General features: G+C 59.9%; 50 protein-coding genes, 6 tRNA genes and 3 rRNA genes (2 of these 59 cut by a window edge). 21 read left to right on the forward strand and 38 right to left on the reverse strand.

Translation table 11 applies throughout. From position 1 onward, the window contains the following. The 28 genes from rpsJ to aptA all read right to left on the reverse strand — a co-directional run. Positions 1 to 177 carry the 5' portion of a 30S ribosomal protein S10 gene (rpsJ, locus tag AC3Z8Y_RS21925; RefSeq protein ID WP_003186070.1) on the reverse strand. The gene continues 135 nt to the left of window position 1, outside the view, so only the first 177 of its 312 coding nucleotides appear in the window; it begins with the start codon at positions 175 to 177; its stop codon lies beyond the left edge, outside the window. Positions 178 to 317: 140 nt separating this feature from the next. Further along, a complete protein-coding gene (gene tuf, locus AC3Z8Y_RS21930; protein ID WP_490087555.1) occupies positions 318 to 1511 on the reverse strand; it encodes an elongation factor Tu in 1194 nt (397 codons plus the stop codon). Positions 1512 to 1541: 30 nt separating this feature from the next. Next, the gene (fusA, locus tag AC3Z8Y_RS21935; protein ID WP_490087556.1) at positions 1542 to 3662 is read right to left on the reverse strand and encodes an elongation factor G; all 2121 of its coding nucleotides are present in this window, start codon (positions 3660 to 3662) and stop codon (positions 1542 to 1544) included. Between the two features lie 30 nt (positions 3663 to 3692). Further along, complete coding sequence (rpsG, locus tag AC3Z8Y_RS21940; protein ID WP_040261491.1) at positions 3693 to 4163, reverse strand: 30S ribosomal protein S7; 471 nt, start codon at positions 4161 to 4163, stop codon at positions 3693 to 3695. 102 nt (positions 4164 to 4265) lie between these two features. After that, the gene (gene rpsL / locus AC3Z8Y_RS21945) at positions 4266 to 4637 is read right to left on the reverse strand and encodes a 30S ribosomal protein S12 (protein WP_003186084.1); all 372 of its coding nucleotides are present in this window, start codon (positions 4635 to 4637) and stop codon (positions 4266 to 4268) included. A gap of 179 nt (positions 4638 to 4816) precedes the next feature. Further along, complete coding sequence (gene rpoC, locus AC3Z8Y_RS21950) at positions 4817 to 9016, reverse strand: DNA-directed RNA polymerase subunit beta' (protein WP_181117545.1); 4200 nt, start codon at positions 9014 to 9016, stop codon at positions 4817 to 4819. A gap of 63 nt (positions 9017 to 9079) precedes the next feature. Further along, the gene (gene rpoB, locus AC3Z8Y_RS21955; protein WP_490087557.1) at positions 9080 to 13153 is read right to left on the reverse strand and encodes a DNA-directed RNA polymerase subunit beta; all 4074 of its coding nucleotides are present in this window, start codon (positions 13151 to 13153) and stop codon (positions 9080 to 9082) included. A gap of 220 nt (positions 13154 to 13373) precedes the next feature. Continuing rightward, positions 13374 to 13736, reverse strand: coding sequence for a 50S ribosomal protein L7/L12 (gene rplL / locus AC3Z8Y_RS21960; RefSeq protein WP_181117547.1), 363 nt, complete (start codon positions 13734 to 13736; stop codon positions 13374 to 13376). A 78-nt stretch (positions 13737 to 13814) separates the two neighbouring features. Next, the gene (gene rplJ / locus AC3Z8Y_RS21965; protein ID WP_490087558.1) at positions 13815 to 14315 is read right to left on the reverse strand and encodes a 50S ribosomal protein L10; all 501 of its coding nucleotides are present in this window, start codon (positions 14313 to 14315) and stop codon (positions 13815 to 13817) included. Between the two features lie 200 nt (positions 14316 to 14515). Continuing rightward, on the reverse strand, positions 14516 to 15211 hold the full coding sequence (rplA, locus tag AC3Z8Y_RS21970) for a 50S ribosomal protein L1 (RefSeq protein ID WP_181117549.1): 696 nt from the start codon (positions 15209 to 15211) through the stop codon (positions 14516 to 14518). Next, positions 15211 to 15642, reverse strand: a complete 432-nt coding sequence (gene rplK, locus AC3Z8Y_RS21975; RefSeq protein ID WP_040261484.1) for a 50S ribosomal protein L11 — start codon at positions 15640 to 15642, stop codon at positions 15211 to 15213. The genes rplA and rplK overlap by 1 nt, the downstream gene beginning before the upstream one ends. Before the next feature lie 115 nt (positions 15643 to 15757). Beyond that, complete coding sequence (nusG, locus tag AC3Z8Y_RS21980) at positions 15758 to 16291, reverse strand: transcription termination/antitermination protein NusG (protein WP_181117550.1); 534 nt, start codon at positions 16289 to 16291, stop codon at positions 15758 to 15760. A 9-nt stretch (positions 16292 to 16300) separates the two neighbouring features. After that, on the reverse strand, positions 16301 to 16669 hold the full coding sequence (secE, locus tag AC3Z8Y_RS21985) for a preprotein translocase subunit SecE (protein WP_181117551.1): 369 nt from the start codon (positions 16667 to 16669) through the stop codon (positions 16301 to 16303). 44 nt (positions 16670 to 16713) lie between these two features. Next, a tRNA-Trp gene (locus AC3Z8Y_RS21990) sits at positions 16714 to 16789 on the reverse strand. A gap of 53 nt (positions 16790 to 16842) precedes the next feature. Further along, complete coding sequence (gene tuf / locus AC3Z8Y_RS21995) at positions 16843 to 18036, reverse strand: elongation factor Tu (protein ID WP_490087555.1); 1194 nt, start codon at positions 18034 to 18036, stop codon at positions 16843 to 16845. Between the two features lie 82 nt (positions 18037 to 18118). After that, positions 18119 to 18194, reverse strand: a tRNA-Thr gene (locus AC3Z8Y_RS22000). A gap of 26 nt (positions 18195 to 18220) precedes the next feature. Then, positions 18221 to 18294 (reverse strand) — tRNA-Gly (locus AC3Z8Y_RS22005). A 23-nt stretch (positions 18295 to 18317) separates the two neighbouring features. After that, a tRNA-Tyr gene (locus AC3Z8Y_RS22010) sits at positions 18318 to 18402 on the reverse strand. Between the two features lie 132 nt (positions 18403 to 18534). Beyond that, the gene (locus AC3Z8Y_RS22015) at positions 18535 to 18963 is read right to left on the reverse strand and encodes a hypothetical protein (RefSeq protein ID WP_490087559.1); all 429 of its coding nucleotides are present in this window, start codon (positions 18961 to 18963) and stop codon (positions 18535 to 18537) included. 9 nt (positions 18964 to 18972) lie between these two features. Further along, positions 18973 to 19722 (reverse strand): pantothenate kinase, encoded by a 750-nt coding sequence (locus AC3Z8Y_RS22020; RefSeq protein ID WP_490087560.1) that lies wholly within the window; start codon positions 19720 to 19722, stop codon positions 18973 to 18975. Further along, entirely contained in the window at positions 19712 to 20671 is a 960-nt protein-coding gene (birA, locus tag AC3Z8Y_RS22025; RefSeq protein ID WP_490087561.1) for a bifunctional biotin--[acetyl-CoA-carboxylase] ligase/biotin operon repressor BirA, read from the reverse strand. The genes AC3Z8Y_RS22020 and birA overlap by 11 nt, the downstream gene beginning before the upstream one ends. 177 nt (positions 20672 to 20848) lie before the next feature. After that, a 5S ribosomal RNA gene (rrf, locus tag AC3Z8Y_RS22030) occupies positions 20849 to 20964 on the reverse strand. Positions 20965 to 21089: 125 nt separating this feature from the next. Further along, positions 21090 to 23977, reverse strand: a 23S ribosomal RNA gene (locus AC3Z8Y_RS22035). A gap of 236 nt (positions 23978 to 24213) precedes the next feature. Beyond that, positions 24214 to 24289, reverse strand: a tRNA-Ala gene (locus AC3Z8Y_RS22040). Between the two features lie 7 nt (positions 24290 to 24296). Continuing rightward, positions 24297 to 24373, reverse strand: a tRNA-Ile gene (locus AC3Z8Y_RS22045). Between the two features lie 166 nt (positions 24374 to 24539). Continuing rightward, positions 24540 to 26076: ribosomal RNA gene (locus AC3Z8Y_RS22050) — 16S ribosomal RNA — on the reverse strand. The 16S, 23S and 5S rRNA genes sit together here with 2 tRNA genes alongside, the layout of an rRNA operon. Positions 26077 to 26614: 538 nt before the next feature. Then, positions 26615 to 28108 carry a CoA-acylating methylmalonate-semialdehyde dehydrogenase gene (locus AC3Z8Y_RS22055; protein ID WP_490087562.1) on the reverse strand — a complete coding sequence of 498 codons (1494 nt, stop codon included), beginning with the start codon at positions 28106 to 28108 and terminating at the stop codon, positions 26615 to 26617. Between the two features lie 14 nt (positions 28109 to 28122). Next, the gene (gene aptA, locus AC3Z8Y_RS22060; protein WP_490087563.1) at positions 28123 to 29469 is read right to left on the reverse strand and encodes an omega-aminotransferase AptA; all 1347 of its coding nucleotides are present in this window, start codon (positions 29467 to 29469) and stop codon (positions 28123 to 28125) included. 113 nt (positions 29470 to 29582) lie between these two features. On the opposite strand from aptA, the gene AC3Z8Y_RS22065 reads away from it, so the two are divergent. The 5 genes from AC3Z8Y_RS22065 to AC3Z8Y_RS22085 all read left to right on the forward strand — a co-directional run bounded on the left by AC3Z8Y_RS22065 (position 29583) and on the right by AC3Z8Y_RS22085 (position 34208). Continuing rightward, a complete protein-coding gene (locus AC3Z8Y_RS22065; RefSeq protein WP_490087564.1) occupies positions 29583 to 30497 on the forward strand; it encodes a LysR family transcriptional regulator in 915 nt (304 codons plus the stop codon). Positions 30498 to 30640: 143 nt separating this feature from the next. Continuing rightward, positions 30641 to 32038: a uracil-xanthine permease family protein gene (locus AC3Z8Y_RS22070; RefSeq protein ID WP_490087565.1), complete on the forward strand. Its 1398-nt coding sequence runs from the start codon at positions 30641 to 30643 to the stop codon at positions 32036 to 32038. Positions 32039 to 32107: 69 nt separating this feature from the next. Beyond that, on the forward strand, positions 32108 to 32788 hold the full coding sequence (locus tag AC3Z8Y_RS22075) for a TetR/AcrR family transcriptional regulator (protein WP_490087566.1): 681 nt from the start codon (positions 32108 to 32110) through the stop codon (positions 32786 to 32788). After that, positions 32788 to 33372, forward strand: a complete 585-nt coding sequence (locus AC3Z8Y_RS22080) for an IMPACT family protein (protein ID WP_490087567.1) — start codon at positions 32788 to 32790, stop codon at positions 33370 to 33372. Before AC3Z8Y_RS22075 ends, AC3Z8Y_RS22080 begins: the two co-directional genes overlap by 1 nt. 161 nt (positions 33373 to 33533) lie before the next feature. Next, positions 33534 to 34208, forward strand: coding sequence for an SDR family oxidoreductase (locus AC3Z8Y_RS22085; protein ID WP_490087568.1), 675 nt, complete (start codon positions 33534 to 33536; stop codon positions 34206 to 34208). 2 nt (positions 34209 to 34210) lie between these two features. Here the strand turns inward: AC3Z8Y_RS22085 and AC3Z8Y_RS22090 are convergent, their stop codons facing one another. After that, positions 34211 to 35302, reverse strand: coding sequence for a calcium:cation antiporter (locus AC3Z8Y_RS22090; protein ID WP_490087569.1), 1092 nt, complete (start codon positions 35300 to 35302; stop codon positions 34211 to 34213). A gap of 137 nt (positions 35303 to 35439) precedes the next feature. Between AC3Z8Y_RS22090 and AC3Z8Y_RS22095 the strand changes: the two genes are divergently transcribed. Further along, positions 35440 to 36390 carry an adenosine deaminase gene (locus AC3Z8Y_RS22095; RefSeq protein WP_490087570.1) on the forward strand — a complete coding sequence of 317 codons (951 nt, stop codon included), beginning with the start codon at positions 35440 to 35442 and terminating at the stop codon, positions 36388 to 36390. 2 nt (positions 36391 to 36392) lie between these two features. On the opposite strand, the gene AC3Z8Y_RS22100 is transcribed toward AC3Z8Y_RS22095, so the two are convergent. From AC3Z8Y_RS22100 to AC3Z8Y_RS22110, 3 genes are all read right to left on the reverse strand, one after another. Beyond that, complete coding sequence (locus AC3Z8Y_RS22100; protein WP_490087571.1) at positions 36393 to 37124, reverse strand: ArsR/SmtB family transcription factor; 732 nt, start codon at positions 37122 to 37124, stop codon at positions 36393 to 36395. Positions 37125 to 37438: 314 nt separating this feature from the next. Continuing rightward, a complete protein-coding gene (locus tag AC3Z8Y_RS22105; protein ID WP_490087572.1) occupies positions 37439 to 38623 on the reverse strand; it encodes a multidrug effflux MFS transporter in 1185 nt (394 codons plus the stop codon). A 76-nt stretch (positions 38624 to 38699) separates the two neighbouring features. Continuing rightward, the gene (locus tag AC3Z8Y_RS22110) at positions 38700 to 38909 is read right to left on the reverse strand and encodes a heavy-metal-associated domain-containing protein (RefSeq protein ID WP_181118084.1); all 210 of its coding nucleotides are present in this window, start codon (positions 38907 to 38909) and stop codon (positions 38700 to 38702) included. 138 nt (positions 38910 to 39047) lie between these two features. On the opposite strand from AC3Z8Y_RS22110, the gene AC3Z8Y_RS22115 reads away from it, so the two are divergent. The 3 genes from AC3Z8Y_RS22115 to cueR are packed head-to-tail and all read left to right on the forward strand — an operon-like array spanning position 39048 to position 42095. Continuing rightward, positions 39048 to 39440 (forward strand): hypothetical protein, encoded by a 393-nt coding sequence (locus AC3Z8Y_RS22115; RefSeq protein WP_490087573.1) that lies wholly within the window; start codon positions 39048 to 39050, stop codon positions 39438 to 39440. A gap of 53 nt (positions 39441 to 39493) precedes the next feature. Further along, positions 39494 to 41689, forward strand: coding sequence for a heavy metal translocating P-type ATPase (locus AC3Z8Y_RS22120; protein ID WP_490087574.1), 2196 nt, complete (start codon positions 39494 to 39496; stop codon positions 41687 to 41689). Between the two features lie 10 nt (positions 41690 to 41699). Then, positions 41700 to 42095 carry a Cu(I)-responsive transcriptional regulator gene (cueR, locus tag AC3Z8Y_RS22125; RefSeq protein ID WP_490090066.1) on the forward strand — a complete coding sequence of 132 codons (396 nt, stop codon included), beginning with the start codon at positions 41700 to 41702 and terminating at the stop codon, positions 42093 to 42095. On the opposite strand, the gene AC3Z8Y_RS22130 is transcribed toward cueR, so the two are convergent. Beyond that, positions 42092 to 42985 carry a PA4780 family RIO1-like protein kinase gene (locus AC3Z8Y_RS22130; RefSeq protein ID WP_181118076.1) on the reverse strand — a complete coding sequence of 298 codons (894 nt, stop codon included), beginning with the start codon at positions 42983 to 42985 and terminating at the stop codon, positions 42092 to 42094. The two genes, cueR and AC3Z8Y_RS22130, sit on opposite strands and share 4 nt — an antisense overlap. A gap of 150 nt (positions 42986 to 43135) precedes the next feature. After that, on the reverse strand, positions 43136 to 43927 hold the full coding sequence (locus AC3Z8Y_RS22135) for an AraC family transcriptional regulator (protein ID WP_490087575.1): 792 nt from the start codon (positions 43925 to 43927) through the stop codon (positions 43136 to 43138). Between the two features lie 82 nt (positions 43928 to 44009). On the opposite strand from AC3Z8Y_RS22135, the gene AC3Z8Y_RS22140 reads away from it, so the two are divergent. The 12 genes from AC3Z8Y_RS22140 to AC3Z8Y_RS22195 all read left to right on the forward strand — a co-directional run bounded on the left by AC3Z8Y_RS22140 (position 44010) and on the right by AC3Z8Y_RS22195 (position 53674). After that, a complete protein-coding gene (locus tag AC3Z8Y_RS22140; protein WP_490087576.1) occupies positions 44010 to 45029 on the forward strand; it encodes a bile acid:sodium symporter family protein in 1020 nt (339 codons plus the stop codon). 94 nt (positions 45030 to 45123) lie between these two features. Beyond that, a complete protein-coding gene (locus AC3Z8Y_RS22145; RefSeq protein WP_490087577.1) occupies positions 45124 to 46476 on the forward strand; it encodes a 3-oxoacyl-ACP reductase in 1353 nt (450 codons plus the stop codon). A gap of 2 nt (positions 46477 to 46478) precedes the next feature. Then, the gene (locus AC3Z8Y_RS22150; RefSeq protein ID WP_490087578.1) at positions 46479 to 47354 is read left to right on the forward strand and encodes a MaoC/PaaZ C-terminal domain-containing protein; all 876 of its coding nucleotides are present in this window, start codon (positions 46479 to 46481) and stop codon (positions 47352 to 47354) included. Positions 47355 to 47409: 55 nt separating this feature from the next. Continuing rightward, positions 47410 to 48246 carry an AraC family transcriptional regulator gene (locus tag AC3Z8Y_RS22155; RefSeq protein WP_490087579.1) on the forward strand — a complete coding sequence of 279 codons (837 nt, stop codon included), beginning with the start codon at positions 47410 to 47412 and terminating at the stop codon, positions 48244 to 48246. Between the two features lie 77 nt (positions 48247 to 48323). Beyond that, entirely contained in the window at positions 48324 to 48908 is a 585-nt protein-coding gene (locus AC3Z8Y_RS22160; protein ID WP_490087580.1) for a LysE family translocator, read from the forward strand. A gap of 46 nt (positions 48909 to 48954) precedes the next feature. Next, positions 48955 to 49260, forward strand: a complete 306-nt coding sequence (locus tag AC3Z8Y_RS22165; RefSeq protein WP_490087581.1) for a MazG-like family protein — start codon at positions 48955 to 48957, stop codon at positions 49258 to 49260. Continuing rightward, on the forward strand, positions 49257 to 50006 hold the full coding sequence (locus AC3Z8Y_RS22170) for a methyltransferase domain-containing protein (RefSeq protein WP_490087582.1): 750 nt from the start codon (positions 49257 to 49259) through the stop codon (positions 50004 to 50006). The genes AC3Z8Y_RS22165 and AC3Z8Y_RS22170 overlap by 4 nt, the downstream gene beginning before the upstream one ends. A 27-nt stretch (positions 50007 to 50033) precedes the next feature. Beyond that, on the forward strand, positions 50034 to 50654 hold the full coding sequence (locus AC3Z8Y_RS22175; RefSeq protein WP_490087583.1) for a DUF4136 domain-containing protein: 621 nt from the start codon (positions 50034 to 50036) through the stop codon (positions 50652 to 50654). A gap of 17 nt (positions 50655 to 50671) precedes the next feature. Next, positions 50672 to 51232, forward strand: a complete 561-nt coding sequence (locus tag AC3Z8Y_RS22180; RefSeq protein WP_490087584.1) for a DUF4136 domain-containing protein — start codon at positions 50672 to 50674, stop codon at positions 51230 to 51232. 109 nt (positions 51233 to 51341) lie between these two features. Continuing rightward, the gene (locus AC3Z8Y_RS22185; RefSeq protein WP_490087585.1) at positions 51342 to 51845 is read left to right on the forward strand and encodes a prepilin peptidase; all 504 of its coding nucleotides are present in this window, start codon (positions 51342 to 51344) and stop codon (positions 51843 to 51845) included. Positions 51846 to 51958: 113 nt separating this feature from the next. Then, on the forward strand, positions 51959 to 52252 hold the full coding sequence (locus tag AC3Z8Y_RS22190; protein WP_181118058.1) for a hypothetical protein: 294 nt from the start codon (positions 51959 to 51961) through the stop codon (positions 52250 to 52252). A 72-nt stretch (positions 52253 to 52324) separates the two neighbouring features. After that, a complete protein-coding gene (locus AC3Z8Y_RS22195; RefSeq protein ID WP_490087586.1) occupies positions 52325 to 53674 on the forward strand; it encodes an MATE family efflux transporter in 1350 nt (449 codons plus the stop codon). Here the strand turns inward: AC3Z8Y_RS22195 and speA are convergent. The 4 genes from speA to AC3Z8Y_RS22215 all read right to left on the reverse strand — a co-directional run. Then, on the reverse strand, positions 53659 to 55572 hold the full coding sequence (speA, locus tag AC3Z8Y_RS22200; protein WP_181118055.1) for an arginine decarboxylase: 1914 nt from the start codon (positions 55570 to 55572) through the stop codon (positions 53659 to 53661). The two genes, AC3Z8Y_RS22195 and speA, sit on opposite strands and share 16 nt — an antisense overlap. A 124-nt stretch (positions 55573 to 55696) precedes the next feature. Beyond that, the gene (locus AC3Z8Y_RS22205; protein ID WP_490087587.1) at positions 55697 to 56068 is read right to left on the reverse strand and encodes a translation initiation factor Sui1; all 372 of its coding nucleotides are present in this window, start codon (positions 56066 to 56068) and stop codon (positions 55697 to 55699) included. Positions 56069 to 56209: 141 nt separating this feature from the next. Beyond that, entirely contained in the window at positions 56210 to 56746 is a 537-nt protein-coding gene (gene yfcD, locus AC3Z8Y_RS22210; RefSeq protein WP_490090067.1) for an NUDIX hydrolase YfcD, read from the reverse strand. Between the two features lie 11 nt (positions 56747 to 56757). Next, positions 56758 to 57142, reverse strand: the end of a protein-coding gene (locus tag AC3Z8Y_RS22215) for a DUF2333 family protein (protein WP_490087588.1). 695 nt of this gene lie beyond the right edge of the window; 385 of the gene's 1080 nt are visible here — the last part of the coding sequence; its start codon lies off the right edge, out of view; the stop codon is at positions 56758 to 56760.

The raw sequence follows: 57142 nt of genomic DNA on the forward strand, positions 1-57142 counted from the left end.
TTTGTTGACGTGCGGGGAGACCAGAACAGTGAACCGCTCCTTACGGGTAGGCAGTGGAATCGGACCACGCACCTGTGCCCCAGTACGTTTCGCGGTTTCCACGATTTCCTGGGTGGATTGGTCGATCAGGCGATGGTCAAATGCCTTCAACCTGATACGAATTTGCTGATTTTGCATTGGATTTCAGACTCCAGGCTCATTCCCAACAGACGGACTACGCCCGTTAAAAGGAGGCGTGATTCTATAGACGCCCCTAACAGGTGTCAACCCAATAAAAAAGCCCCCGCTAGGCGGAGGCTCCTTTTGGAACGGGGGGCTTACTCGATGACTTTGGCTACAACGCCAGCGCCAACGGTACGACCGCCTTCACGGATTGCGAAACGCAGGCCGTCTTCCATCGCGATGGTCTTGATCAGGGTAACAGTCATCTGAATGTTATCGCCTGGCATTACCATTTCAACGCCTTCCGGCAGTTCGCAGTTACCGGTCACGTCAGTGGTCCGGAAGTAGAACTGTGGACGGTAGCCTTTGAAGAACGGGGTATGACGACCACCTTCTTCCTTGGACAGCACGTACACTTCTGCAGTGAACTTGGTGTGCGGCTTGACGGTGCCTGGCTTGACCAGTACCTGGCCACGCTCAACGTCGTCACGCTTGGTGCCGCGCAGCAGCACGCCGCAGTTCTCGCCAGCACGACCTTCGTCGAGCAGCTTGCGGAACATTTCAACGCCGGTGCAAGTGGTCTTGACGGTTGGACGCAGGCCAACGATCTCGACTTCTTCCTGGATCTTGACTACGCCACGCTCAACACGACCGGTTACCACGGTACCGCGACCGGAGATCGAGAACACGTCTTCGATTGGCATCAGGAACGGCTTGTCGATAGCACGCTCTGGCTGCGGGATGTAGCTGTCGAGGGTTTCGACCAGCTTCTTCACAGCAGTGGTGCCCATCTCGTTGTCGTCCTGGCCGTTCAGGGCCATCAACGCCGAACCGATGATGATCGGGGTGTCGTCGCCCGGGAAATCGTAGGTGCTGAGCAGGTCACGCACTTCCATTTCAACCAGTTCCAGCAGCTCGGCGTCGTCCACCATGTCAGCCTTGTTCAGGAAGACAACGATGTAAGGAACGCCAACCTGACGGGACAGCAGGATGTGTTCGCGAGTCTGAGGCATCGGGCCGTCAGCAGCCGAGCACACCAGGATCGCGCCGTCCATCTGGGCAGCACCGGTGATCATGTTCTTCACGTAGTCAGCGTGACCTGGGCAGTCAACGTGAGCGTAGTGACGAACAGCCGAGTCGTACTCGACGTGTGCGGTGTTGATGGTGATACCGCGAGCTTTCTCTTCCGGGGCGCTGTCGATCTTGTCGAAGTCAACCTTGGCCGAACCGAATACTTCGGAGCAGACGCGGGTCAGAGCAGCGGTCAGAGTGGTTTTACCGTGGTCAACGTGACCGATGGTGCCAACGTTGACGTGCGGTTTGTTACGTTCAAATTTTTCTTTAGCCACGACAGTGAACCTCTTGCCTAAAGGGCTTGGTTAGCCTTGTTTTTTAACCAGGGCTTCGACGATGTTCGAAGGCGCTGGAGCGTATTTGGAGAATTCCATGGAGTAGCTGGCACGACCCTGGGACATGGAGCGCACGTCGGTCGCATAACCGAACATTTCGCCCAGCGGCACTTCGGCGCGGATAACCTTGCCGGAGACGGTGTCGTCCATACCCTGGATCAGACCACGACGACGGTTCAGGTCACCCATCACGTCGCCCATGTAGTCCTCAGGGGTCACTACTTCGACCTTCATGATCGGCTCGAGCACTTCGCCACCGCCCTTCTGGGCCAGTTGCTTGGTAGCCATCGAGGCCGCGACCTTGAACGCCATTTCGTTGGAGTCGACGTCGTGGTACGAACCGTCGAAAACCGTTGCCTTCAGGCCGATCAGAGGATAACCGGCAACAACGCCGTTTTTCATCTGCTCTTCGATGCCCTTCTGGATTGCCGGGATGTATTCCTTCGGAATCACACCACCCACAACTTCGTTGGTGAACACCAGACCTTCGGTGATCTTGCCATCAGCGTCGATATCCGGCTTCGAGAAACGAACCCAGCAATGACCGAACTGGCCGCGACCGCCGGACTGGCGAACGAACTTGCCTTCGATCTCGACGTTGTCCTTGGTGATCTGCTCACGATAGGACACTTGCGGCTTGCCGATGTTGGCCTCGACGTTGAACTCGCGACGCATACGGTCGACAAGGATGTCCAGGTGAAGCTCACCCATACCGGAGATGATGGTCTGGCCGGTTTCTTCGTCGGTCTTGACGCGGAACGACGGGTCTTCCTGAGCAAGCTTGCCCAGAGCGATACCCATCTTTTCCTGGTCATCCTTGGTCTTGGGCTCAACGGCTACCGAAATAACCGGCTCCGGGAAGTCCATACGAACGAGGATGATCGGCTTGTCAGCAGCGCAGAGGGTATCACCAGTGGTGACGTCCTTCATGCCAATCAAGGCCGCGATGTCGCCAGCGCGCACTTCCTTGATCTCTTCGCGGGTGTTGGCGTGCATCTGCACCATACGGCCCACGCGCTCTTTCTTGCCCTTCACAGAGTTGATCACGCCGTCGCCGGAGTTCAGAACGCCGGAGTAAACGCGAGCAAAGGTCAAGGTGCCCACGAAGGGGTCGGTCGCGATCTTGAACGCCAGCGCCGAGAACGGCTCGCTGTCGTCCGCATGACGCTCCATTTCGACAGTTTCGTCATCCGGGTCTGAACCCTTGATGGCCGGAATGTCCACAGGCGCAGGCAGGAAGTCGATGACCGCATCCAGAACCAGGGGAACGCCCTTGTTCTTGAACGAAGAACCGCAAACAGCCAGAACGATTTCACCGGCAATAGTCCGCTGACGCAGACCAGCCTTGATTTCCTCGAGGGTGAGTTCTTCACCTTCCAGGTACTTGTTCATGAACTCTTCGTTGGCTTCGGCAGCGGCTTCGATCATGTTCGCGCGCCATTCTTCAGCCAGTTCCTGCAGTTCAGCAGGGATCGGCTCACGGCGCGCAGCCATGCCCTTGTCGTCGTCGTTCCAGTAAACGGCTTCCATGGTCAACAGGTCGACCTGACCCTGGAAGTTGTCTTCGGAACCAATGGCCAGCTGAATCGGCACCGGGGTATGACCCAGGCGCTGCTTGATCTGGCCAATTACGCGCAGGAAGTTCGCACCGGCGCGGTCCATCTTGTTCACGTAAACAAGACGTGGAACGCCGTACTTGTTGGCCTGACGCCATACGGTTTCGGACTGAGGCTCAACACCGGAGGTGCCGCAGAACACTACGACCGCACCGTCGAGTACGCGCAGCGAACGTTCTACTTCAATGGTGAAGTCAACGTGGCCAGGGGTATCGATGATGTTGAAGCGGTGCTTTTCGAACTGCTTGTTCGAGCCAGCCCAGAAGGCGGTAGTCGCAGCGGAGGTAATGGTAATACCACGCTCCTGCTCCTGCACCATCCAGTCCATGGTCGCGGCGCCGTCATGCACCTCGCCCATCTTGTGGTTCACGCCGGTGTAAAACAGTACGCGCTCGGTGGTCGTGGTTTTACCCGCGTCCACGTGAGCAACGATACCGATATTACGGTAGCGGTTAATCGGTGTTGTACGAGCCATAAAGCCCTCGCAAAGTGAGTGACGCTGAAATTAGAAGCGGTAGTGCGAGAAGGCTTTGTTGGCTTCAGCCATACGGTGCACGTCTTCACGCTTCTTGACCGCAGCGCCTTTGCCTTCAGCAGCATCCAGCAACTCGCCAGCTAGGCGCAGAGCCATGGACTTCTCGCCGCGCTTGCGGGCGTAGTCCACCAGCCAGCGCATGGCCAGGGCGTTACGACGGGATGGACGAACTTCGACCGGAACCTGGTAGGTAGCACCGCCTACACGGCGGGACTTGACTTCGACCAGCGGAGCGATGGCGTCGAGAGCTTTCTCGAAGATCTCCAGGGGATCGCTGTTCTTGCGGGCTTTTACCGTTTCCAAGGCACCGTAAACGATGCGCTCGGCAACGGCTTTTTTGCCGCTTTCCATCACGTGGTTCATGAATTTGGCGAGAATCTGGCTTCCGTATTTCGGATCGTCCAGAATTTCACGCTTGGCTGCTACACGACGTCTTGGCATTGATAAGCCCTCAAACGGTCTTCAGGTTAGCCCGGGACTGTGCCCGACCTTACTCTTATCGACTCAATAAAAATGTTGACTGCAAAGTGCGGCAAGCGATCCTTACTTCGGACGCTTGGTACCGTACTTGGAACGACCCTGGTTACGGCCCTTGACACCCGAGGTATCAAGCGAACCGCGAACGGTGTGGTAACGCACACCTGGCAAGTCTTTTACACGACCGCCACGGATCAGCACGACGCTGTGCTCTTGCAGGTTGTGGCCTTCACCGCCGATGTACGAGGAAACCTCGAAACCGTTGGTCAGGCGAACACGGCAAACCTTACGAAGTGCCGAGTTGGGTTTTTTCGGCGTGGTGGTGTACACACGGGTGCACACGCCACGACGCTGCGGGCAGTTCTGCAGCGCAGGTACGTCGGATTTCTCGACGATACGCTTGCGCGGCTGACGTACCAGCTGGTTGATCGTTGCCATCTTTAAGCTCCACTGAGGTCTTTCGACGCTTGTTGCCCTACTTTGAAAAACAAATGGCAGGGCAAAAGCCCCGCCAAATTTAGGGGTACGAGAGTCTAAAGATCCCTCGCCCCTCAGTCAAGGCGAAGCGTGCCCTGCCCTTCCAGCCGAAGCCGGAAAAGCGGGGCACGCCAGCCCTGTCAGTTACCGCTGGAGTTCAGTGCTTCCGTCAATGCGGCTTCCACTTCACTCGCGCTTACGCGCAGCGGTTTGTCTGCTTCACGGCGACGCTTGCGCTCGCTGTGATAAGCCAGGCCGGTACCGGCCGGGATCAGACGGCCCACCACCACGTTTTCCTTCAGGCCGCGCAGGTAATCGCGCTTGCCGGTAACCGCTGCCTCGGTAAGTACCCGAGTGGTTTCCTGGAAGGATGCCGCGGAGATGAACGACTCGGTCGACAGCGAGGCCTTGGTGATACCGAGCAGCACACGCGAGTACTTCGAGATGAACTTGTCTTCTGCAGCAAGACGCTCGTTCTCGCCCAGCACGTGGGTGAGTTCCATCTGGTCGCCCTTGATGAAGCTCGAATCCCCGGACTCGGCAATCTCAACCTTACGCAGCATCTGCCGCAGAATGGTTTCGATGTGCTTGTCGTTGATCTTCACGCCTTGCAGACGGTAAACGTCCTGGATCTCGTTGACGATGTACTTCGCCAGGGCGCTTACGCCCAACAGACGCAGGATATCGTGCGGATCGCTTGGGCCGTCCGAGATAACTTCGCCGCGGTTTACCTGTTCGCCTTCGAAGACGTTCAGGTGGCGCCACTTCGGAATCAGCTCTTCGTACGGATCGCTACCGTCGTTCGGCGTGATCACCAAACGGCGCTTGCCTTTGGTTTCCTTGCCGAAGGCGATGGTACCGCTGACTTCCGCCAGGATCGAAGCCTCTTTCGGGCGACGAGCCTCGAACAGGTCGGCCACGCGTGGCAGACCACCGGTGATGTCACGGGTTTTCGACGTTTCTTGCGGGATACGGGCGATAACGTCACCCACGCCCACTTGCACGCCGTCCGCCACACCTACCAATGCGTTCGCCGGCAGGAAGTACTGGGCCGGTACGTCAGTACCTGGCAACAGCAGATCCTTGCCGTCCGCGCCTACCATCTTCACGGCCGGGCGGATTTCCTTGCCTGCGGCAGGACGATCCTTGGCATCCAATACTTCAATGTTGGTCAGGCCGGTCAATTCGTCGGTCTGACGCTTGATCGTGATGCCTTCTTCCATGCCCACGTAGGTCACGGTACCTTTCATTTCGGTAACGATCGGGTGGGTGTGCGGGTCCCACTTGGCCACGATAGAGCCAGCGTCGACCTTGTCGCCTTCCTTCACGGAAATGACCGCACCGTAAGGCAGCTTGTAGCGCTCACGCTCACGACCGAACTCGTCGGCAATCGCCAGCTCGCCAGAGCGGGAGACCGCTACCAGGTTGCCGTCGGCTCGCTCGACGTGCTTGAGGTTGTGCAAGCGCACCATGCCGCCGTTCTTTACCTGAACGCTGTCCGCGGCGGAGGTCCGGCTCGCCGCACCACCGATGTGGAAGGTACGCATGGTCAGCTGGGTACCCGGCTCACCGATGGACTGGGCAGCGATAACGCCGACCGCTTCACCGATGTTCACCAGGTGACCACGGGCCAGATCGCGACCGTAGCACTTGGAGCAGATGCCGTAGCGGGTTTCACAGCTGATCGGCGAGCGTACGATCACTTCGTCGATGCTGTTGAGTTCGATGAACTCGACCCACTTTTCGTCCACCAGGCTACCGGCCGGAACGATGACGTCCTCGGTACCCGGCTTGAACACGTCACGGGCGATGACACGGCCCAATACGCGCTCACCCAACGGCTCGACCACGTCGCCGCCTTCGATGTGCGGGGTCATGAGCAGGCCATGCTCGGTACCGCAGTCGATTTCGGTCACTACCAGGTCTTGTGCCACGTCAACGAGACGACGGGTCAGGTAACCGGAGTTGGCGGTCTTCAAGGCGGTATCCGCCAGACCCTTACGAGCACCGTGAGTGGAGATGAAGTACTGGAGTACGCTCAGGCCTTCACGGAAGTTCGCGGTAATCGGCGTTTCGATGATGGAGCCGTCCGGCTTGGCCATCAAGCCACGCATACCCGCCAGCTGGCGAATCTGAGCGGCCGAACCCCGAGCACCCGAGTCCGCCATCATGTACATGGAGTTGAAAGACTCCTGATCGACTTCCTTGCCCTCGCGGTCGATGACCTTTTCTTTCGAAAGGTTGGCCATCATCGCCTTGGACACTTCGTCGTTCGCCTTCGACCAGAGGTCGATGACCTTGTTGTACTTCTCGCCCTGGGTTACCAGGCCGGAGGCGTACTGGCTCTCGATTTCCTTCACTTCTTCGGTAGCGGTACCGATGATGCGGGCCTTTTCATCCGGGATAACGAAGTCGTTAACGCCGATCGAAACGCCGGAAATGGTCGAGTACGCGAAACCGGTGTACATCAGCTGGTCGGCAAAGATGACGGTTTCCTTCAGACCCACCACGCGGTAGCAGTGGTTGATCAGCTTGGAAATAGCCTTCTTCTTCATCGGCTGGTTGACGACTTCGTACGGCAGGCCGGCAGGCACTACCTGGAACAGCAGCGCACGGCCGACAGTGGTGTCGACGATACGGGTGCTGGTTACACTGCCGCCGTCACGGTCGTTCACGGTTTCAGTGATACGAACCTTGATTTTCGCGTGCAGCGCAGCTTCGCCGGCGCGGAACACACGGTCGACTTCCTGCAGGTCAGCGAAGATACGGCCTTCGCCTTTCGCGTTGATGGCTTCGCGGGTCATGTAGTACAGACCCAGAACCACGTCCTGCGAAGGAACGATGATCGGCTCGCCGTTCGCAGGCGACAGGATGTTGTTGGTGGACATCATCAGCGCGCGCGCTTCCAGCTGTGCCTCGAGGGTCAGCGGAACGTGCACAGCCATCTGGTCACCGTCGAAGTCGGCGTTGTACGCCGCGCACACCAGCGGGTGAAGCTGGATAGCCTTGCCTTCGATCAATACCGGCTCGAACGCCTGGATACCCAGACGGTGCAAGGTAGGCGCACGGTTGAGCAGTACGGGGTGTTCGCGGATCACTTCAGCGAGAACGTCCCAGACCTCTGGGAGTTCGCGCTCGACCATCTTCTTGGCAGCCTTGATGGTGGTGGCCAGGCCACGCACTTCCAGCTTGCCGAAGATGAACGGCTTGAACAGCTCCAGCGCCATCTTCTTGGGAAGGCCGCACTGATGCAGGCGCAGGGTCGGGCCTACGGTAATTACCGAACGGCCGGAGTAGTCCACGCGCTTGCCGAGCAGGTTCTGACGGAAACGACCCTGCTTACCCTTGATCATGTCAGCCAGGGATTTCAGAGGACGCTTGTTCGAACCAGTGATGGCACGGCCACGACGGCCGTTATCCAGCAGGGCATCGACCGCTTCCTGCAGCATGCGCTTCTCGTTACGCACGATGATATCGGGCGCAGACAGATCCAGCAGACGCTTCAGGCGGTTGTTACGGTTGATGACGCGGCGGTACAGGTCGTTCAGGTCGGAGGTCGCGAAGCGGCCACCATCCAGCGGAACCAGAGGACGCAGGTCCGGTGGCAGTACTGGCAGAACGGTCAGGACCATCCACTCCGGCAGGTTGCCGGAGCCCTGGAAGGCTTCCATCAGCTTCAGGCGCTTGGACAGCTTCTTGATCTTGGTTTCGGAGTTGGTTTGCGGAATCTCTTCGCGCAGGCGACCAATCTCGTGCTCCAGGTCAATAGCGTGCAGCAGCTCGCGAACGGCCTCGGCACCCATACGGGCGTCAAAGTCATCACCGAACTCTTCAAGCGCTTCGAAGTACTGCTCGTCGTTGAGCAGCTGACCCTTTTCAAGGGTGGTCATGCCCGGATCGATCACCACGTAGCTCTCGAAGTAGAGCACGCGCTCGATGTCACGCAGGGTCATGTCCATCAGAAGGCCGATACGGGACGGCAGCGACTTCAGGAACCAGATGTGGGCGACCGGCGAAGCCAGCTCGATGTGAGCCATGCGCTCGCGACGCACCTTGGCCAGCGCGACTTCAACACCGCACTTCTCGCAGATCACACCGCGGTGCTTCAGGCGCTTGTACTTGCCGCACAGGCACTCGTAGTCCTTGACCGGGCCAAAGATCTTGGCGCAGAAAAGGCCGTCACGCTCTGGTTTGAACGTACGGTAGTTGATGGTTTCTGGTTTCTTGACTTCACCGAACGACCACGAACGGATCATTTCAGGCGAGGCAAGACCAATACGGATGGCGTCGAACTCTTCGACTTGACCCTGGTTTTTCAGCAGATTCAACAGGTCTTTCAAGGCCTTTTCCTCCTGGCGGAGCAGGAAGCGGGGGTTAGCCCCCACTCCCATTCACGTCGCGTGTTATTCGGTTTCCAGATCGATGTCGATACCGAGCGAACGGATCTCTTTGATCAACACGTTGAAGGACTCGGGCATGCCCGGCTCCATACGGTGATCGCCATCCACGATGTTCTTGTACATCTTGGTACGGCCGTTCACGTCGTCCGACTTCACGGTGAGCATTTCCTGCAGAGTGTATGCCGCGCCGTATGCTTCCAGCGCCCACACCTCCATCTCCCCGAAACGCTGGCCACCGAACTGAGCCTTACCACCCAGCGGCTGCTGGGTGACGAGGCTGTAGGAACCGGTGGAACGAGCGTGCATCTTGTCGTCCACCAGGTGGTTCAGCTTCAGCATGTACATGTAGCCGACAGTAACAGGACGCTCGAACTTGTTGCCGGTGCGCCCGTCGAAAAGCTGCATCTGACCGCTTTCAGGCATGTCAGCGAGCTTGAGCATCGACTTGATCTCGCTTTCCTTGGCACCGTCGAAGACCGGCGTTGCCATCGGCACGCCTGCCTTGAGGTTTTTCGCCAGGGCCAGCACTTCCTGGTCGGAAAGCTCGTCGATGCTTTCGTGACGCCCGCCGATCTCGTTGTAGATCTCGTTCAGGAAGCCACGCAGATCGGCAACCTGACGCTGTTCTTCGAGCATGCGGTTGATCTTCTCACCCAGCCCCTTGGCTGCAAGGCCCAGGTGGGTTTCGAGGATCTGACCGACGTTCATACGCGACGGTACGCCCAACGGGTTGAGGACCACGTCCACCGGGGTGCCATTGGCATCGTGCGGCATGTCTTCAACCGGCATGATCACCGAGACCACACCCTTGTTACCGTGACGGCCGGCCATCTTGTCGCCCGGCTGAATGCGGCGGCGGATTGCCAGGTAAACCTTCACGATCTTCAGCACGCCCGGCGCCAGGTCATCGCCCTGTTGCAGCTTGCGTTTCTTGTCTTCGAACTTGTCGTCCAGCAGGCGGCGACGATCAACGATGTACTGCTGGGCTTTCTCCAGCTGTTCGTTGAGTGCATCCTCGTTCATGCGCAGCTTGAACCACTGACCGTGCTCCAGGCCGTTCAGGACGTCGTCGGTCAGCTCGGTGCCTTTCTTCAGGCCAGCACCACCGTCGACTACCTGCCCTACCAAAGCGTTGCGCAGACGTTCGAAGGTCGCGCCTTCGACGATGCGGAACTCTTCGTTGAGGTCCTTGCGGATCTGGTCGAGCTGGCTCTTCTCGATGGACAGGGCGCGCGAATCGCGCTCAACGCCGTCACGAGTGAACACCTGTACGTCGATGACAGTGCCCTTGGTACCGGTCGGCACGCGCAGGGAGGTGTCTTTGACGTCGCTGGCCTTCTCACCGAAGATCGCACGCAGCAGTTTTTCTTCTGGGGTGAGCTGGGTTTCGCCTTTTGGCGTGACCTTGCCTACCAGAATGTCGCCGGCGCCAACTTCGGCACCCACATAAACGATACCGGCTTCGTCCAGCTTGTTCAGCGCTGCCTCACCCACGTTCGGGATGTCAGCGGTGATTTCCTCTGGGCCAAGCTTGGTGTCACGGGCCACACAGGTGAGTTCCTGAATGTGGATCGTGGTGAAACGGTCTTCCTGAACCACGCGCTCGGACAGGCAGATGGAGTCTTCGAAGTTGAAGCCGTTCCATGCCATGAAGGCGATACGCATGTTCTGGCCCAGCGCCAGTTCACCCATGTCGGTGGACGGGCCGTCGGCCATGATGTCGCCGCGCTCTACCCGATCACCGCGGTTCACCAGCGGGCGCTGGTTGATGCAGGTGTTCTGGTTGGAGCGGGTGTACTTGGTCAGGTTGTAGATGTCCACACCGGCTTCGCCAGTCTCGACTTCATCATCTGCCACGCGCACCACGATACGGCTGGCGTCGACCGAATCGATCACGCCGCCACGACGGGCCACGACGCAAACGCCGGAGTCGCGAGCAACGTTACGCTCCATCCCCGTGCCCACCAGGGGCTTGTCGGAACGCAGGGTCGGTACAGCCTGACGCTGCATGTTCGAACCCATGAGCGCGCGGTTGGCGTCGTCGTGCTCGAGGAACGGAATGAGCGATGCCGCAACGGAAACAACCTGCTTCGGCGAAACGTCCATCAGGGTGACGTCTTCCGGCGCCTTGACGGTGAATTCGTTCAGGTGGCGGACCGCTACCAGTTCGTCGATCAGCTGTTTCTTTTCGTTCATGGCCGCGGAAGCCTGGGCGATCACATGATCGGCCTCTTCAATCGCGGACAGGAAAACGATCTCGTCGGTTACAACGCCGTCGTTCACCACACGGTACGGGCTTTCGAGGAAGCCGTACTGGTTGGTGCGAGCGTATGCAGCCAAGGAGTTGATCAGACCAATGTTCGGACCTTCAGGCGTCTCGATCGGGCACACACGGCCGTAGTGGGTCGGGTGTACGTCACGGACTTCGAAGCCTGCGCGCTCACGGGTCAGACCGCCCGGGCCAAGCGCGGAAACACGGCGCTTGTGGGTGATCTCCGAGAGCGGGTTGTTCTGGTCCATGAACTGCGACAGCTGGCTGGAGCCGAAGAATTCCTTGACCGCTGCAGCTACTGGCTTGGCGTTGATCAGGTCCTGAGGCATCAGGCCTTCACTTTCAGCCATGGACAGACGTTCCTTGACGGCACGCTCTACCCGCACCAGGCCCACGCGGAACTGGTTCTCGGCCATTTCGCCAACGCAACGCACGCGACGGTTACCCAAGTGGTCGATGTCGTCGACAATGCCTTTGCCGTTACGAATATCCACCAGGGTTTTGAGCACGGCAACGATGTCGTCCTTGCTCAGCACGCCCGAACCTTCGATCTCGGTGCGACCGATACGACGGTTGAACTTCATCCGGCCTACGGCGGAGAGGTCGTAGCGCTCGGCACTGAAGAACAGGTTGTTGAACAGCGTTTCGGCGGCGTCTTTGGTCGGCGGCTCGCCTGGGCGCATCATCCGGTAGATTTCGACCAGCGCTTCCAGCTGATTGCTGGTGGAGTCGATTTTCAGGGTATCGGAGATGAACGGACCGCAGTCGATGTCGTTGGTGTATAGCGTTTCGATGCGAACCACTTGAGCCTTGGCAATCTTGACCAGGGCTTCGGTGGTGAGCTCGGTGTTGCATTCAGCGAGGATTTCACCGGTGGCAGGATGCACGATGGCCTTGGCAGTGGTGCGGCCAATCATGTAGTCCAGAGGAACTTCGAGTTCCTTGATACCGGCTTTTTCCAGCTGGTTGATGTGGCGCGCGGTGATCCGGCGGCCCTGCTCGACGATGACCTTGCCGTCATTGTCGGTGATGTCCATGGAAGCGATTTCACCGCGCAGGCGCTGCGGTACGAGCTCGAGGTTCAGCTTCTCGCCTTTCACATGGAAGATGTTCGTGGTGTAGAACGCGTCGAGCACTTCCTCGGTGGTATAACCGAGCGCGCGCAGCAGTACCGAGGCCGGCAGCTTGCGACGGCGGTCGATACGCACGAACACGCAGTCCTTCGGGTCGAATTCGAAGTCGAGCCAGGAGCCACGGTAAGGAATGATGCGAGCGGAGTACAGCAGTTTGCCAGAGCTGTGCGTCTTGCCACGGTCGTGGTCGAAGAAGACACCCGGCGAACGGTGCAGCTGGGAAACGATTACACGCTCGGTACCGTTGATAACGAAGGTACCGTTTTCAGTCATCAGGGGAATTTCACCCATGTAGACTTCTTGTTCCTTGATGTCTTTGATCGCTTTGTTCGACGATTCCTTGTCGAAAATGATCAGGCGCACCTTGACCCGCAGCGGAACCGCGAAGGTAACGCCACGAAGCACACATTCCTTCACGTCGAAGGCGGGCTCGCCCAGGCGATAACCAACGTACTCCAGGGCAGCGTTGCCGGAGTAGCTGATGATCGGGAATACCGATTTGAAGGCCGCATGCAGGCCGACGTCGCGGAACTGGTCCTTGGACACTCCCGCCTGCAGGAATTCACGATAAGAATCCAGCTGGATGGCCAGGAGGTACGGCACATCCATCACGTCCGGCAACTTGCTAAAGTCCTTGCGGATTCGTTTTTTCTCAGTGTATGAGTAAGCCATCAGCGTTCCCCAGCTTGGTCACCTGCTTGTTTGGCCTCTCCCGGCGGGAGTAGCCAGAAAATCTTGCAAACCCCATGGTTTGCGCCACCCCCTCGGGGCGGTTATCGCTCGTTACGGGCGCCAACCTGATCGGCTGCCAGTAACGGAAAAAGGCCGGTGGCATAAGCCACCAGCCATCAGCCTTCTGCTTGACGCTCCGGCTGGAGACGCAAGGTCGGAGTTACTTGACTTCGACTTTGGCGCCTGCTTCTTCCAGGGATTTCTTCAGAGCTTCAGCTTCTTCTTTCGAAGCGTTCTCTTTCACAACGCCCAGGTCGTCAACAACAGCCTTGGCTTCTTTCAGGCCCAGACCGGTGGCTTCACGTACAGCCTTGATGACGTTTACTTTCTTCTCGCCGGCTTCAACCAGTTTAACGGTGAATTCGGTTTGCTCTTCAACAACAGCGGCAGCAGCAGCTGGGCCAGCAGCGGCAACAGCAGCGGTAACGCCGAAGGTTTCTTCCATTGCCTTGATCAGCTCAACAACTTCCAGAACGGTTTTCTGGCCGATTGCTTCGATGATTTGTTCGTTAGTCAGAGACATGACTATGATCCTGTATTGGGGTGACAGCCTACGCAGCCATCAAATTAAACATATGATTTCGAAAGCGCTTCTGCGGCCTTAGGCTGCGGTAGCTTCTTTCTGGTCGCGAATGGCCGCCAGAGTACGAGCCAGCTTGCTGGTAGCGCCTTGGATCACGCTCATCAGCCTTGCAATGGCTTCGTCGCGGGTCGGCAGCGAAGCCAACACGTCGATCTCGTTTGCTGCGAGGAACTTGCCCTCGAACGCAGCTGCCTTGATCTCGAACTTGTCCTGACCCTTGGAGAACTCTTTGAACAGACGAGCAGCAGCGCCCGGGTGTTCGTTGGAGAACGCAATCAGGGTCGGGCCTTTGAACGCGTCGTTGAGAACACTGTATTCAGTGCCTTCAACTGCGCGGCGCAGCAGGGTGTTACGTACGACACGTACGTAAACGCCAGCTTCGCGGGCCTCTTTACGGAGTCCGGTCATTGCGCCTACAGTCACACCACGGGCATCAGCCACGACAGCGGACAGAGCGACTTTGGCAGCCTCGTTGACTTCAGCGACGATGGCCTTCTTGTCTTCGAGTTTAATTGCCACGGGTTTCTCCTGGTTTTACCGTTTCATTCGATCGAAACCGAATGTCGTTTTGGTGTCTGATTCGCGAGCGAATCGGGAGCACCATCTGCGTAGGCTGGTGGTTTAAGGCTTTCGCCGCCTACGGTCTTGGATAGCCCCCGCCAGGCAGGGACCCCAATCTTGCAGCAGCGACGCGGATATACCCACGCCGCTCCGGTGTCTTAAGCGCTCAGCGAGCTCTGATCGATGACCAGACCTGGGCCCATGGTGGTGCTCAGGGTAACGCGCTTGACGTAGATACCTTTCGAGGAAGCAGGCTTGATACGCTTGAGGTCAGCGATCAGGGCTTCAACGTTTTCCTTCAGCTTGACGGCTTCGAAACCGACCTTGCCAACGGAGGTATGGATGATGCCGTTCTTGTCGGTGCGATAGCGAACCTGACCAGCCTTGGCGTTTTTCACGGCAGTGGCTACGTCTGGAGTAACGGTGCCGACCTTCGGGTTAGGCATAAGGCCACGAGGACCCAGTACCTGACCCAACTGACCAACAACGCGCATGGCATCGGGGGATGCGATCACGACGTCGTAGTTCAGGTCGCCGCCTTTCATTTCGGCAGCGAGGTCGTCCATACCAACGCGGTCGGCGCCAGCAGCCAGAGCGGCTTCAGCAGCCGGGCCCTGAGTGAACACAGCGACGCGGACGGTTTTACCGGTGCCGTGCGGCAGGACGGTAGCGCTACGTACGACCTGGTCCGATTTACGCGGGTCAACACCGAGGTTTACGGCGACGTCGAACGACTCGCTGAACTTCACGGTGGACAGCTCGGCCAGCAGGTTAGCTGCTTCTTCGAAGCTGTAGGCCTTGCCTGCTTCGATCTTGGAAGCGATTGCCTTTTGACGCTTGGTTTGCTTAGCCATTACACACCCTCCACGTTCAGGCCCATGCTGCGAGCGGAGCCGGCGATGGTACGCACGGCTGCCTCGAGGCTGGCAGCGGTCAAATCAGCGTTCTTGGCCTTGGCGATGTCTTCGAGCTGAGCACGAGTGACAGTACCGACCTTGACGGTGTTCGGGCGAGCGGAACCGCTGGTCAGGCCTGCGGCCTTCTTCAGCAGAACCGAAGCAGGGGTGCTCTTGGTTTCGAACGTGAAGCTGCGGTCACTGTAAACAGTGATGATCACAGGAGTCGGCAAGCCAGGCTCCATACCTTGGGTACGGGCGTTGAAGGCCTTGCAGAATTCCATGATGTTCACGCCGTGCTGGCCCAGTGCTGGACCTACGGGCGGGCTTGGGTTGGCCTGAGCGGCCTTTACTTGCAGCTTGATATAAGCCGTGATTTTCTTAGCCATGAGCTACTCCAAATTTGGGTTCAGACGCCTTTCGGCTCCCCATCTGCTTGCGTTTTATCCCGGTGACGACAAAACCCCGCAGCTTACGCCTGCGGGGTATGGGATCCGTCTCCAGTCAGACCTTTTCGACCTGGCTGAACTCGAGCTCCACCGGGGTGGAGCGACCGAAAATGAGCACCGCAACCTGCAGTCGGCTCTTCTCGTAGTTAACTTCTTCGACAGTGCCATTGAAGTCTGCGAATGGCCCATCGGTAACACGAACAACTTCGCCCGGCTCGAAGAGCGTCTTCGGCTTCGGCTTGTCGCTACCGTCCGCAACTCGACGCAGGATAGCTTCCGCTTCCTTGTCGGTAATCGGCGCAGGCTTGTCGGCAGTACCGCCAATGAAACCCATTACACGAGGGGTATCCTTGACAAGGTGCCAAGTCCCTTCGCCCATTTCCATTTGCACCAGCACATAACCAGGGAAGAACTTGCGTTCACTTTTCCGCTTTTGGCCGTTCCGCATCTCTACCACTTCTTCGGTAGGGACGAGAATCTCGCCAAACTCTTCTTCCATGCCTGCCAGCTTCACACGCTCGATCAGCGAGCGCATGACATGCTTCTCGTAACCCGAGTAAGCATGCACAACGTACCAACGCTTAGCCACGGGACACCCTTAGCCTACAATCAGGGAAACAAGCCAGCCCAGGAGGGAATCAAGCCCCCACAGCAGCAAGGCCATAACCAGAACGACAGCCACGACAATCATGGTTGTCTGCGCAGTCTCTTGGCGGGTAGGCCAAACGACTTTGCGAATTTCGGTGCGAGCTTCCTTGGCCAGGACGAAGAAAGACTTGCCCTTGGCGGTTTGAAGTGCGACGTACGCAGCGACAGCGGCCAGCACTACCAGTGCGAGCACGCGATACAGGACGGGAGATGCCGAGTAATACTGATTACCGACAACCCCCACGACCACCAAAGCAACTACGACCAACCACTTGAGCAGATCGAAACGGGTGTCAGAGGCTTCGGCCTTCGGCATCATTTGGGGAAATCCTGTGAAAAGAAAGCCAGCCACCGAGGTGAATCTGGCAGGTCAGGAGGGAATCGAACCCCCAACCTACGGTTTTGGAGACCGTCGCTCTGCCAATTGAGCTACTGACCTAAAACTGAATCAGGCCGGCCATTATGCCGGCCTGATGGAGAGATTACAAGCTTTTACTCGATGACTTTGGCTACAACGCCAGCGCCAACGGTACGACCGCCTTCACGGATTGCGAAACGCAGGCCGTCTTCCATCGCGATGGTCTTGATCAGGGTAACAGTCATCTGAATGTTATCACCTGGCATTACCATTTCAACGCCTTCCGGCAGTTCGCAGTTACCGGTCACGTCGGTGGTCCGGAAGTAGAACTGTGGACGGTAGCCTTTGAAGAATGGGGTATGACGACCACCTTCTTCCTTGGACAGCACGTACACTTCTGCAGTGAACTTGGTGTGCGGCTTGACGGTGCCTGGCTTGACCAGTACCTGGCCACGCTCAACGTCGTCACGCTTGGTGCCGCGCAGCAGCACGCCGCAGTTCTCGCCAGCACGACCTTCGTCGAGCAGCTTGCGGAACATTTCAACGCCGGTGCAAGTGGTCTTGACGGTTGGACGCAGGCCAACGATCTCGACTTCTTCCTGGATCTTGACTACGCCACGCTCAACACGACCGGTTACCACGGTACCGCGACCGGAGATCGAGAACACGTCTTCGATTGGCATCAGGAACGGCTTGTCGATAGCACGCTCTGGCTGCGGGATGTAGCTGTCGAGGGTTTCGACCAGCTTCTTCACGGCAGTGGTGCCCATCTCGTTGTCGTCCTGGCCGTTCAGGGCCATCAACGCCGAACCGATGATGATCGGGGTGTCGTCGCCTGGGAAATCGTAGGTGCTGAGCAGGTCACGCACTTCCATTTCAACCAGTTCCAGCAGCTCGGCGTCGTCCACCATGTCAGCCTTGTTCAGGAAGACAACGATGTAAGGAACGCCAACCTGACGGGACAGCAGGATGTGTTCGCGAGTCTGAGGCATCGGGCCGTCAGCGGCCGAGCACACCAGGATCGCGCCGTCCATCTGGGCAGCACCGGTGATCATGTTCTTCACGTAGTCTGCGTGACCTGGGCAGTCAACGTGAGCGTAGTGACGAACAGCCGAGTCGTACTCGACGTGTGCGGTGTTGATGGTGATACCGCGAGCTTTCTCTTCCGGGGCGCTGTCGATCTTGTCGAAGTCAACCTTGGCCGAACCGAATACTTCGGAGCAGACGCGGGTCAGAGCAGCGGTCAGAGTGGTTTTACCGTGGTCAACGTGACCAATGGTGCCGACGTTGACGTGCGGCTTGTTCCGTTCGAACTTTTCCTTTGCCATCTAACCATCCCCCGCAGAAGAATTACGCAAGACACACGATCTATAAAACAAAGGCAGATATTTTCATATCTGCCTCTAAAGATGGAGCTCTTGAGCGGATTTGAACCGCTGACCTCACCCTTACCAAGGGTGTGCTCTACCAACTGAGCTACAAGAGCGTAACACTATGCAACAACTGCAGATCTGGAGCGGGTAGCGGGAATCGAACCCGCATCATCAGCTTGGAAGGCTGAGGTTCTACCACTAAACTATACCCGCGGAGCGTGCAGCTCTCGCTAAACTGGTGGAGGGGGAAGGATTCGAACCTTCGAAGTCGTAGACGTCAGATTTACAGTCTGATCCCTTTGGCCGCTCGGGAACCCCTCCTGAACGTGGGCGGCATTTTCAACTCTGCCATCCCTTCTGTCAAGCTTTTTCTCATTAAAATCTTGAGGTTAGCTAATTTGACAGTGCTCGGTAAGTCACCAACCTTGCTGAGCGGGCGCCATTCTATTCAAACTATTCAGGCGTTGCAATGCCTTCGCAAGGAATAATTTTCTGCGATAACCCGCTGATATTCCGTAGCACTTCGGCAACCCTCGTGTCGTCGGCGGTGCCCTGGGCGGTCGGCAGCCGGAGCCAGTGTTCCCGGCCAGTTTCTCCATCCAGGAAATATGACTGATAGCTCATGCCAGCGTCATGCAACCGCTTGCCGAGTGTCGCCACATCGCGCTGATCACGGTACCCACCTACGAACAGGCAGGTTGAACCTGGGCCTGACTGTTGCGCCCGAGCTTCGCTGGCCTCGCTTAATAGCTGGATGCCGCTACTCCCCCGCAGACCACTTTGAACGGCCCCGATATCCTTCGCGCGAATCGGAGCGTCCTGGAGGTTCCAGACCAGGTAAAAGCCGTTAAGCACAAGCAGCAAAAGAAATAGCCATCGCATTTGTGCACCTCAGCTTAATGGGCAGGCAATTGCCAACCCTTGAAACACTAGATCAGGCACGATCCGAGCCTGGGGGAAGGCCGGCCCGATCAAGGCTGCGTCGCCGCCGGTAAGGAAGAGCGCGTAGTCGTCGCCCCAGTAAGCTTTCGCATGCTCCAGCTGGGTGCTGACGAACCCCTGGAGCATCAGAATGCAACCACGCTCTACGGCTTCGACTGTGGAACGGCCGGGCAGCAGCGTACCCTTGGCTTTCTCGGCGGAATCATCGTCATAACGGATGCGACGGGTATGTGTCCGAAGCTGATTACGCATCAGTTGCAAACCAGGACAAATAAAACCGCCCATGTGGTTACCTTGGGCGCAAATAAAGTCTGAAGTGACCGCGGTACCCAGATCTATTACGACGCACGCCTTCGCTGCAATCGCATAGGCCCCCAACACAGCAACCCAACGGTCAAGCCCCAACCGCGTGTAATCGTCATAGCCGTTGGTTACTCCGGCCTGCACCCGTGCTGGCTCAGCGATCTTGCTATGGAAGCCGAACCTCGCTCGCAGGGCATCAGTGAGCCGGGTGGTTTCGTCTTCCGTGCGCACACTCACCAAGCGACAGTGGGTGGGATACAAGGCGGGATGGGTATCCAGATGGACCAGCAGCTCCTCATCGGAGCCTACAACCCCACCACCTTGGACATGCTCCCCTGAGGCACTGATTACACGCCACTTGATTAAGGTGTTTCCACAATCCAGCTCAAGAATCATCACGCAACCTCAAGCTGAGCTCTCCACCGCTGAAAACCTCTGGTCGACCGTCGACCTCCAGGCGCAGCGATCCTTGATCATTGATGCCCAGTACCCTACCCGCAACGGTCTGCGTACCGGAAATCAAATAGACGCTTTTACCTTGCCAGGCGTGCTGTGCTTCCCATTGTGCCCGGAGCGTCGCAAACCCGTTCGTTTCCAAGGCATGAATGAAATTCGCCAGCGACTCGCTCAATGCGATGGCCAGCGCGTTACGGTCGACAGAGGTATGGGTCTGAAGGTAGATCGACGTCCACTGTTGATCGATCGCATCACACTCCTTCATGTTCACGTTGATTCCAATACCAAGCACCACGTGGCACTGGTCGGCGGGATCTCCAACGAGCTCAAGCAGAATACCGGCGATCTTGCGGCCCTGTACAAGTACGTCGTTTGGCCATTTGAGCATTGCATCGCTTAGCCCCTGTGCCCCGAGACACTCTACAACTGCCATTCCTGCTACCAGGCTCAGTCCATCCAGGCGCTTGATACCGCCCTGCAGCGGCACCGCCAGGCTGTAATACAAATTAGCTGCGTAGGGGCTTACCCATGTGCGGCCTCTGCGGCCTCGGCCGGCATCTTGACGTTCTGCCAATGTCAGCAAAGGTTTCGAAAGAGGGGTTGCAACGGTGCGCAGAGCCTGCGCATTGGTGGAGTCAATGACCTGATGGACTTCAACCGCCCAGCCAAGCTTCGCGACCGCAACCGAGAGACGCTCGGGATCAAGCAATGACAAAGGCGTAGCCAAACGATAACCGCGGCCGCGCACTTTATGCACCGTGACGCCCAGGTCTGCTTCGAGCAGTTGGAGCTGTTTCCACACCGCGCTCCGGCTCACGCCAAGCGCGTGCCCGAGATCTTGTCCGGAATGGAAGCGTCCGTCTTGCAATAGATTTAACAACTTGGACATCGAGGCGCTCACCCCTTCATGAGGCCCGCATGATAACGACGCCCAAGGGGGTTGCATAGAAGCGCTAGCCTACGGCATTAATCAGCTAGCCCGGTGATCGTCGTCATATAGCAGGAACGTTAGCCGGGAAAAGACAAAACCCCCGATCGCAGGGCGATCAGGGGTTCTGGGTTTGAATCTTGACGATGACCTACTCTCACATGGGGAAACCCCACACTACCATCGGCGATGCATCGTTTCACTGCTGAGTTCGGGATGGGATCAGGTGGTTCCAATGCTCTATGGTCGTCAAGAAATTCGGTAGCGGCCCCGTTTGCACGCGGTCGCGAATCTGGGTATGTGATGTTTGTGATGTCGCCAATTTTCGGTGTGTCTTCACCGCCGCGCTCTGTGCTTACACAGATTGCTTGGGTGTTATATGGTCAAGCCTCACGGGCAATTAGTATGGGTTAGCTCAACGCCTCACAGCGCTTACACACCCCACCTATCAACGTCGTAGTCTTCGACGGCCCTTCAGGGAGCTCAAGGCTCCAGTGAGATCTCATCTTGAGGCAAGTTTCCCGCTTAGATGCTTTCAGCGGTTATCTCTTCCGAACATAGCTACCCGGCAATGCCACTGGCGTGACAACCGGAACACCAGAGGTTCGTCCACTCCGGTCCTCTCGTACTAGGAGCAGCCCCTCTCAAATCTCAAACGTCCACGGCAGATAGGGACCGAACTGTCTCACGACGTTCTAAACCCAGCTCGCGTACCACTTTAAATGGCGAACAGCCATACCCTTGGGACCGGCTTCAGCCCCAGGATGTGATGAGCCGACATCGAGGTGCCAAACACCGCCGTCGATATGAACTCTTGGGCGGTATCAGCCTGTTATCCCCGGAGTACCTTTTATCCGTTGAGCGATGGCCCTTCCATACAGAACCACCGGATCACTAAGACCTACTTTCGTACCTGCTCGACGTGTCTGTCTCGCAGTCAAGCGCGCTTTTGCCTTTATACTCTACGACCGATTTCCGACCGGTCTGAGCGCACCTTCGTACTCCTCCGTTACTCTTTGGGAGGAGACCGCCCCAGTCAAACTACCCACCATACACTGTCCTCGATCCGGATAACGGACCTGAGTTAGAACCTCAAGGTTGCCAGGGTGGTATTTCAAGGATGGCTCCACGCAGACTGGCGTCCACGCTTCATAGCCTCCCACCTATCCTACACAAGCAAGCTCAAAGTCCAGTGCAAAGCTATAGTAAAGGTTCACGGGGTCTTTCCGTCTAGCCGCGGATACACTGCATCTTCACAGCGATTTCAATTTCACTGAGTCTCGGGTGGAGACAGCGCCGCCATCGTTACGCCATTCGTGCAGGTCGGAACTTACCCGACAAGGAATTTCGCTACCTTAGGACCGTTATAGTTACGGCCGCCGTTTACCGGGGCTTCGATCAAGAGCTTCGCTTGCGCTAACCCCATCAATTAACCTTCCGGCACCGGGCAGGCGTCACACCCTATACGTCCACTTTCGTGTTTGCAGAGTGCTGTGTTTTTAATAAACAGTCGCAGCGGCCTGGTATCTTCGACCGGCAAAAGCTTACGGGGCAAGCCCTTCACCTTCGCCGGCGCACCTTCTCCCGAAGTTACGGTGCCATTTTGCCTAGTTCCTTCACCCGAGTTCTCTCAAGCGCCTTGGTATTCTCTACCCAACCACCTGTGTCGGTTTGGGGTACGGTTCCTGGTTACCTGAAGCTTAGAAGCTTTTCCTGGAAGCATGGCATCGACCACTTCATGCCCGAAGGCACTCGTCATCAGCTCTCGGCCTAAGGATCCCGGATTTACCTAAGATCCCAGCCTACCACCTTAAACCTGGACAACCAACGCCAGGCTGGCCTAGCCTTCTCCGTCCCTCCATCGCAGTAACCAGAAGTACAGGAATATTAACCTGTTTTCCATCGACTACGCTTTTCAGCCTCGCCTTAGGGACCGACTAACCCTGCGTCGATTAACGTTGCGCAGGAAACCTTGGTTTTTCGGCGTGCGAGTTTTTCACTCGCATTGTCGTTACTCATGTCAGCATTCGCACTTCTGATACCTCCAGCCAGCTTCTCAACTGACCTTCACAGGCTTACAGAACGCTCCTCTACCGCGTCACTTGCGTGACACCCGTAGCTTCGGTGTATGGTTTGAGCCCCGTTACATCTTCCGCGCAGGCCGACTCGACTAGTGAGCTATTACGCTTTCTTTAAAGGGTGGCTGCTTCTAAGCCAACCTCCTAGCTGTCTAAGCCTTCCCACATCGTTTCCCACTTAACCATAACTTTGGGACCTTAGCTGACGGTCTGGGTTGTTTCCCTTTTCACGACGGACGTTAGCACCCGCCGTGTGTCTCCCATGCTCGGCACTTGTAGGTATTCGGAGTTTGCATCGGTTTGGTAAGTCGGGATGACCCCCTAGCCGAAACAGTGCTCTACCCCCTACAGTGATACATGAGGCGCTACCTAAATAGCTTTCGAGGAGAACCAGCTATCTCCGAGCTTGATTAGCCTTTCACTCCGATCCACAGGTCATCCGCTAACTTTTCAACGGTAGTCGGTTCGGTCCTCCAGTCAGTGTTACCTAACCTTCAACCTGCCCATGGATAGATCGCCCGGTTTCGGGTCTATACCCAGCGACTAAACGCCCTATTAAGACTCGCTTTCGCTACGCCTCCCCTATTCGGTTAAGCTCGCCACTGAATATAAGTCGCTGACCCATTATACAAAAGGTACGCAGTCACAGAACAAGTCTGCTCCCACTGCTTGTACGCATACGGTTTCAGGATCTATTTCACTCCCCTCTCCGGGGTTCTTTTCGCCTTTCCCTCACGGTACTGGTTCACTATCGGTCAGTCAGTAGTATTTAGCCTTGGAGGATGGTCCCCCCATGTTCAGACAAAGTTTCTCGTGCTCCGTCCTACTCGATTTCATTGACAAGAGATTTTCGCGTACAGGGCTATCACCCACTATGGCCGCACTTTCCAGAGCGTTCCGCTAATCTCAAATCAACTTAAGGGCTGGTCCCCGTTCGCTCGCCACTACTAAGGGAATCTCGGTTGATTTCTTTTCCTCAGGGTACTTAGATGTTTCAGTTCCCCTGGTTCGCCTCTTGCACCTATGGATTCAGTACAAGATACTCAGCTTGTGCTGAGTGGGTTCCCCCATTCAGAGATCTCCGGATCAAAGTCTGTTTGCCGACTCCCCGAAGCTTATCGCAGGCTACCACGTCTTTCATCGCCTCTGACTGCCAAGGCATCCACCGTATGCGCTTATTCACTTGACCATATAACCCCAAGCAATCTCGGGATCGTACGGTGGTGAAGACAACATTCGCCGAAAATTCGCGATTCAACTCACAAATTTTACCTTAGCCTGAACACACACCAGTGAAAGTGCTGTCCAGTCTATCTTTCTATCACATACCCAAATTTTTAAAGAACGATTCTGAAAAAGATCAGAAATCAACATTCAGGCCTCGGACCGAGGGAATGCTCATTTCTAAGCTTTGACCGATGAAGGTGGTGGAGCCAAGCGGGATCGAACCGCTGACCTCCTGCGTGCAAGGCAGGCGCTCTCCCAGCTGAGCTATGGCCCCAAACAACTGGTGGGTCTGGGCAGATTCGAACTGCCGACCTCACCCTTATCAGGGGTGCGCTCTAACCAACTGAGCTACAGACCCAAATTACTGGGTTGCTGCACGCCGACCTCACCCTGCTCTTTATCCAAAAGCATGGGGTGCGCTCCAACCAACTGAGCGACAGACCGGCACGAGGCTTTCACCTAATCGTCTTTTACAAGGAATCAAGCAATTCGTGTGGGTGCTTATGGGCGGCTGTGTCGTCGATTAAGGAGGTGATCCAGCCGCAGGTTCCCCTACGGCTACCTTGTTACGACTTCACCCCAGTCATGAATCACACCGTGGTAACCGTCCCCCCGAAGGTTAGACTAGCTACTTCTGGTGCAACCCACTCCCATGGTGTGACGGGCGGTGTGTACAAGGCCCGGGAACGTATTCACCGCGACGTTCTGATTCGCGATTACTAGCGATTCCGACTTCACGCAGTCGAGTTGCAGACTGCGATCCGGACTACGATCGGTTTTGTGAGATTAGCTCCACCTCGCGGCTTGGCGACCCTCTGTACCGACCATTGTAGCACGTGTGTAGCCCAGGCCGTAAGGGCCATGATGACTTGACGTCATCCCCACCTTCCTCCGGTTTGTCACCGGCAGTCTCCTTAGAGTGCCCACCTTAACGTGCTGGTAACTAAGGACAAGGGTTGCGCTCGTTACGGGACTTAACCCAACATCTCACGACACGAGCTGACGACAGCCATGCAGCACCTGTCTCAATGTTCCCGAAGGCACCAATCCATCTCTGGAAAGTTCATTGGATGTCAAGGCCTGGTAAGGTTCTTCGCGTTGCTTCGAATTAAACCACATGCTCCACCGCTTGTGCGGGCCCCCGTCAATTCATTTGAGTTTTAACCTTGCGGCCGTACTCCCCAGGCGGTCAACTTAATGCGTTAGCTGCGCCACTAAGAGCTCAAGGCTCCCAACGGCTAGTTGACATCGTTTACGGCGTGGACTACCAGGGTATCTAATCCTGTTTGCTCCCCACGCTTTCGCACCTCAGTGTCAGTATCAGTCCAGGTGGTCGCCTTCGCCACTGATGTTCCTTCCTATATCTACGCATTTCACCGCTACACAGGAAATTCCACCACCCTCTACCGTACTCTAGCTTGCCAGTTTTGGATGCAGTTCCCAGGTTGAGCCCGGGGATTTCACATTCAACTTAACAAACCACCTACGCGCGCTTTACGCCCAGTAATTCCGATTAACGCTTGCACCCTCTGTATTACCGCGGCTGCTGGCACAGAGTTAGCCGGTGCTTATTCTGTCGGTAACGTCAAAACAGCAAGGTATTCGCTTACTGCCCTTCCTCCCAACTTAAAGTGCTTTACAATCCGAAGACCTTCTTCACACACGCGGCATGGCTGGATCAGGCTTTCGCCCATTGTCCAATATTCCCCACTGCTGCCTCCCGTAGGAGTCTGGACCGTGTCTCAGTTCCAGTGTGACTGATCATCCTCTCAGACCAGTTACGGATCGTCGCCTTGGTGAGCCTTTACCTCACCAACTAGCTAATCCGGCCTAGGCTCATCTGATAGCGTGAGGCCCGAAGGTCCCCCACTTTCTCCCGTAGGACGTATGCGGTATTAGCGTTCCTTTCGAAACGTTGTCCCCCACTACCAGGCAGATTCCTAGGCATTACTCACCCGTCCGCCGCTGAATCCGGGAGCAAGCTCCCATCATCCGCTCGACTTGCATGTGTTAGGCCTGCCGCCAGCGTTCAATCTGAGCCATGATCAAACTCTTCAGTTCAATACTGCTTGGGTTTTGAGAAAACCCTAAACTTGGCTCAGCAATCGCAAGACTTCCCGAAGGAAGCCACTCAATTCGAATTTCTTCGCTTGAGTTCTTGTGATGCTGATAATCATTGTGACAATCAGTCCAACTCACAAGCACCCACACGAATTGCTTGATTCATTTTGTTAAAGAGCGGTTGGTTGAGCTGTTCGCTTCAACCGAGGCGCGCATTCTACGCTAACCTTACATCGTGTCAAGCGTTTATTTTGGAAGTTTTCAGAATTTCTCGTTCAACTTCAAACACTTGACCGCTTCACTTACCTCTCGAAGCGGGAGGCGAATTCTACAGCGTTACAACCTGCTGTCAACCCCCTTTCTCACCGCATCCGATCCGGAGATCGAAGCCACTTCCCGCTTACCTGAACTGCTAACTCGTTGATTCTCCAGAAGTTTGCCGTTCCGTTGTCGCTGGAAGTGGGGCGCATTATAAGGGCTTTCGAGAGGGCGTCAACACTTATTTGTTACATTCGTGTGAACGCCCTCTTCCGCAGGTTTAAAGGCTCGGGAACGCGAACTGCGACGCTTCATGGCTGGCGCGCTGCGGCCACCGCTGGGTGATTGCCTTGCGCCGGGTATAGAAGCGCACGCCATCCGGCCCATAGGCATGCAGGTCTCCAAACAAGGAGCGCTTCCAGCCACCAAAGCTGTGGTAGGCCACCGGCACCGGGAGCGGCACGTTCACACCTACCATGCCCACTTCAATCTCATCACAGAACAGCCGCGCGGCTTCACCGTCACGGGTGAAGATGCAGGTGCCGTTGCCATACTCATGATCATTGATCAGTTGCATGGCTTCTTCCAGGCTGTTTACCCGGACGATGCACAACACCGGCCCGAAGATCTCTTCTTTATAGATACGCATGTCGGGCGTTACGCGATCGAAGAGGCAGCCACCGAGGAAGAAGCCGTTTTCGTTTCCGCTGACGCTCAGCCCACGCCCGTCCACTACCAGCTGCGCGCCGGCCGCAACGCCGTCATCTACATACCCGCGGACCTTGTCCCGGTGCTGCCCGGTAACCAACGGTCCCATGTCCAACCCGCAGCTGGTACCCGCGCCAATCTTCAGCTCTTGAATCTGCGGCGCGAGCCTGGCCACCAAGGCATCTGCTACCTGGTCGCCCACACATACGGCGACGGAGATCGCCATGCAGCGTTCTCCACAGGAGCCATATGCCGCGCCCATCAAGGCGCTGACCGCGTTATCCAGGTCCGCATCGGGCATCAGCACGGCGTGGTTCTTCGCCCCACCGAGTGCCTGTACCCGCTTGCCACGCGCAGCGCCTTCTTTATAGATGTACTCGGCGATCGGGGTGGAGCCTACGAAACTGATCGCTTTCACTTCAGGCGCTTCGATCAATGCATCCACTGCAACCTTGTCGCCGTGCACTACGCTCATCACGCCGGCCGGCAGGCCAGCTTCCTGAAGCAGTTGCGCGATATACAGCGTGGACGTGGGGTCGCGCTCCGAAGGCTTGAGGATGAAGCAGTTGCCGCACACGATGGCCAGTGGATACATCCACAAGGGAACCATGGCCGGGAAGTTGAATGGCGTGATCCCTGCTACTACACCAAGCGGCTGGAAGTCGGACCAGCCATCGATGTTCGGCCCTACGTTACGGCTGTACTCGCCTTTCAACAGTTCGGGTGCGGCGCATGCGAATTCAACGTTCTCGATGCCGCGCTTGAGCTCACCAGCGGCATCTTCCAGGGTTTTGCCGTGTTCCTGGCTGATCAACTGAGCAATCTTGCCTTCATTTTGTTCAAGCAATTGCTTGAAACGGAACATCACTTGGGCACGCTTGGCTGCGGGCGTGCGGCGCCAGGCCGGGAATGCTGCCTTGGCAGCATCAATGGCGCGCTGGACCGTAGCCACATCGGCCAGGTGTACCTTCCCGCTGACTTCGCCCGTAGAAGGGTTGAATACGTCAGCGGTACGATCACCCGCGCTTACCAGGTCGCCATTGATCAGGTGTTGGATGGTGCTCATTACGTGCTCCGTTATCAGTCGATCTGGTTGAGGGCTTCGCCCACTGCGTCGAACAGGCTGCTCATTTCTTCGGCGGTAGCATTAAAGGTCGGGCCGAACTGCAGGGTGTCGCCGCCATAACGAACATAGAAGCCTTTTTGCCACAGTTTCATCGCCGCTTCGTACGGCCGCACGATTGCATCCCCATCACGCGGAGTCAGCTGGATTGCCCCGGCCAGCCCGAAGTTGCGGATATCCACAATGTGCCTGGCGCCTTTTACCCCATGAATCGACGCTTCGAAGGACGGCGCCAACTCAGCCGCGCTTTGCACAAGGTTTTCCTTGAGCAGCAAATCCAGCGCGGCGATACCGGCAGCACACGCCACCGGGTGAGCGGAATAGGTATAGCCATGCGGGAATTCGACCGCGTATTCAGGCGTGGGCTGCGCCATGAAGGTTTGATAGATCTCGCTGCGAGCGATCACCGCGCCCATGGGGATAGCGCCATTGGTGAGCTGCTTGGCGATGCACATCAAATCTGGCGTTACGTCGAAGGTAGTTGCGCCAAACAGGCTGCCAGTACGGCCGAAGCCTGTGATCACCTCGTCGAAGATAAGCAGGATGTTGTGCTGGTCGCAGATCTCGCGAAGGCGCTTGAGGTAGCCTTTGGGCGGCGGCAGTACACCCGCCGAACCCGCCATGGGTTCCACGATCACTGCACCGATGTTGGAGGCGTCGTGCAGTTCGATCAGCCGCAGCAGGTCGTCAGCCAGGGCGATTCCGCCTTCCTCGGGCAGGCCGCGGGTATACGCGTTGGCCGGCAGAAGGGTATGAGGCAGGTGATCGACGTCCATCAGTTGCCCGAACATCTTCCGGTTACCGTTCACCCCGCCCAGGCTGGTGCCGGCGATGTTCACGCCGTGGTAGCCCCGCGCGCGGCCGATCAGCTTGGTCTTGGTGGCTTGGCCCTTGAGCCGCCAGTAGGCACGCACCATCTTCACCGCTGTATCGGCACACTCGGAACCCGAGTTGGTGAAGAACACATGGTTGAGATCACCGGGGGTAAGGTCGATGATTTTCTCGGCCAACTGGAACGACAACGGATGGCCGTATTGGAAAGCAGGCGAGTAATCCAGCACGCCCAGCTGGCGGGCAACTGCTTCCTGAATTTCCTTGCGGGTATGGCCGGCACCGCAGGTCCACAGGCCAGAGAGGCTGTCATAGATCTGGCGGCCGCGGTCGTCGGTCAGGTAACGCCCCTGCGCCGCCACGATCATCCGAGGGTCGCGCTGGAAGTTGCGGTTGGCCGTATACGGCATCCAGTGGGCGTCCAGTTTGAGCTGGCTCGCCAGCCCGGCGGGTGCATTCTCTGGCATGTTCATCTGAGACCTCTTTGAGGATGGCAGCGTGCGTTGGTGATTGCGGCTACGTTCGCACGCGGATAAAGTCCGAAACACCTTGTTTTTCCAATCTTCAGGCTGAGCGGGACTAAACAATGAGCCGTCGAGAGCCTTTGGCGCAGGTCAGCGATTTTGATATTCGACTGTTGCGGATCTTCCGTAGTGTTGTGGAATGCGGTGGGTTCTCAGCGGCCGAGAACGTGCTTGGCATTGGCCGCTCCGCCATCAGCCAGCAGATGAGCGACCTGGAGCAGCGTATCGGGCTGCGGCTGTGCCAGCGCGGCCGGGCAGGCTTCTCACTGACCGAGGAAGGGCGTGAGGTGTACCAGTCTTCGCTGCAGTTATTAGGCGCGCTGGAAAACTTCCGCACGGAAGTGAACGGCCTGCACCAGCACCTTCGCGGCGAATTGAACATTGGCTTGACCGATAACCTTGTCACGTTGCCGCATATGCGTATTACCCATGCCTTGGCGCAACTCAAGGAGCGAGGGCCGGATGTACGAATCAACATCCGCATGATCGCACCCAGCCAGGTGGAACAAGGCGTGCTGGACGGCAGCCTTCACGTGGGGGTGGTCCCGCAAGCCAGCGCCCTGCCAGGGTTGGAGTACCAGCCCTTGTACAGCGAGCGCTCTTCACTCTATTGCGCGGTAGGCCACCCCTTGTTTTATGCCGACGACGCCACCCTTGACGATGGCCGGCTGAACACCCAGGAAGCCATTGCCCCGACGTTTCGTTTGCCAGGCGAAATCCAGGCTCACTACCAGGTGCTCAACTGCAGCGCCAGCGCCTCGGACCGGGAGGGTATGGCGTTTCTTATCCTCACCGGCCGCTACATCGGTTACCTACCTGATCACTACGCCGAAGCGTGGGTGCAGCAGGGGCGGCTGCGCGCCTTGAAAGCGCGACAGCGCTTCTACGATTTGAGCCTCTCATGGGTCACCCGCAAGGGGCGGCGCCCACATTTGGTGCTGGAAAGCTTTCTCGAACAGCTGGCGGCTACCCGGTAGATTGCCTTCGCAGCCCGCCAAACCCCTTGCCTGCCTGGGGCTGCGAGAAGGTCCAACATAAAAAACTGAGCAGTTGGACAGGTTCTTGCAACGATGGATTCCATCGGCCGCTTACTCGCGCGCCCGCACTGGAGCCTTGCAGCATGCCACCTGAAGAATCGGTCAACCCGGACCTGCTCTATAACCTCGAGGATCGGCCCGCCCCCCTGCCAGCCATGCTGGCGGCGCTGCAGCACGTGCTCGCCAGCTTCGTCGGGATCATCACGCCGCCGCTGATCATCGGCTCAACGCTTGGGCTGGGTGAGCACTTGCCCTACCTGATCAGCATGGCGCTGATGGTTTCCGGTGTAGGCACGTTTATCCAGGCGCGCCGGCCATGGGGCATAGGCGCTGGCATGATCTGCCTGCAAGGCACCAGTTTCGCGTTCCTGGGTGCGATCCTGTCGGCGGGCTTCATGGTCAAGCAGCGCGGAGGTAGCCCGGAGGACATTCTGGCGATGATCTTCGGGATCTGCTTCTTCGGCTCGCTGGTGCAGGTAGTGCTCAGCCGCTTCATAGGGCAAATGCGCCGAGTGCTCACGCCCTTGGTGACAGGCATTGTCATCACGCTTATCGGTATCAGCCTTATCAAGGTCGGCATCACCGACCTCGGTGGGGGCTTCGGTGCGGCCGACTTTGGCGCACCAGGCAACCTGGCGCTGGGTGGGTTGGTGCTCGTGATCGTGGTGGTGCTCAGCCGTTCGGAATCACCGTGGCTACGTTTGTCAGCAATTGTCATTGGCTTGGTAGCGGGCAGCATAGCGGCGTGGTTCAGCGGCAAACTGGTACCCCATGCGCTGCCCGCCTTGCCCCTGCTAACCCTGCCGATACCGTTCCGCTTCGGCTTTGCGTTCGATTGGACGGTATTTCTGCCCATCGCCCTGATTTATCTGATCAGCAGTATCGAGACAGTCGGCGACCTTACGGCCAACTGCATGCTGTCACGCCAGCCATTGCAAGGGCCCTCATATGTGGCCCGATTGAAGGGCGGCGTGCTCGGCGACGGCGTTAGCTGCATGATTGCGGCAACCTTCAGTGCCTTTCCCAACACCACCTTTGCGCAAAACAACGGTGTGATCCAGCTCACCGGCGTTGCCAGCCGCTACGTGGGGCTGTACATCGGTGCCATTCTTTTCATCCTGGGGCTTGTCCCAGCCATTGGCGCTGTATTGCAGCAGATTCCTAAACCGGTGCTGGGCGGGGCCACCTTGGTGATGTTCGGTAGCGTTGCAGCGGCGGGAGTAAGGATCATTGCGCAGAACGCCCTCGACCGACGCAACATGCTGATCGTCGCTACCTCTTTCGGCGTAGGCCTTGGCATCGCTGCCCAGCCCGAACTTTTGCACCATATGCCTGCATTGGTGCGCAACCTGTTCGACTCCGCCATCACCAGTGGCGGGGTAACCGCGCTGGTACTTAGCCTGATCTTGCCCCGCCAAGGCGAGGCGATTGCGCCGCTTCATCCCGCGGGTGCCGCCGCTGCGGTGGAAAAGCGCCTTTAACGCTTGTCTGTTGCCTGTGGGTGCGTTATCAACGCAGCTCAACGCCCCACAGGTAACCCTGGAAGACCTATGCCCCTGCATGTTCCCGCCCACAGCGCTCAGCCCGACGGCAAGCCGCCCAGCCGCATTCGCCAGAAGAACGAAGAAGCGATCATCAAGGCGGCGGAGGATGAATTCGCCCGGCATGGCTTCAAAGGCACGAGCATGAACACGATCGCGGCCAAGGCCAACCTGCCCAAGGCCAACCTGCATTATTACTTCACCAACAAGCTTGGCCTTTATATCGCTGTACTGAGCAATATCATCGAGTTATGGGACAGCACCTTCAACAACCTCACCAGCGCTGATGACCCGGCCGAAGCGCTCACCCGCTACATACGCGCCAAGATGGAATTTTCCCGCCGCCATCCACAGGCTTCGCGTATCTTCGCCATGGAAATCATCAGTGGCGGGCAATGCCTGAGCGAGTACTTCAGCCAGGACTATCAACTGTGGTTCAAGGGCCGGGCGGCGGTGTTCGAACAATGGATAGCCGAGGGGAAAATGCACGCGGTAGATCCCGTGCACCTGATCTTCCTGCTATGGAGCAGCACGCAACACTACGCAGACTTCGCCAGCCAGATTTGCCGAGTGACAGGCAAGGCCCGGTTGACTCGCGCGGATTTCGACCAGGCTGCGGATAACCTGATCCATATCATTCTTACCGGCTGCGGTATTACGCTTCCGCCTTCAGCAGGTATTCCTCGCTGATGCCGTGCACGTTGCTGGCGGTGAGTGAATATAAAGAGGAAATCCGCAAAAGCCGCTTTCTCGCGATCGCAGGGTCCATCGAAAGCCCGGAGCATGCGTCGGTATTTCTGCAAACCCATGGCGACCCCCAGGCCACCCACAATTGCTGGGCGTGGAAAATCGGCACGCAGTACCGAAGCAGCGACGACGGCGAGCCTGGAGGCACTGCCGGGCGACCCATCCTTGCCGCCATCGAAGCCCAGGGCTGTGATCAGGTCATGGTGGTTGTCACGCGTTGGTATGGTGGCATTCAACTGGGCACCGGTGGCCTGGCCCGCGCGTATGGTGGCTGTGCCAACAAGTGCCTGCAGCACGCCATCAAACAACCCTTGATCAGCCGTTCTGCCTTTACCTGTGAATGCACGTTCAGCGAATTGGCCCTGGTACGCCTGCGCATCGCCGAAACCGGTGGCGAAGTACTAAGCGAATCCTTTGAAGCCAATGGTGTATCCCTGCACCTGGCTGCGCCGCCGGCCCGGGCACTGGAGTTAGGCGATCACCTGGCGCAGCTGAGCCGCGGACGTATTCACCTATCCCCAGCCTGATTTGTACACATCCACTGTGCGCCTGCCTGTGGATAAACTCTGTGTAGGTCGCTGAAGCCCACTGCTCTCGGGGCTTCCAAGCCTCTGGTTATTTTATGATCACCTAAAGCTACCCTTATCGAGCGTATGCTTTCCACTTCCTCATTTCGGAGACCACTACCATGGCCAGTACCAGGCAAGCACTTATCATCGGCGCCTCTCGAGGGCTGGGGCTGGGCCTTGTGCAACGCCTTGCTGCAGAAGGTTGGGGGGTGACGGCAACGGTAAGAGGCCAGGCACCCGTCGCCTTGGGGAATGCAGCAAGCGTACTCGAGCTTGAACTGAACGATCTTGCTAGCCTCGACGCCTTTGCCGAGAAGCTGACAGGCCAGGTATTCGATGTGATTTTCGTGAATGCTGGCGTGATGGGGCCTACTACCGCGCTGGATGACGTGTCCCCTGAGGATATCGCAGCGTTGTTCACTACCAACGTGCTATCGCCGATCAGGTTGGCTCGGCGGATCGCGGCAAACGTGAGGCCCGAAAGCGGCGTGATGGCGTTCATGAGTTCGACGCTGGGCACCGTTACCTCACCTGACGCCCTGGAGGTCCCGCTGTACAAGGCCAGCAAGGCCGCGCTCAACTCGATGGTCAACTCCTTCGTGAACCAGCTGGCCGCGCCACGGCCTACCGTGCTGTGCATGCACCCGGGCTGGGTGAAGACAGACATGGGCGGCCCCCAGGCGGACATCGATGTGGATACCAGCACCCAGGGCATGGTGAAGCAGCTCGAGGCGTTTTCCGGGCGGGGCGGGCTTCACTTCATCAATTACAAAGGCGAAACCCTTGCCTGGTAGCGTTAAAGCCCGAGCAACGAGAGCATCACGAAGGTACCGAACAACACGAAATGCGTCATACCCTCGATGGCATTGGTTTCCCCGTCGTTCAGGTTGATGGCGCATACCAGCAGGGTGATGAAGGCCATGACGGTTTGCACCGGCGTCATGGCCATCTGGAACGGCTGACCGGTGTACAACGCCATCGCCTCCATCACCGGTACCGTCAGGATTACCGTGGACAGCGAGGCGCCCAAGGCAATGTTCACTACAGACTGCATCCGGTTGGCCAGGGCGGCTCGTAGCGCGGTAAGTATCTCCGGCGCAGCGGAAATGGCCGCCACGAGGATTGCCGACAATACCGGCGGCGCGCCACTGCCTTCCAGGCCAACGTCCATGGCTTTGGACATCACCTCGGCCAAGGCACCGATGACCACAACGCCAAACACCAGCACACCGATAGAGAACCCGGTACGGACGGGCGCTTCTTCGGCTTCAGTGGAAGGTTTGCGACGCTTTTTTTCCGGGTAGTTGTAGCTGAAGAAATAACTATGCGGCCCTACCTGCATGCGCAGGAAAAGGCTGTACAGCACCAACATCGCGCCGATCGTGAACCCGGAATACAACGCCCAGCGCCCCTCCGGGATGAATTCCGGCACAACCATGGACACGCCCATCGCCGTGAGGATCATCACGCTGTAAGTGCGAGCCGAATCATCGTTGTAGCTCTGCTCCCCGTGCTTGAGGCCACCCATCAGCGCGGCCAGCCCTAGAATGCCATTGATATCGAGCATTACTGCGGAGTAGATGGTGTCGCGTACAAGCGTTGGCGAGGGTGTGTTACTCATCATGATGGCAAGGATCACAACCTCCACCAGTACAGCTGCCAAGGTAAGGATCATGGTGCCGTAGGGGTCCCCGACCTTCTCGGCGAGCATTTCGGCATGGTGTGCCACCCGAAGCGAAGCGCAGATGATCGCAACCACCAGCAAGCCGGCGCTGAGCAAGGCTACGCCCTGGCCCCTATGCACCATCAATGGTTCAAGCGGATAGGCCACGATCGCCGCCGCCAGTGCAAGCAACAGAAACTTTTCCTCGATGATGTGCTTGAGCATGGCAGTCCTTTCATTAACGGCGTGGAAGTAGTACTGACTGCTACACCGCCGCGATGGTTTCGCCGCGACATCCGCGACCGTGCGTGCCACGCATTACGCGCGTAAAATGCCCGGTCATGACTTCAAGAGATTTCCCTATGTACGACTGGCTCAACACCCTTCCCAAGGCTGAACTGCATATGCACCTGGAAGGCTCCCTGGAGCCTGAGCTGCTGTTCGCCCTGGCCGAACGTAACCGCATCGCCTTGCCCTGGGCTGATGTCGACGCCCTGCGCTCGGCCTATGCCTTCAACAACTTGCAGGAGTTTCTGGACCTTTATTATCGGGGCGCCGATGTGTTGCGCACCGAACAGGACTTCTACGACCTCACCTGGGCGTACCTGGAGCGCTGCAAGGCCCAGAACGTCGTGCATACCGAGCCTTTTTTCGACCCTCAAACCCATACAGACCGAGGCGTTCCGTTCGAAGTGGTGCTGAACGGCATCAACGCGGCCCTTCGCGATGGCAAGACCAGGCTCGGCGTAAGTAGCGGGCTGATCCTGAGCTTCCTTCGCCACCTCAGCGAAGAGGAAGCCGAGCGTACCCTCGACCAGGCGCTGCCGTTCCGGGACACTTTCGTAGCGGTAGGGCTGGACAGCTCTGAAAAAGGTCACCCGCCCAGCAAGTTCAAGCGTGTATTCGATCGCGCCCGCGCCGAAGGCTTTCTTACCGTTGCCCATGCCGGTGAGGAGGGCCCGCCCGAATACATCTGGGAAGCCCTGGACCTCCTGCATATCCAGCGCATCGACCATGGTGTGCGAGCGATCGAAGACGAGCGATTGATGCAGCGGATCATCGACGAGCAGATCCCACTTACCGTGTGCCCGCTGTCCAATATCAAGCTTTGTGTGTTCGATGACATGGCGGACCACAACATTCTGGACATGCTGGAGCGGGGCGTGAAAGTGACGGTCAACTCTGACGACCCGGCATACTTCGGCGGCTACGTAACGGAAAACTTCCATGCCCTGCACACGCACCTGGGCATGACCGAGGATCAGGCACGGCGCCTGGCGCAAAACAGCCTGGACGCGCGCCTGGTGAAATAACGTTACACGGTGATCAGCCTGCGGTTGGCAGTCGGCTGCCCCAGCCGGGCCAACTCGCCCTGCCCCACCCGCGTTACCCGCAGGCCCCTGCCGTCATCAGCCTTGCGCACCCAGCCTTTCTGCAAAAAAAGCTGCAGCAGGCTGGCGCCCAAGGCACCACTCAAATGCGGCGCGCCATCACACCAGTCGCAGCATGTGGTTACCTGCAGGCAGCCCCGCTGGGCGAACGCCTGAACGTAGATGCCGCTGCTGGCGAGGCCGACTACGCCCATTGGCGTAAGGCTGGAGCCAGAAGCGGTGTCGATCCATCCCGCCTCAATTAACCGTTGATACAACGCGCTGGCAACTTCCCCGCCGAGATGGTCCTTGCATATCCTTGCCTTGCGCAGCGCTTCGCAAGTACCAGGTAACTGTTCGGCAGCGAGCGTGTTCTCGGTTGGCAGTTCCGCCCCCCGAGTGACAGCCGGTACCGACGCCAATGCCTCTACGGCCATGCCCACTTCCGGCGCAGCAAGCCGAAAGAAGCGTTTGCGCCCTCGGGCTTCGCGCTTGAGCAGGCCCGCCGCGGAAAGCTTGGACAAGTGCGCGCTCGCCGAAGATGGGGTAAGGCCCGCCAGGTTCGCCAACTCATCGGCCCCTCGCGTAGCGCCGTCGATCAGGGCCCATAGCATGGCGCTTCGCTTCGGGTCGGCCAGTAACGTGGCAATTCGGCTGATGCGAGGTACGTATTCCATGTTCATTCACTCCCTGTATGAGGGCCGGCCGCCACTGGGACGCGCCAGCGAATCCAGCGCATTATAAGCACGGCATTCAGGGGGAAAATTGGCCAAGGGAAGCGCCCGCAACGTATGAGCGCAGCGCTTCACGTACACACCGCGCGGTTGCGCGCGCTTCCTGCAAGCGCACTTTTAGGATCCAGCCAGCGAATCAGGGCACCTTGATCCCTTATCCCCTTACCGGGATAGGAAACGGATGACGCTGCCCGGTAAAAAAGCCTACGCCGCCAGTCGGTGAACTGCCGTCGACTAAAGCTTGCGTCTTGCGGGCGTCAGGCTCGGGCGCGAGTCGCCACGATTCTCTGAGTCATCAGCGACGCCACCACGGTAAGGGCGCCACAGGTGGCGATCACCAAGGCCATGGGCACAGCAGAGCCGTCCGCCAAGGCGCCTACCAGCGTGGACGATACCGCGGCGATCACGAACTGCAGGAAGCCCAGCATGGCCGAAGCACTCCCCGCGCGAGGGCCCTGCCCGGCCATGGCGCACGCCGAAGCATTGGGCAGGATGGCCCCCAGGCTTGCGATGCAGGCGAACAACGGCACCAGCAAAGGCCATAGATGTACGGGCCGCAGCGCAGCCACAGCCAGCAACACAACGCCTGCGGCAAGGTAGGCCCACACCATCCGCTTGAGCAAAGCGTGTGGGCCGAGCCGGCTGAGCAACCGTGCGTTGATCTGCGCAACCAGAATGAAGCCCGCCGCGTTGGCGCCGAACACCCAGCCGAAATGCTCGGTAGGCACGCCGTAGAGTTTGATCACCACAAACGGGGACCCGGCGATATAGGCAAACATGCCCGCCATGGCGATACCGCCGGTGAGCGCATGGCCTACGAAGCCCAGGTCGCCGAGCAATCGAGCGTACTGAGTCAGCGCGCCGCTGAGTGGCAGGCGCGGGCGGTCGGCCGGCATGCTTTCCGGCAACCCCAGGTACACCGCAACCGCGCAGCAACCGCTGAACAGGGTAAGGGCCAGGAAGATGGATTCCCAGCCGGTGGTATTGACCAGAAAGCCACCCAGCACTGGCGCAAGAATAGGCGCAAGGCCCATCACCAGCATCAATTGCGAGAACACCTTGGCGGCGCCAATGGTGTCGCAGGAGTCCGTCACGATGGCGCGGGAAAGCACCATGCCCGCGCAGCCTCCCAACGCCTGCGCGAAGCGCAACAACACCAGTGCTTCGAGCGAAGGCGCGAAGGCGCAGCCCAGCGATGCGACGGTAAACACACCTACGCCGACGAGCAGTGGAACCCGCCGACCGAACCTGTCGGCGACGGGGCCGTAGATCAACTGGCCGAAAGACAGCCCCAGAAAGTAAGAGGCGAGTGTGCTCTGAATGCGGGTTTCGTCCGTCCCGAAGGCGGCCGCCATGGCCGGAAAGCCGGGCAGATAAAAATCGATGGCCAACGGGCCGAAGGCGCTGAGCGCGCCGAGGATCAGAATGATTCGAAGGTTCATGGGGCAATCGGTTGTATAGGTAGCTCGCTAGTGTAGCGCGAGCTCACCGGAACAATCCGAAAAACTCCCCCATACCCTACCGCACTTCCCCAGCGGGCTGAGCGTCATAGCCGCTGTCCTGGATCGCACGCAGCAGGCGTTCCACCGGTAGTTCACTGTCGATGGCTACCTGGCCGGCGGTGAGGTCCACGCTTACCCGGGCATCGGCGTCCAGCTCCCGAATCGCCTCGCCCACCGCCTTCACACAGTGCTGGCAGGTCATGCCTTGAACGTTGAAATACTGCATATAACCTCCTTGGGTGAAGATAAAAGCCTTGCGCCTTACCCCGTGGCAAGGTCAAGTTTTTCGTTAATCGGCCGGGCTGGTAATCCATGGCGGGCTCCGCCAAGCTTAGAAGGTCGTTCTCGCCCAGGAGCCATTACCATGCGCAGGCCGTTCCTTTTCCTTCTTGTGTTGCTCGGTTTGGTGCCGCTGGCGCCGGCGTTCGCCGACGGGCCGCAGGGCTATGGGGTATTGATCATTTCACGAGAGCGTCTGGAAGTAGGCACGCCCTGTGAAATCGGCCTGTACATGCAAGACCAACTGGTCGGCCGGCTGTTCCCGGAGCAAACGGTATCCTACAACTTGCCGCCCGGGCCGCTGGTGGTCCGCTTGCAGATCCTGCCGGGCAATGCGCCGGGCTGTAACCCGGGGATCGTGGGCGATCAGCGCTCGACCACCCTCACCCTGCAAGCGGGTGACATTCGTAAGTACCGTATCGCAACTGGTCCGCAGGGGCTTTTCCTGAAGGCCGCCCCGCTCGACTACGCTCCTTGACCTTGCCAGCGGGGTAAGGTTGAGGCTTCATGCTTTCGCAGGAGGCATGAACCATGGCGCACCCCGCAACCTTTGAGCTTTCGATCCACGGCATGACCTGTTCCAGCTGCGCCGGGCGCGTGGAACGAGCATTGCTAAAAACGACAGGCGTGCACAGCGCCAGCGTGAACCTGGCCAGCGAGCGAGCACAGGTTTACGTGGACGCCAGCGTGGGTCCAGCCAGGCTTATTGAAGCCGTTACTCGCGCGGGCTATCAGGCGCAGATCGCAGCGGATTCAGCTGCCGAACAACATGCCCGGCAGCGCCATGAGTTTCAGCAACGCATCGAGCTCGCGCTGGCATTTACCCTCGCCATTCCTCTGGTACTGCCAATGCTGCTGATGCCGCTGGGCGTAACGCTCATGTTGCCACCTTGGGTGCAGTTCGCGCTTGCCACCCCTGTGCAGTTTCTGGCGGGCGCGCGCTTCTATACCGCAGCATGGCGAGCACTGCGTGCCCGGGCCGCCAACATGGACCTGCTGGTGGCGTTGGGCACCAGCGCTGCCTACGCCCTCAGCCTGTTTCTGTGGGCTCAGGCCACGCCGGGGCAGGCGCCACACCTTTACTTTGAAAGCGCTGCCGTGGTGATTGCGCTTGTGCTGCTGGGCAAACACCTGGAAGCCCGTGCCAAGCGCCGGGCGGCAGGGGCCATTCGCGCACTGGAGGCCTTGCGGCCTGCCACGGCCACGCGGCTGGAGGGTGGCGTTGCCCTCAACGTGCCGCTGGCCCGCTTGCGCAAGGGCGATTACCTCCAAGTGCAACCCGGTGAGCGCTTTGCCGCCGACGGCCGTGTGATCGAAGGCCATAGCTCGGCAGACGAGTCTCTGCTGTCGGGCGAAGCGCTGCCGGTGAGCAAAGCCGTCGGCGACAAGGTCAGTGGCGGCACGCTCAATGGCGAAGGCGTGCTGGTCGTGGAGGTGGAGGCTACCGGGCAGGAAACGCTGCTGGAAGGGATCATCCGCCTGGTAGAAACCTCCCAGGCGGCAAAAGCACCCGTGCAGCGTCTCGTTGACCGGGTCAGCCGCGTATTCGTGCCCGCGATCCTGCTGCTGGCACTGGCAACATTCATCGTCTGGTACCTGATCGGGGGTTCGATAGAGCATGCGCTGGTGACGGCGGTGAGCGTGCTGGTAATAGCCTGCCCGTGCGCGCTTGGGCTGGCGACGCCGGCGGCGATCCTTGCGGGTACCGGCGTGGCAGCCAGGCATGGGCTGCTGATTCGGGATGTGAGCGTGATCGAAACCGCTGGCCGGATCCGCCACGTAGTGTTCGATAAAACCGGCACCCTCACCGAGGGCAAGGCCGAGCTGACAGCCCTGCTGCCGGTGGCCCCCTGCGACCCGTCGGTACTGGCCCTGGCCGGCGCCCTCGCTGCAGGTGGCACGCACCCTCTGGCGCAAGCCGTGCAACGTGCCTGCGTGGCCAGCGGTACCCAGGTCGCGAGAGCACAAACGGTCACGGCGTTGCCGGGGCGCGGCGTGTCGGGCCAGGTCAACGGCCGCCAGCTTGTATTCGGCAGCGCTCGCTTGCTTGAGCCCCACGTCGCGTGCCCACCAGCACTGCAAACCGCTGCTGGCGAGTGGGAAGCACAGGGCATGAGCGTCTCCTGGCTGCTGGAGCAGAGCCCGCAGCCGCGGGTACTTGGTGCCATGGCGTTCGCCGACACCCCGCGCCCCGAAGCGAGGGCAACGGTCGAAGCGCTTACGCAGCTAGGCATCACGTGCCATATGCTGACCGGCGACAACCCTGGAAGCGCGGCGCGGGTGGCAAGCCTGGTAGGCATCACTGACGTCCAGGCCAGCCTGCTACCTGCCCAGAAAGCCCAGCGGGTAACTGAGCTCGCGGCCACTGGGCCCGTGGCGATGGTAGGCGACGGTATCAATGACGCACCCGCGTTGGCCGCCGCGCAAATCGGTATCGCCATGGGGGGCGCTACCGACGTGGCGGCTCAAGCGGGTGCAGTGGTGCTGGCGCGGGCCGATCTCGGGCTGGTACCGGCCGCGCTGAGCATCGCAGCCAAGGTTCAGCGAAAGATCCATCAGAACCTCTTCTGGGCCTTCGCTTATAACCTGGTAGGCATTCCTCTTGCCGCCCTGGGCCTGCTCAGCCCGGTGTTCGCAGGCGCCGCCATGGCGCTTTCCAGCGTGAGCGTGGTGAGCAACGCGCTGCTATTGAACACATGGGTGCCGCCCACCCTGAAGGAACGCTGAAATGTCACCTCTGAATATTGGCCAGGCCGCAAAGCGCAGCGGGCTCAGCGCAAAGATGATCCGCCATTACGAACAGATCGGCCTGCTCCCTGCCGCCATGCGAAGCGACAGCGGCTACCGCTTGTATGGCCCTGAAGCGCTGGAAACGCTGGCGTTCATCAAGCGCGCGCGCGATTTGGGCTTCAGCCTGGATGCCGTAGGCGCGCTGCTGGCGCTCAAACGCGACCCCGCGCGTGCCAGTGCCGACGTGCAAACCGTCGCGCGGCGGCATATCACCGAACTCGATGAGCGCATCAGTAGCTTGATCGCCCTGCGCGACAGCCTGCAGGCCCTGGCGGAACAGTGTCAGGGCAATGCGGCCTCGCAATGCGCGATACTCGACCGCCTCACCACGCCTGCGGGCTAGCGAAGCCAGGGCGGCGTCGGTTCTTCCGTGGCGTCGGCAGGGGCATCCTGCTCGGCGCGCGCAGCCTGGCGCCTGGCTTCATCGCGCTTCACCGCCTCGATCTCACGCATTACCGCGCGTACATCCGCGCTTACTTCTTCTTCTCGATACACACCGGTGAGCGGGGTTTCCGGCAGTAGCGTGCCCGCCTTGTACAGGGCCCACATTTCCTTGGCATAACGGGTTGCTTTCAATTCAGGGGCGAAGCGACCGAAGTACTGCGCCATGTTGTTCACGTCGCGCTCAAGCATGCTGAAGGCATGGTTGTTGGCCGCCGCGTCCACCGCCTGGGGCAGGTCGATGATTACCGGCCCGTCTGGCCCGAGCAGCACGTTAAACTCCGACAGGTCGCCATGAACCAGGCCGGTGCACAGCATGAGCACGATCTGGCGAATGATGAACGCGTGATATTCCCGGGCCTGGTCAGCATCCAGTTCCACGTCGTTGAGCCGAGGCGCGGCTTCGCCGTACTCGTCGGCTACCATTTCCATCAACAACACACCGTCCAGAAAGTCGTAAGGCTTGGGCACCCGCACACCGGCGCCTGCCAGGCGGAAGAGCGCGGCCACTTCAGCGTTTTGCCAGGCGTCTTCGGTTTCCTTGCGCCCGTAGCGGCTGCCCTTGGCCATGGCGCGTGCTTGCCGGCTGTTGCGGGTCTTGCGGCCCTCCTGGTATTCGGCGGCCTGGCGGAAGCTGCGCTTGTTCGCTTCCTTGTAGACCTTGGCGCAGCGCAGGGCGTTGCCACAGCGCACCACGTACACCGCTGCCTCCTTGCCGCTCATCAGTGGGCGCACCACCTCATCGACAAGGCCATCTTCGATCAAGGGTTCAAGGCGTTTTGGCGTCTTCATCGGTTGCTCAAGGGTCCTTTTTTAACCGAACAGCAAAAGGGTGGAAGGCAAATCGTGCCTCGCAGCGCAGGATGCTCTCCCAGCAGCGTCACGAATGCAAACGCCTCGCCAGTTTTGCGACTTATTGCAACAAGACCGACACGGCTCAGGCTAATTCCCCCGGAACACCTCACCTGGCGTTGAACCGAACAAAGCCTTGAACGATGCAATGAATGCCGAAGTGGATTCGTAGCCGCAGGCAAGCGCTGCCTGGGTAACGCTGCTACCTGCTTCGAGCGTACCCAGGGAGGCGAGCAGACGTACCCGCTGGCGCCAGGTGCGAAAGGTGAGGCCGGTTTCTCGCTGAAACAGCCGCGCGAGGGTTTTCTCGGACACATTCAACGCCAGCGCCCAGGCTGTGAGCGAGCAGGCGGCATCCGGCTGGGCAATCAGCGCTTCGCACAGGCGCAGCAGGCCGGCATGGCGGGGCAGCGGTACCGAGAACGCCACTTCGTTCAAGCCGTGCAGTTGGTCGACCAATACCGCGCTGAGGCGGGCTTCGGCGCTGTTTCCCAGCGGGTAGTCGTGCTTGTAGCAGGAAAACGACTTGATCAGCTCTCGCGTCAACGGCGTGACTTCGAGTACACGGCAGCGCGGCGACGGTACGCCCGCCACGCTGTCATCGACGTAGAGGCTGCGCATCTGGGCCTCGCCGGCGTTGTTTACCCAGTGCTCTACCCCCGCAGGGATCCACACGCCCCATTGGGGCGGTGCGAAATAGCTACCTTGCTCGGTGTGCACCGCCAGCACGCCGCTGATCGCGTAAGAGAACTGAACCCACGGATGGCTGTGGCGCGGCGTCCAGGCGCCCGCTCCCAACTGTTCCGCCCGGGCGAAGAGGGGCCGGGGGAGCTGGGCGAGGTCTGGAATAGGGCGTGGTGCAAAGTGTCCGTTCGGCGTCATCGGCTGGCTTATTGTCGCAAGACGGTTAATGGCCTTCACGTTACCTTCCTACGTCAGCAACGTCACTTACCGATGGTCATTTATGCCTGTGCTCAAACATCTGAAGAAACTCGTTACCGACTGGTTCCTCTGCGGCATGGTGCTCGCTACCGTGCTGGCGTGGGTTTTTCCACGGTACGGCGGAAGTGGCGGGGTACTGCACCTGGACAAGGTCATCAACGTGGGTGTGTTCCTGGTGTTCTTCCTTCACGGGGCGAACCTGTCTGGCGAGCAGATCGGCCGCGGCCTGCGCAACTGGCGGCTTCACGTAATGGTTCAAGGGTTCACCTTTGTGGTGTTTCCGCTGCTGTGGCTGGGCGCGAAGCAGCTTGGCGGCGGTTCGCTGCCGCCCATGCTGATGCTTGGCTTCCTGTACCTCTGCGCGCTGCCTTCCACCATTTCGTCGTCGGTCGCGCTCACCGGCAGCGCCAGGGGCAACGTGCCTGGCGCTATCCTCAATGCCAGCCTGTCGAGCGTGCTGGGCATTTTCATCACACCCTGGCTGGTAAGCCTCGCCATCGGGACTGGCCAAGGCGGGATCGACCTAGGCCCTACCCTACTCAACCTCAGCCTGATGCTGCTGGCCCCGCTGGTGCTCGGGCAGATCGCTCGCCGCTGGGTGGGCGCCTTCCTGGCGCGCCACAAGCGCTATACCAATATTCTGGATAAATGCGTGATTCTGTTGTTGGTGTACTCGGCCTTCTGCAATTCGATGTTGTCCGGGCTGTGGGATCAGCAAAGCGGTACCGTGATCCTCGCCGCGTTCCTTGGCAGCGCCGTGCTGCTGGCGGTGGTATTGCTGCTAACAACCCGGGTTACTCGGTGGGCAGGGTTTGATCATGGCGATCAGGTAGCAGGCGTGTTCTGTGCCAGCAAGAAGTCGTTGGCCGCCGGAGCGCCCATGGCCGCGCTGATCTTCGGGCAACACCCGGCCTTGGGCCTCATCCTCTTGCCGATCATGATCTACCACCCCATGCAGCTGGTGGTGTGCTCGATCATGGCTGAAACCTACAACCAGCGGGCCGCAAGGCTGAGCGCGCCAACGCTGGCGGCCGCTCGCTAAAACACGCGACCAACGGGGCGCGGGTTCGCTTGACGAATCGAACGCCCGGGGCTTCGCTTCGGTCCCATGCTGTACCTCAGCGTGGAGAACCACCATGGCCGATCCCTATGTCCGCTTCGCCAATACCGAAATAGGGCGGCGCCTCGTTGGCGCGGTGGGCTTGCCCAGCCCGGCCCGCCTTGAGCGGTGGCATAGCCAGCGGGTACGGGAGGTCGAAGGCGCGTTACTGGTAGGGGGTGGCCCGCTGGCGGCCGAAGTCGCCAGCCTGGCGGCAGGTTTCGCCGAATCGGTGCACGCTTCGCCTTCACTGGATCCCTCCGCTGCGGGCTGGTCCCCCGATAGCGGCCCTCGGCTGAAGGCTGTGGTCTTCGACGCCTCTGCGCTGCGCCAGCCCTCCGACCTGCAGCAATTGATGGTGTTCTTCCAGCCGCTGCTGCGCTCGCTGGAACCCTGTGCCCGTGTGGTGATTCTCGGGCACCCCGCAGAAACACTTGAAGCGCCTTTGGCCAGGGCCACGCAGCGCGCCCTGGAAGGTTTCAGCCGCTCGCTGGCCAAGGAGCTTCGCAAGGGCGGTACCGCACAGCTGCTTTATGTGGACGAGGGCGCCAAGGATCAGCTTGAAGGCGCCTTGCGCTTTCTGCTCTCGCCAAAGAGCGCATACGTAAGCGGCCAGGTCCTCACCCTGCGCCCCGCTCCCGTGGCTACCCGACAATGGCCGCGGCCGCTCGAAGGGCAGCGCGCGCTGGTGACCGGGGCCTCACGGGGCATCGGCGCTGCCATTGCCGAAACCTTGGCACGCGACGGCGCCAGCGTGATGCTTCTGGATGTTCCACAAGCCCGAGCAGAGCTCTCGGCTCTCGCGGCGCGGCTGGGCGGTACCTCGCTGTGCCTGGACATCACCACCGCCGACGCTGCCACCGAGTTGTTGGCCACCCTCCCCAACGGGGTGGATATCGTTGTACACAACGCCGGCGTAACCCGGGACAAGACGCTGGCCAACATGACCCCGGAATACTGGGACCCGGTCATGGCGGTCAACCTTGAGGCACCGCTGCGCCTGACCCAGGCGTTGCTGGAGCACAACGCTCTCGGTGCTGCGCCCCGGATCGTGCTGCTGAGCTCGGTCACAGGGATCGGTGGTAACCGCGGCCAAGCCAACTATGCAGCCAGCAAGGCCGGGCTGATCGGTTTCGCCGAGGCGATGGCACAGCCGCTGGCGGCGCGGGGCGGGAGTATTGCAACCGTGGCGCCGGGTTTCATCGAAACGCAAATGACCGAGCGTATGCCCTTCGCGCTGCGCGAAGCCGGCCGGCGGATGAGCGCGCTTGGCCAGGGCGGGCAACCGCAAGACGTAGCCGAAGCCGTCGCCTGGCTGGCGCAGCCTGGCGCCGCCGCATTGAACGGCCAGGTGTTGCGCGTATGCGGCCAAAGCTTCCTAGGAGCCTGACCATGACCCTTTCCTGGCAATTACTCGATAGCCCGCCGCCCACCGCCACGCTTTACAGCCGCGCAGCGCTACGCCGCAACAAGGTGACTGGCCAACAGTTGCCCACCCAGGGGTTGCGGGCCTGGCTCGAACCCAACCCACGCAAACTGGCCGCCTACCGAACCCTGTGCGGCTACGCTGACAGCGCCCTGCTACCGCCCACGTACCCTCACGTATTGGCGTTCAGCCTGCAGTTGGCCCTGCTCACAGACCCGGACTTCCCGTTGCCGCTGCTCGGGCTGGTGCAGTTGCGTAACGACATCCGGATCCTGCGCCCCCTGGGAGGGGTTACTCGGGTGTGTGCAAGCGTGCACGTGGAACACCTGCAAGCCCACTCACAGGGCGCGACGTTTACGCTGGTTACCCAGATAGACGACGCCTTGGGCATGCTCTGGGAAGAACGCAGCCTGCTGCTGTGCCGCGACCTGCACCTTGAAGGGGAGCCGGAAGCCGAGCTCGTCCCCGCTGCCCCAGCCCCGATGGAGACCGTGACCCAGTGGCCCGTGGGCAAGGACGTTGGGCTGCGCTATGCACGCGTGGCGGGAGACCTCAACCCGATCCACCTTGCCGGCGTTACCGCCCGCCTGTTCGGCTTCGACCAGGCCATCGCCCCCGGCATGTGGAGTGAAGCGCGCGCCCTGGCCGCCCTCGAAGGGCACCTGCCGGCAGCGCCTCTGGATATCCGGGTTGCGTTTGAAAAGCCGTTGCCACTGCCCGGCGAGGCCTTGTTAAGCGCAACCGCCCCAGGCTCCAGTGGGCAGTTCCAGCTGGCTGGCCGGGACGGCGCCGTCTACCTGCAAGGCGAATGGTCGCCGCCGCCTGCTGCACAAACCTTCTAGCCAACCGTGGCCGGGTGTGGATTACTGAACGCCGGCCGCTACTACCTTGGCAACCATGAGCAACTGGATCAACCTCGCCCAGGACCGGGACACCGGTATCGAAACCCTGCATGCCCACTTTCAGGGGCATGCGCATGCCTACGACCCGCACTGGCACGATACCTACCTGATCGGGTTCACCGAGCAGGGGGTGCAGCGCTTCAACAGCCGCCGCGCACGCCACGACAGCACCCCGGGCCAGGTATTCATGCTGGAGCCCGGCGACATACACGATGGCGATGCACCCAGCCCGGACGGTTTCACCTACCGCATGTTGTACCTGCAACCGGCCTGGCTCGAGCGTGCGCTGGGCGGCCTGTTCGGCGACCTTCCCGGCAGCGGTATGCCCAGTATTGGCGCGGTATTGCATGATGATCCCGCCCTCGCCCGGGCCACGGTATTTGCCTTCAACGCATTGCATCAGAACGAAGTGCGGCTGGTGCGCGACGCCGCTTTGGATGGCCTGCTCGAATGCCTTGCCCGGCAAGTACGATGGCAGCGGCATAGCCAGGGCGATCCACGCGCGCCGGCAGTGGCCAGGCGCGCACGCGACTACCTGATGGCTCACCATGAGCATGACATCCGCCTGGAAACCCTCGCGCTTGTGTGTGGCACCGACCGCTTCCGCCTCACCCGTGCCTTCAAGGCCGCTTATGGCCTGGCGCCGCACGCCTGGCTTATCCAGTTGCGGTTGAGCCGCGCCCGTGGCTTGCTGGCCGCCGGTGTCGCCCCCATCAACGTCGCCACCCGGCTGGGCTTCGCCGATCAAAGCCACCTCGGCCGCTGGTTCCGCCGCGCCTATGGCATCAGCCCGGGGGCTTACCAGCAGCACCTCGCCAGCCGGCCCTTTTAGGCTGCACGCACCTTCAAGACCCACCCCTTACCCACCTTTCACACTATGGGCTTCCATTCCTGTCGCAGGGGTTGCCCATGCTCGCGTTTATCCTCTTTGCATTCGTCGCGTCCATTACGCCAGGCCCTACCAACCTTATCGTGCTCAGTACCGGTGCCCGCCGCGGCTGGCGGGCCTGCGTGCCCATCATCGTGGGTGCTGGCGCGGGCGCGGCGATGGTAGTGTGGGCCGCGGGCACGGGTGCCGGCACTGCCTTGCTGCTCGTCCCGGGCGTGCGCCCTGTAATGACAACGCTGGGGCTGTGCTGGATGTTATGGCTGGCGTGGCAGATCTTTACCGCCCCCGTGGTTTCGTTGAACGCCACAGCTGCCGAGAACACACGCGAAATGGGGTTGTTGGGTGCGCTGCTGTTGCAATGGGTGAATCCCAAGTCGTGGCTGATGGCACTTGCTGTCATCAGCGTGTTCACTGCCAACGGCCAGTCGCTGGAGCAACTGTGCCTGGTCTTTTTCCTCGTGGCGTTGCCCTGCCTTGGCAGCTGGGCAGTGATGGGCGTTGCCGCAGCGCGATGGCTGGGCAGCCCCGCCCGGTTGCGCTGGATGAACCGCGTGCTGGCGGTGTTGCTGGTGGTTTCATCGGCTGCAGCCCTGCTGCGTGCTTGATTCCTGCCGCGCGCACGATGAAGCTATGGGCCTTTAGGAGTGGCCCATGAACTTGCAAGAACTGACCGCGCGCCTGCATCGCATCCGCGACACCAACCAATGGAAACCCTTTCACAGCCCGAAAAACCTTGCCATGGCTGCCAGCGTGGAAATGGCCGAGCTGGTGGAGATTTTCCAATGGCTGACCGAAGAACAGTCGCGCACCCTCGCTCCCGAACAGTTGGCGCATGCCGGCCAGGAAATCGGTGACGTAGTGCTTTATCTGCTGCTGCTGTGCAGTGAGCTGGGCCTGAACATGGATGACGTGGTGCGAGCCAAGCTGGAGCACAGCGAAGCGCGGTTTGCCCGATGAAGGATCGACATTTCGACGCCCTCGCCGCCCGCTTCGCCAACAAGATATATGGCGGGGCCAAAGGCGCCATCCGGCTCGCTGTGCTCCAGGCCGACCTGCTCGAAGCCCTGCCCCAGCGACGGCTGCGCGTACTGGACGTAGGCGCGGGGCTGGGCCACATGGGTAGCTGGCTGGCGGCGCAAGGGCATGACGTCACGCTCGCCGAGCCTGCGGCCCCCATGCTGGAAGGCGCCAGGGAGCGCTTCGCCGAGGAGGGGCTGGAAGGTACGTTTATTCAGGCCTCCTGGCAGGAGCTTTCCTCGCTTACAACGCAACCCTACGACCTGGTGGTTTGCCACGCGGTGCTTGAATGGCTGGCCGACCCCGCCGCAATCTTTCCAGCGCTCGAGCAGTGGGTGGCACCCGGCGGTTGGCTGTCGCTGGCGTTTTATAACCGCGATGCGCTGGTGTACCGCAACTTGTTGAAAGGCCACTTTCGCAAACTGCGGCAGGATACCCTCGCCGGCGAGAAGCAAAGCCTCACCCCCCAGACGCCGCTGGACCCGCGCACGCTGGACGCGCAACTCGCCACGGCCTGGCGAGTCGAAAGCCGTAGCGGGGTGCGAGTGTTTCACGACTACATGCCAGCGGATTTTCAAGCCAAGGCCGGCCTTGAGGACTTGTTGGCCATGGAACTGGAATATCGACGCCATCCGGCCTTTGCAGGCCTGGGGCGCTACCTCCACTGGATTTGCAGGCCCCGCTGAACGGGCGTAATCGCCTTGGAGACCACCATGCGATGCCACATTACCGCGCTACTGTGTTGCCTGGGCCTGGCCGCTTGCCAGGCGCCTAACCCCTACGTTGCCAGTTCGCTGCCGCTACCGCCCGCGCCGCCACTTGCCGCGCAAGCCATCGATGCCAGCGCCTACCCTGCCGCGCCACGGGATTACGCACGTTATCGGAGCTGGGGCTGGGTAAACGATCAACTGCCCGCAGGAAGCCCATGGGTGGCACCGGAAGAAGTTGCCGAGGCCGTAAGCGCAGGCCTGGACCAACGTGGGCTGCGCCCGGCGCGGGGCGTACGCCCAGACCTGCGGGTCGCGGTAGAGTTGCGCCAGGAGCGGCGCCTGCAGCAGGTGCAGGATGACTATGGTTATGGCGCCGGCTACGGCGGGGGTTACGGGCCTGGTTACCGAGGCTATGGACCTTACGGCTACTACGGCGGGCCACCGATCGTGCGCACCTACGAGATCCAGGTGACGGTCGTTCGGGTGCACCTGTTCGACGGTATCACCGGGCAAGAGGTCTGGAACGCCGCTGCGGATACGTCGGCGCAGGGTTCTCAAAGCCAGCGTGCCGATGCCCTGCGCGTCGCGCTTGGCCGTGCCCTGTCGGCCTATCCCCCAAGCTGATCCACTGGAGGTTCCCTATGCGTGCTCCACTCCTGCTTTCCTGCGCCTTGGCGCTGATACTTTCGGGTTGCCAGAGCGCCAGCCCGAACCGCGACTACGACACCAGCCGCGATTTTGCAGCCTATCGAAGCTGGGCCTGGCAAGAGCCCGCGCTGCAATACCGGCCGGACGACCCGCGCATTCGCAGCGATCTTACCGAGCAGCGCCTGCGCCAGGCCGTGGCCGAGCAGCTTGATCAGCGCGGCCTGCGCCCGGCGCAAAGCGGTTCGCCCGACCTGAAGGTTCAGGCCTGGCTGATCGTGGACAACCGGCGCGAGCAAATCACCACCAGCTACGGCGGCCCTTGGGGCCCCGGTTGGGGCGGGCCGTGGATGAGCCCGGGCTGGAACGAGACCCGTAACGTGGACTACAAGGTCGCGACCTTGCAGCTGGACCTGCTGGACGGGCGCGACGGCAAGCTGGTGTGGCGCGCCAGCCAGGAACGCATCCTGGCCGACGACAATGCCAGCCCTTCACAGCGGGCCGAAAGCCTTCGCAAAGCCGTGGCCCAGTTGCTGCAGCAGTACCCACCTCGGTGAAACCTTTTTAGCCTTCACCGCCTCCATAATCCGTGGGCAGCCTTGACGCGAAGGCGTTTCGGGGCTGCACTTTGCAAAAGGAAAGCGGGCGGCCGGAGGGAGTTCCGGCATGGAAGTGGCGCGGAAGGGAAGTAATGTGCAGATGCAATGCCTGGTATTACTGATCTGGTTCACCCTTTGTGCCGAACAGCACCTTCGCCAGCGGCACATCGATGACAGCCTCACCCTTGGCGGCGGCTGCTTTGCCTTGTGGTACCTCTTTTCCACCGGCCATACCTGGCTGGGCGCAAGCGCAAGCGAAGGCGCATTTGCCCTGGCGCTCAGCATGGCCCTTACCCTCCCCGCGTACTGGGCCGGCCGGCTGACCGACGCCGAGGTCAAGCTGCTTGGCACCCTTGCGCTGGCCACGGATCGCCTGCACTGGCTGGGTACGCTCGGCGCGGCGCTGGTGGTGGGGCTGGCGTGGCTGATGTTTGGTCGACGGGTGTGGATTCAGCTCGACCGCAAGCTGCGGGCGCGCCTGGCCAACCTGGCACCCGACGCCTCCCTGGGGCCGCCCCTGGCCCCGTTCCTGCTGATGGGTTTTCTCGCGGCGCTTACCTGGGTGCGGTAAGCCTGGGGCGTTGATCAAGAAGGTATGAGAGCGAGGCGGCCAGGGAACCTCCAGGGCGTGCGCGCTGACCAACGCCACGAACCCCGGCACACGCCGGCCACTGGACGCACACCATGCAGGTAGACGGCTTTTTCGAATGGCTGGGCCAAGCGCTCGGCGCGGTCATCCGCTTTATCGTCGATGGCCTTGACTGGATCTTCGGCACCCTTGCCCATGCAGGTGGAAATTTCATTGAGGGCCTGTCCCGTACACTCGGTATGGACTCCTCGCTGATCAGCATCATCGCGCTGATACTGGGCCTGATTCTGCTCTACTCGGCGGTGCGAGCCTTCATGCGCGCTTCGATCGTGCTCGGGATCATCTGGGCGATCCTGGGCCTGTGGCTGTTGAGCTGGATCATCCATTAGCGCCCTCAAGCGGCTTTGGGCTATGGTGGCGCCCCTGTATTGCAAAAGCGCGCCGCCACCGGCTGTCCAACAATGATTCCTTTCCTGCAAGACTGGCGGCATCGCCCCACTCACCGTCGGGTGTGGGCGCTTGCGGCGCCAATGGTCCTTTCCAACCTCTCAGTGCCGCTGGTGGCGTTGGTCGATACTGCTGTCATTGGCCACTTGCCTCATGCTCACCAATTGGGTGCTGTAGCGGTAGGCGCCAGCTTGTTCAGCCTGCTGGCATGGGCGTTCGGCTTCCTGCGCATGGGCGCCACGGGCTTTGCCGCTCAAGCGGCCGGGCGTGGGGATGGAGACGGGTTACGCCAGGTTCTGGCCCAAGGGCTTATGCTGGCCGCGGGTTTCTCGCTGTTGCTATGGCTGTTGGCAGTCCCGTTCAGCCGCCTGGCGCTGAGCTGGATGTCCCCATCCGCTGAACTGGAAGAGAGCACCCTGGCGTTTTTCCACGTTCGCTTGCTCGGCCTGCCCGCCGCCCTGGGTGGTTTTGCCTTGGTGGGATGGTTTCTGGGAACCCAGAACGCCCGGGCGCCGCTTGCCATGCTGCTGTTCACAAACGCGCTGAATATCGTGCTCAACCTGTGGTTCGTGCTCGGGCTGGGCTGGGGCGTGGTCGGTTCGGCCAGGGCTTCGGTAATTTCGGAGTGGGTTGCACTGGCGCTGGGGCTGGCACTGGCCCGCCCGGCACTGCAAGCCCATGCCGGGCAGGTTCCATGGGCTCGCCTGCGCCAGTGGGCCAACTGGCGCCCGCTGCTGAGCGTGAACCGCGACATCTTCATTCGCAGCCTTGCGCTTCAGGCCGTGTTCTTCCTGATTACTGTACAAGGTGCTCGCCTGGGCGATGCCACCGTGGCCGCCAATGCCCTGCTGCTCAATGGCCTGCTGCTCACCGCCCATGCGCTGGACGGGCTGGCGCACGCCGTGGAGGCCTTATGCGGGCATGCAATCGGAGCCGGGGATCGACGCGAGCTGCGGCGCTCGCTGGTAGTCTCCGCCGGCTGGTCACTGCTGGCGAGTGTGGTATTCGTGGTGTTCTTCGGCGCGTTCGGAGAGGTGTTCGTTCGGTTGCAAACGGATATTCCCGGCGTACAAGCCACTGCCGCCGAGTACTTGCCTTACCTGGCAGTGCTTCCACTGATCGCAGTATGGAGCTACCTGCTCGACGGCCTGTTCATCGGGGCTACCCGAGCGCGGGAGATGCGTGACGGCATGCTTGCCAGCCTTGCGCTGGCGCTGCCGATCGCCTGGTTGACCCGGGGCTGGGGCAACCAGGGGTTATGGCTGAGTTTCCTGGCCTTCATGGCGCTAAGGGCAATGACCCTGGGGTACATTGCCCTGCGGCTGGCGCGCCAGAACCGGTGGGTGCCTCAGGACGCCAGGTAGGACGAACGGGTAAGCCCCAGGCGCAACGCATCCAGGAACACCGTGCGCTCACGCGGGCTGATTTTTGCGCTGGCTACCTTGTCGCGGTAGTGCGTCATCAGCTCCTCGGGCGACAGGTGCACGTAGCGCAGCATGTCTTCGATGGTGTCGTGGGTTTCGATGCCCGCGTGATATACGCTGCCGCTGGCGGTCTGGTAGATGTTCACCGAGTCGGTGTCGCCGAACAGGTTATGCATGTCTCCCAGGATTTCCTGGTAGGCCCCCACCAGGAACACCCCAAGCAGGTAGTCCTCGCCCCGGGCGACCGGGTGAACCGGCAGGCTGGTTTCGATACTTTGCTCGTCCACGTATTGCTTGATCTTGCCGTCGGAGTCGCAGGTCAGATCCTGCAGTACCGCGCGCCGCACGGGCTCTTCGTCCAGCCGCTGCAACGGCAGGATCGGCAGCACCTGGCCGATGGCCCAGGTGTCTGGCAAGCTCTGGAACACCGAGAAGTTGCAGATGTACTTGTCGGCCAGCTTGTCGTTGAGTTCGTCGAGGATCGCCCGGTGGCTGCGCTGGCGTGCCTTCAGCGCGTTGTGCAGCTTGCGGCACACCGCGAAGTAGCACTGCTCGGCCAGGGCTTTCTGCGCCAGGGTCACCTTGCCGTCGGCGTACTGCGCGGCGATGTCACCAATGTAGTGGGTAGCACGCCAATAGATTTCGGTGACCATTTCCGGGTCGGTCGGGCCCAGCAGGTCTGCCAGCCATTGCAGCGTTTCGGGCAGGGTGTCGCGGTCCGGCAGCTCCGGGATTTCGTCGTTGTGGCGCTCCACGTCGGTAACCTGCACCACCAGCATGGCGTGGTGCGCCGTGAGCGAGCGGCCGCTTTCCGAGAAAATGTGCGGGTGCGGGAGGTTCTGAGCGTTGCAGAACTCCTTGAGCATGCCCACCACTACGCCGGCATAGTCGTCCATGTCGTAGTTGATGGAGCTGGCATTGCGCGAGTGGGTGCCGTCGTAGTCCACGCCCAGGCCACCGCCCACATCGATGTGGTCCACCGGCAGGCCAAGGTTGCGCAACTCACCGTAATAGCGGATCGCTTCCTTGAAGCCGTGCTGGTAGTCGGCCAGGTTGGCGATCTGCGAGCCCATATGGAAGTGCAGCAAGCGGATGCCCTGCTCCAGGCCCGCTTCGCGGAAGCGCTCCACCACCGAAATCAGTTGAGCTGCGGACAACCCGAACTTGGATTTTTCCCCGCCAGTGTCTGCCCACTTGCTCGACGCCAGGGAAGACAACCGCACGCGCAGGCCAATCTGCGGCTTTACCTTCACTTCAGCTGCTTCTTCGATGACCAGCTGAACCTCGGATTCCTTCTCGATCACGATGAATACATTGTGGCCGAGCTTCTGCCCGATCAGCGCCAGGCGGATGAACTCACGGTCCTTGTAACCGTTGCACACGATGGTGCCGCCCTTGGGTGCCAGCGCCAGCACGGCCATCAGCTCAGGCTTGGAACCCGCTTCCAGCCCGATGGACACGTCCTTGGTGGCAATGATGTTCTCGACCACGGCTTCCTGCTGGTTCACCTTGATCGGGTACAGCGCGGTGTAACGGTTCTGGTATTCCAGCCGTTCGATGTTGGCGTCGAAGGCGCCGGTCAGCTGCCGCACACGGTGCTGGAGAATGTCCGGGAAACGCACGAGCAGTGGCAATGACAGCCCACTCTTGCGCAGCTGCTGCACTTGCTCGAACAAGTCGATGGCCGGGCTTTCGGGCCCGTTGGGCCGCACTTCCACGCGGCCGGCTTCGTTGATCGCGAAATAACCCGCGCCCCAATGCCGGATCCCGTAAACACCGCGGCTATCCGCAACGGTCCATTGGCTGCCATCGTCTTTGCGAGTGCGTCGTACGGACATCGAGGTCCCCTGTAATGAATCCAGCCCAGCGGGTAGGTGACCCGCCAGGAGAGTGGAAAAAGGTGGTAGCGACACCTGCCGGGGTAGACCCCAGCCACGGCGCCGAGTTTAGAAAGAAGCGGCCTCAGCCGCCGGACTTCTTCGCCTTGAAGCCTTGCCGGATCAGCTCGCCGAGCAGTAGCTCGACGTGGTCCCCCTGGATCTCGATGATCCCGTCTTTGAGGGCACCCCCTGTGCCGCAGCGGCGTTTCAGGGTGCTGGCCAGCTCCTTGAGCGCCTCCAGCGGCAAAGGCACGCCGGTGATCGTGGTCACGGTCTTGCCGCCGCGGCCTTTACTTTCACGCCGTACCCTGGCGATGCCATCACCCTCGGGAATCACCACCTTGCTGCACACGCAATCGTCCACCGGCTTGCCGCAATCGGGGCAGTGGCGGCCGCTATCGGTTGAATACACAAGGCCGCCCAGAGAGGCGAAGGAGGTAGCTTTCTTGGCCATGGCAATCCTCAGGGGGAGGACGAAAAGGTCGCGCAGTTTAACGGCAAAAACGCCGCGTGCTAAGGGCCGCGGCCGAGCAAATTGCAGAAATTCGTCGGCCTGTCGAATCAGCCGACAAACATCGGCTTCTTCACCGCCCGACTAGCCGGCAAATCGAGGAAAATAACGGCGCAACGCCTCAAGTGAATCAGGGCACCACGGCTCGCTGGCGCAACGTTGCGCGAGCTCTTCGGGGTGCAGGAAACACACCTGCGCGATCTCTTCGGGCTGAGGGCGCAACGGGCCATCCCATACCGCGGAAAACACGCCACACCAGTGCCGATTGCCCGGAGCATCGAAGAAAAAGCGCCCATGGTCCTGTAGCGGGACATCGGTGATTCCCAGCTCCTCGGCCAGCTCACGCTGCGCGGACAGCGCATAGCTTTCGTCGGCCTGCACCATGCCGCCCGCCGCAGCATCCCAATACCCCGGGTATACCGCCTTGCTGAAGGTTCGCTGCTGCGCGCACAGCCTGCCCTGGCTGTCGAACACAAGAATGAACGTCCCGCGCCCGATCAGGCCGCGCTCACGCAGCGCTGCCCTGGGCAAGCTGCCAAGCAGGCGATCCTGTTCATCCACCCAGGCAATCGACTCCCTGTCCGACGCTGCTCGATGGGCAGCTTCGGACGGGGAATACAGCTCGCCGGCACTCACCCCTGGGACAACAGCTGACGAAGGTCGAGTACCGCAGCGTTGGCGCGGGAAATGTAGTTCGCCATTACCAGCGAATGGTTGGCGAAGATCCCGAAGCCGCTGCCGTTGAGCACCACGGGGCTCCACAGCGGCTCCTGCGATGCCTCCAGCTCTCGGATGATCTGGCGCACGCTCACCGTGGCGTTTTTCTTGGCCAGCACGTCGGCGAAGTCCACTTCGATGGCGCGCAGCAGGTGCGACAGTGCCCAGGCCTCACCGCGGGCTTCATAGAACACGTTATCGATTTGCAGCCATGGCGTTTCCACGAACTGCTCTTCCAGTTGCGGCGCGCTGCCAGGGGCGAAGGTTTCGACCTTGACCGTGGTATCGAGCTTCACCCGC

This window comes from Pseudomonas sp. 3MAES_34.3B (genome assembly GCF_058145875.1).

Excerpts from the sequence above, each read along its gene's own strand:
- aptA (WP_490087563.1), bottom strand. The coding sequence starts at position 29,469 with ATGAACATGCCAGAGAATGCACCCGCCGGGCTGGCGAGCCAGCTCAAA.
- AC3Z8Y_RS22115 (WP_490087573.1), top strand. The coding sequence starts at position 39,048 with ATGCGCAGGCCGTTCCTTTTCCTTCTTGTGTTGCTCGGTTTGGTGCCG.
- AC3Z8Y_RS22075 (WP_490087566.1), top strand. The coding sequence starts at position 32,108 with ATGCCCCTGCATGTTCCCGCCCACAGCGCTCAGCCCGACGGCAAGCCG.
- AC3Z8Y_RS22160 (WP_490087580.1), top strand. The coding sequence starts at position 48,324 with ATGCTCGCGTTTATCCTCTTTGCATTCGTCGCGTCCATTACGCCAGGC.
- rplA (WP_181117549.1), bottom strand. The coding sequence starts at position 15,211 with ATGGCTAAGCAAACCAAGCGTCAAAAGGCAATCGCTTCCAAGATCGAA.
- tuf (WP_490087555.1), bottom strand. The coding sequence starts at position 18,036 with ATGGCAAAGGAAAAGTTCGAACGGAACAAGCCGCACGTCAACGTCGGC.
- AC3Z8Y_RS22165 (WP_490087581.1), top strand. The coding sequence starts at position 48,955 with ATGAACTTGCAAGAACTGACCGCGCGCCTGCATCGCATCCGCGACACC.
- AC3Z8Y_RS22120 (WP_490087574.1), top strand. The coding sequence starts at position 39,494 with ATGGCGCACCCCGCAACCTTTGAGCTTTCGATCCACGGCATGACCTGT.
- AC3Z8Y_RS22155 (WP_490087579.1), top strand. The coding sequence starts at position 47,410 with ATGAGCAACTGGATCAACCTCGCCCAGGACCGGGACACCGGTATCGAA.
- AC3Z8Y_RS22110 (WP_181118084.1), bottom strand. The coding sequence starts at position 38,909 with ATGCAGTATTTCAACGTTCAAGGCATGACCTGCCAGCACTGTGTGAAG.
- AC3Z8Y_RS22015 (WP_490087559.1), bottom strand. The coding sequence starts at position 18,963 with ATGCGATGGCTATTTCTTTTGCTGCTTGTGCTTAACGGCTTTTACCTG.
- rpsL (WP_003186084.1), bottom strand. The coding sequence starts at position 4,637 with ATGGCAACGATCAACCAGCTGGTACGTCAGCCGCGCAAGCGTATCGTC.
- AC3Z8Y_RS22195 (WP_490087586.1), top strand. The coding sequence starts at position 52,325 with ATGATTCCTTTCCTGCAAGACTGGCGGCATCGCCCCACTCACCGTCGG.
- AC3Z8Y_RS22135 (WP_490087575.1), bottom strand. The coding sequence starts at position 43,927 with ATGACGCCGAACGGACACTTTGCACCACGCCCTATTCCAGACCTCGCC.
- AC3Z8Y_RS22205 (WP_490087587.1), bottom strand. The coding sequence starts at position 56,068 with ATGGCCAAGAAAGCTACCTCCTTCGCCTCTCTGGGCGGCCTTGTGTAT.
- AC3Z8Y_RS22095 (WP_490087570.1), top strand. The coding sequence starts at position 35,440 with ATGTACGACTGGCTCAACACCCTTCCCAAGGCTGAACTGCATATGCAC.
- AC3Z8Y_RS22190 (WP_181118058.1), top strand. The coding sequence starts at position 51,959 with ATGCAGGTAGACGGCTTTTTCGAATGGCTGGGCCAAGCGCTCGGCGCG.
- AC3Z8Y_RS22185 (WP_490087585.1), top strand. The coding sequence starts at position 51,342 with ATGGAAGTGGCGCGGAAGGGAAGTAATGTGCAGATGCAATGCCTGGTA.
- AC3Z8Y_RS22085 (WP_490087568.1), top strand. The coding sequence starts at position 33,534 with ATGGCCAGTACCAGGCAAGCACTTATCATCGGCGCCTCTCGAGGGCTG.
- AC3Z8Y_RS22170 (WP_490087582.1), top strand. The coding sequence starts at position 49,257 with ATGAAGGATCGACATTTCGACGCCCTCGCCGCCCGCTTCGCCAACAAG.
- secE (WP_181117551.1), bottom strand. The coding sequence starts at position 16,669 with ATGATGCCGAAGGCCGAAGCCTCTGACACCCGTTTCGATCTGCTCAAG.
- AC3Z8Y_RS22145 (WP_490087577.1), top strand. The coding sequence starts at position 45,124 with ATGGCCGATCCCTATGTCCGCTTCGCCAATACCGAAATAGGGCGGCGC.
- AC3Z8Y_RS22020 (WP_490087560.1), bottom strand. The coding sequence starts at position 19,722 with ATGATTCTTGAGCTGGATTGTGGAAACACCTTAATCAAGTGGCGTGTA.
- rplL (WP_181117547.1), bottom strand. The coding sequence starts at position 13,736 with ATGTCTCTGACTAACGAACAAATCATCGAAGCAATCGGCCAGAAAACC.
- AC3Z8Y_RS22150 (WP_490087578.1), top strand. The coding sequence starts at position 46,479 with ATGACCCTTTCCTGGCAATTACTCGATAGCCCGCCGCCCACCGCCACG.
- AC3Z8Y_RS22090 (WP_490087569.1), bottom strand. The coding sequence starts at position 35,302 with ATGCTCAAGCACATCATCGAGGAAAAGTTTCTGTTGCTTGCACTGGCG.
- rpoB (WP_490087557.1), bottom strand. The coding sequence starts at position 13,153 with ATGGCTTACTCATACACTGAGAAAAAACGAATCCGCAAGGACTTTAGC.
- AC3Z8Y_RS22175 (WP_490087583.1), top strand. The coding sequence starts at position 50,034 with ATGCGATGCCACATTACCGCGCTACTGTGTTGCCTGGGCCTGGCCGCT.
- AC3Z8Y_RS22055 (WP_490087562.1), bottom strand. The coding sequence starts at position 28,108 with ATGAGCACCATCCAACACCTGATCAATGGCGACCTGGTAAGCGCGGGT.
- birA (WP_490087561.1), bottom strand. The coding sequence starts at position 20,671 with ATGTCCAAGTTGTTAAATCTATTGCAAGACGGACGCTTCCATTCCGGA.
- AC3Z8Y_RS22105 (WP_490087572.1), bottom strand. The coding sequence starts at position 38,623 with ATGAACCTTCGAATCATTCTGATCCTCGGCGCGCTCAGCGCCTTCGGC.
- AC3Z8Y_RS22180 (WP_490087584.1), top strand. The coding sequence starts at position 50,672 with ATGCGTGCTCCACTCCTGCTTTCCTGCGCCTTGGCGCTGATACTTTCG.
- fusA (WP_490087556.1), bottom strand. The coding sequence starts at position 3,662 with ATGGCTCGTACAACACCGATTAACCGCTACCGTAATATCGGTATCGTT.
- AC3Z8Y_RS22100 (WP_490087571.1), bottom strand. The coding sequence starts at position 37,124 with ATGGAATACGTACCTCGCATCAGCCGAATTGCCACGTTACTGGCCGAC.
- speA (WP_181118055.1), bottom strand. The coding sequence starts at position 55,572 with ATGTCCGTACGACGCACTCGCAAAGACGATGGCAGCCAATGGACCGTT.
- rplK (WP_040261484.1), bottom strand. The coding sequence starts at position 15,642 with ATGGCTAAGAAAATCACGGCTTATATCAAGCTGCAAGTAAAGGCCGCT.
- AC3Z8Y_RS22065 (WP_490087564.1), top strand. The coding sequence starts at position 29,583 with ATGAGCCGTCGAGAGCCTTTGGCGCAGGTCAGCGATTTTGATATTCGA.
- AC3Z8Y_RS22080 (WP_490087567.1), top strand. The coding sequence starts at position 32,788 with ATGCCGTGCACGTTGCTGGCGGTGAGTGAATATAAAGAGGAAATCCGC.
- rpsG (WP_040261491.1), bottom strand. The coding sequence starts at position 4,163 with ATGCCAAGACGTCGTGTAGCAGCCAAGCGTGAAATTCTGGACGATCCG.
- AC3Z8Y_RS22070 (WP_490087565.1), top strand. The coding sequence starts at position 30,641 with ATGCCACCTGAAGAATCGGTCAACCCGGACCTGCTCTATAACCTCGAG.
- AC3Z8Y_RS22130 (WP_181118076.1), bottom strand. The coding sequence starts at position 42,985 with ATGAAGACGCCAAAACGCCTTGAACCCTTGATCGAAGATGGCCTTGTC.
- AC3Z8Y_RS22140 (WP_490087576.1), top strand. The coding sequence starts at position 44,010 with ATGCCTGTGCTCAAACATCTGAAGAAACTCGTTACCGACTGGTTCCTC.